This is a genomic window from [Phormidium] sp. LEGE 05292 (assembly GCF_015207735.1).
Taxonomy (GTDB): domain Bacteria; phylum Cyanobacteriota; class Cyanobacteriia; order Cyanobacteriales; family Aerosakkonemataceae; genus Floridanema.
The window spans coordinates 1-44,227 of the sequence record NZ_JADEWG010000045.1 but is presented as its reverse complement, the minus strand read 5'-3'; the positions used below and the strand labels follow the sequence as shown (position 1 = coordinate 44,227).

At 39.6% G+C, this 44,227-nt stretch carries 45 protein-coding genes; 19 read left to right on the top strand and 26 right to left on the bottom strand.

The window, feature by feature from the left end; genetic code table 11:
• Positions 1 to 102: 102 nt before the first annotated feature.
• Positions 103 to 453 (top strand): YbaB/EbfC family nucleoid-associated protein, encoded by a 351-nt coding sequence (locus IQ264_RS14780; RefSeq protein WP_193981549.1) that lies wholly within the window; start codon positions 103 to 105, stop codon positions 451 to 453.
• A 139-nt stretch (positions 454 to 592) separates the two neighbouring features.
• On the opposite strand, the gene IQ264_RS14775 is transcribed toward IQ264_RS14780, so the two are convergent.
• On the bottom strand, positions 593 to 1,123 hold the full coding sequence (locus tag IQ264_RS14775; protein ID WP_193981548.1) for an orange carotenoid protein N-terminal domain-containing protein: 531 nt from the start codon (positions 1,121 to 1,123) through the stop codon (positions 593 to 595).
• Positions 1,124 to 1,342: 219 nt separating this feature from the next.
• On the opposite strand from IQ264_RS14775, the gene IQ264_RS14770 reads away from it, so the two are divergent.
• Positions 1,343 to 1,714: a hypothetical protein gene (locus IQ264_RS14770; RefSeq protein ID WP_193981547.1), complete on the top strand. Its 372-nt coding sequence runs from the start codon at positions 1,343 to 1,345 to the stop codon at positions 1,712 to 1,714.
• Between the two features lie 168 nt (positions 1,715 to 1,882).
• Positions 1,883 to 3,052, top strand: coding sequence for a transglutaminase domain-containing protein (locus IQ264_RS14765; protein ID WP_228061546.1), 1,170 nt, complete (start codon positions 1,883 to 1,885; stop codon positions 3,050 to 3,052).
• Positions 3,053 to 3,385: 333 nt separating this feature from the next.
• Here IQ264_RS14765 and crtB read toward each other — a convergent pair whose 3' ends face one another.
• From crtB to IQ264_RS33440, 5 genes are all read right to left on the bottom strand, one after another.
• Entirely contained in the window at positions 3,386 to 4,315 is a 930-nt protein-coding gene (gene crtB, locus IQ264_RS14760; protein ID WP_193981546.1) for a 15-cis-phytoene synthase CrtB, read from the bottom strand.
• Entirely contained in the window at positions 4,299 to 5,741 is a 1,443-nt protein-coding gene (gene pds, locus IQ264_RS14755; RefSeq protein ID WP_193981545.1) for a 15-cis-phytoene desaturase, read from the bottom strand. Before pds ends, crtB begins: the two co-directional genes overlap by 17 nt.
• A 310-nt stretch (positions 5,742 to 6,051) precedes the next feature.
• Entirely contained in the window at positions 6,052 to 6,378 is a 327-nt protein-coding gene (locus IQ264_RS14750) for a DUF433 domain-containing protein (protein WP_193981544.1), read from the bottom strand.
• A gap of 149 nt (positions 6,379 to 6,527) precedes the next feature.
• A complete protein-coding gene (locus IQ264_RS14745; RefSeq protein WP_193981543.1) occupies positions 6,528 to 7,457 on the bottom strand; it encodes a DUF4351 domain-containing protein in 930 nt (309 codons plus the stop codon).
• A gap of 69 nt (positions 7,458 to 7,526) precedes the next feature.
• Positions 7,527 to 7,649 carry a hypothetical protein gene (locus IQ264_RS33440; RefSeq protein WP_265583046.1) on the bottom strand — a complete coding sequence of 41 codons (123 nt, stop codon included), beginning with the start codon at positions 7,647 to 7,649 and terminating at the stop codon, positions 7,527 to 7,529.
• Between the two features lie 31 nt (positions 7,650 to 7,680).
• On the opposite strand from IQ264_RS33440, the gene dnaK reads away from it, so the two are divergent.
• The 4 genes from dnaK to IQ264_RS14725 all read left to right on the top strand — a co-directional run bounded on the left by dnaK (position 7,681) and on the right by IQ264_RS14725 (position 12,252).
• Entirely contained in the window at positions 7,681 to 9,792 is a 2,112-nt protein-coding gene (dnaK, locus tag IQ264_RS14740; protein ID WP_193981542.1) for a molecular chaperone DnaK, read from the top strand.
• A gap of 119 nt (positions 9,793 to 9,911) precedes the next feature.
• Entirely contained in the window at positions 9,912 to 10,904 is a 993-nt protein-coding gene (locus IQ264_RS14735; RefSeq protein ID WP_193981541.1) for a DnaJ C-terminal domain-containing protein, read from the top strand.
• A gap of 112 nt (positions 10,905 to 11,016) precedes the next feature.
• On the top strand, positions 11,017 to 11,499 hold the full coding sequence (sufU, locus tag IQ264_RS14730) for a Fe-S cluster assembly sulfur transfer protein SufU (protein WP_193981540.1): 483 nt from the start codon (positions 11,017 to 11,019) through the stop codon (positions 11,497 to 11,499).
• Between the two features lie 240 nt (positions 11,500 to 11,739).
• On the top strand, positions 11,740 to 12,252 hold the full coding sequence (locus IQ264_RS14725) for a Ycf51 family protein (RefSeq protein ID WP_193981539.1): 513 nt from the start codon (positions 11,740 to 11,742) through the stop codon (positions 12,250 to 12,252).
• Positions 12,253 to 12,530: 278 nt separating this feature from the next.
• Here IQ264_RS14725 and IQ264_RS14720 read toward each other — a convergent pair whose 3' ends face one another.
• The 5 genes from IQ264_RS14720 to IQ264_RS33435 form a co-directional block, all read right to left on the bottom strand.
• Positions 12,531 to 14,300: a globin domain-containing protein gene (locus tag IQ264_RS14720; protein ID WP_193981538.1), complete on the bottom strand. Its 1,770-nt coding sequence runs from the start codon at positions 14,298 to 14,300 to the stop codon at positions 12,531 to 12,533.
• A 46-nt stretch (positions 14,301 to 14,346) separates the two neighbouring features.
• Positions 14,347 to 14,664, bottom strand: coding sequence for a hypothetical protein (locus tag IQ264_RS14715; protein WP_193981537.1), 318 nt, complete (start codon positions 14,662 to 14,664; stop codon positions 14,347 to 14,349).
• Between the two features lie 227 nt (positions 14,665 to 14,891).
• Positions 14,892 to 15,308 carry a globin family protein gene (locus IQ264_RS14710; RefSeq protein WP_193981536.1) on the bottom strand — a complete coding sequence of 139 codons (417 nt, stop codon included), beginning with the start codon at positions 15,306 to 15,308 and terminating at the stop codon, positions 14,892 to 14,894.
• 193 nt (positions 15,309 to 15,501) lie between these two features.
• Positions 15,502 to 17,508, bottom strand: coding sequence for a histidine phosphatase family protein (locus tag IQ264_RS14705; protein WP_193981535.1), 2,007 nt, complete (start codon positions 17,506 to 17,508; stop codon positions 15,502 to 15,504).
• 163 nt (positions 17,509 to 17,671) lie between these two features.
• On the bottom strand, positions 17,672 to 17,806 hold the full coding sequence (locus IQ264_RS33435) for a hypothetical protein (RefSeq protein WP_265583045.1): 135 nt from the start codon (positions 17,804 to 17,806) through the stop codon (positions 17,672 to 17,674).
• A gap of 631 nt (positions 17,807 to 18,437) precedes the next feature.
• Here IQ264_RS33435 and cysK point away from each other — a divergent pair.
• From cysK to rdgB, 7 genes are all read left to right on the top strand, one after another.
• Positions 18,438 to 19,397, top strand: a complete 960-nt coding sequence (cysK, locus tag IQ264_RS14700) for a cysteine synthase A (RefSeq protein ID WP_193981534.1) — start codon at positions 18,438 to 18,440, stop codon at positions 19,395 to 19,397.
• Positions 19,398 to 19,631: 234 nt separating this feature from the next.
• Positions 19,632 to 19,994 (top strand): photosynthetic/respiratory NAD(P)H-quinone oxidoreductase subunit C, encoded by a 363-nt coding sequence (gene ndhC, locus IQ264_RS14695; RefSeq protein WP_193981533.1) that lies wholly within the window; start codon positions 19,632 to 19,634, stop codon positions 19,992 to 19,994.
• The gene (locus tag IQ264_RS14690) at positions 19,991 to 20,734 is read left to right on the top strand and encodes an NADH dehydrogenase subunit K (RefSeq protein ID WP_228061549.1); all 744 of its coding nucleotides are present in this window, start codon (positions 19,991 to 19,993) and stop codon (positions 20,732 to 20,734) included. The genes ndhC and IQ264_RS14690 overlap by 4 nt, the downstream gene beginning before the upstream one ends.
• Positions 20,727 to 21,245 (top strand): NAD(P)H-quinone oxidoreductase subunit J, encoded by a 519-nt coding sequence (locus IQ264_RS14685; RefSeq protein WP_193981531.1) that lies wholly within the window; start codon positions 20,727 to 20,729, stop codon positions 21,243 to 21,245. Before IQ264_RS14690 ends, IQ264_RS14685 begins: the two co-directional genes overlap by 8 nt.
• A 227-nt stretch (positions 21,246 to 21,472) precedes the next feature.
• Positions 21,473 to 22,768, top strand: coding sequence for a hybrid sensor histidine kinase/response regulator (locus IQ264_RS14680; protein WP_193981530.1), 1,296 nt, complete (start codon positions 21,473 to 21,475; stop codon positions 22,766 to 22,768).
• Positions 22,769 to 23,193: 425 nt separating this feature from the next.
• Complete coding sequence (locus IQ264_RS14675; RefSeq protein ID WP_228061545.1) at positions 23,194 to 24,657, top strand: phosphoglucomutase/phosphomannomutase family protein; 1,464 nt, start codon at positions 23,194 to 23,196, stop codon at positions 24,655 to 24,657.
• Positions 24,658 to 24,769: 112 nt separating this feature from the next.
• A complete protein-coding gene (gene rdgB, locus IQ264_RS14670; RefSeq protein WP_193981529.1) occupies positions 24,770 to 25,354 on the top strand; it encodes an RdgB/HAM1 family non-canonical purine NTP pyrophosphatase in 585 nt (194 codons plus the stop codon).
• Positions 25,355 to 25,404: 50 nt separating this feature from the next.
• Here the strand turns inward: rdgB and IQ264_RS14665 are convergent, their stop codons facing one another.
• The 6 genes from IQ264_RS14665 to IQ264_RS14640 all read right to left on the bottom strand — a co-directional run bounded on the left by IQ264_RS14665 (position 25,405) and on the right by IQ264_RS14640 (position 30,742).
• Complete coding sequence (locus IQ264_RS14665) at positions 25,405 to 25,743, bottom strand: P-II family nitrogen regulator (protein WP_193981528.1); 339 nt, start codon at positions 25,741 to 25,743, stop codon at positions 25,405 to 25,407.
• Between the two features lie 404 nt (positions 25,744 to 26,147).
• Entirely contained in the window at positions 26,148 to 26,951 is an 804-nt protein-coding gene (locus IQ264_RS14660) for a DUF3153 domain-containing protein (protein WP_193981527.1), read from the bottom strand.
• Positions 26,952 to 26,981: 30 nt separating this feature from the next.
• Positions 26,982 to 27,506, bottom strand: a complete 525-nt coding sequence (locus tag IQ264_RS14655; RefSeq protein WP_193981526.1) for a hypothetical protein — start codon at positions 27,504 to 27,506, stop codon at positions 26,982 to 26,984.
• Between the two features lie 157 nt (positions 27,507 to 27,663).
• Positions 27,664 to 28,572 (bottom strand): acetylglutamate kinase, encoded by a 909-nt coding sequence (gene argB / locus IQ264_RS14650; RefSeq protein WP_193981525.1) that lies wholly within the window; start codon positions 28,570 to 28,572, stop codon positions 27,664 to 27,666.
• A gap of 95 nt (positions 28,573 to 28,667) precedes the next feature.
• Complete coding sequence (locus tag IQ264_RS14645; protein ID WP_322744693.1) at positions 28,668 to 29,234, bottom strand: shikimate kinase; 567 nt, start codon at positions 29,232 to 29,234, stop codon at positions 28,668 to 28,670.
• A gap of 11 nt (positions 29,235 to 29,245) precedes the next feature.
• Positions 29,246 to 30,742 carry an NB-ARC domain-containing protein gene (locus IQ264_RS14640; protein ID WP_228061544.1) on the bottom strand — a complete coding sequence of 499 codons (1,497 nt, stop codon included), beginning with the start codon at positions 30,740 to 30,742 and terminating at the stop codon, positions 29,246 to 29,248.
• A 352-nt stretch (positions 30,743 to 31,094) separates the two neighbouring features.
• Here IQ264_RS14640 and IQ264_RS14635 point away from each other — a divergent pair, with 352 nt between their 5' ends.
• Complete coding sequence (locus IQ264_RS14635; RefSeq protein WP_193981524.1) at positions 31,095 to 31,286, top strand: hypothetical protein; 192 nt, start codon at positions 31,095 to 31,097, stop codon at positions 31,284 to 31,286.
• Positions 31,287 to 31,651: 365 nt separating this feature from the next.
• Here IQ264_RS14635 and IQ264_RS14630 read toward each other — a convergent pair whose 3' ends face one another.
• Together IQ264_RS14630 and IQ264_RS14625 are read right to left on the bottom strand one after the other, a co-directional pair.
• Positions 31,652 to 32,257 carry a class I SAM-dependent methyltransferase gene (locus IQ264_RS14630; protein WP_193981523.1) on the bottom strand — a complete coding sequence of 202 codons (606 nt, stop codon included), beginning with the start codon at positions 32,255 to 32,257 and terminating at the stop codon, positions 31,652 to 31,654.
• Between the two features lie 14 nt (positions 32,258 to 32,271).
• Entirely contained in the window at positions 32,272 to 33,438 is a 1,167-nt protein-coding gene (locus IQ264_RS14625) for a pyridoxal phosphate-dependent aminotransferase (protein ID WP_228061543.1), read from the bottom strand.
• 184 nt (positions 33,439 to 33,622) lie between these two features.
• Here IQ264_RS14625 and IQ264_RS14620 point away from each other — a divergent pair, with 184 nt between their 5' ends.
• Both IQ264_RS14620 and IQ264_RS14615 read left to right on the top strand, forming a co-directional pair.
• A complete protein-coding gene (locus IQ264_RS14620; RefSeq protein WP_193981522.1) occupies positions 33,623 to 33,913 on the top strand; it encodes a YkvA family protein in 291 nt (96 codons plus the stop codon).
• Positions 33,914 to 34,013: 100 nt separating this feature from the next.
• Positions 34,014 to 34,439 carry a DUF4112 domain-containing protein gene (locus IQ264_RS14615; RefSeq protein ID WP_228061542.1) on the top strand — a complete coding sequence of 142 codons (426 nt, stop codon included), beginning with the start codon at positions 34,014 to 34,016 and terminating at the stop codon, positions 34,437 to 34,439.
• Between the two features lie 76 nt (positions 34,440 to 34,515).
• Here the strand turns inward: IQ264_RS14615 and IQ264_RS14610 are convergent, their stop codons facing one another.
• A complete protein-coding gene (locus tag IQ264_RS14610; protein ID WP_193981521.1) occupies positions 34,516 to 34,725 on the bottom strand; it encodes a hypothetical protein in 210 nt (69 codons plus the stop codon).
• A gap of 231 nt (positions 34,726 to 34,956) precedes the next feature.
• Here IQ264_RS14610 and IQ264_RS14605 point away from each other — a divergent pair, with 231 nt between their 5' ends.
• Positions 34,957 to 35,427, top strand: coding sequence for an ABA4-like family protein (locus tag IQ264_RS14605; RefSeq protein ID WP_193981520.1), 471 nt, complete (start codon positions 34,957 to 34,959; stop codon positions 35,425 to 35,427).
• Positions 35,428 to 35,497: 70 nt separating this feature from the next.
• On the opposite strand, the gene purU is transcribed toward IQ264_RS14605, so the two are convergent.
• The 4 genes from purU to IQ264_RS14585 all read right to left on the bottom strand — a co-directional run bounded on the left by purU (position 35,498) and on the right by IQ264_RS14585 (position 40,544).
• Entirely contained in the window at positions 35,498 to 36,352 is an 855-nt protein-coding gene (gene purU / locus IQ264_RS14600) for a formyltetrahydrofolate deformylase (protein ID WP_193981519.1), read from the bottom strand.
• A gap of 84 nt (positions 36,353 to 36,436) precedes the next feature.
• On the bottom strand, positions 36,437 to 37,183 hold the full coding sequence (locus IQ264_RS14595) for a LapA family protein (protein ID WP_193981518.1): 747 nt from the start codon (positions 37,181 to 37,183) through the stop codon (positions 36,437 to 36,439).
• A 132-nt stretch (positions 37,184 to 37,315) separates the two neighbouring features.
• The gene (locus tag IQ264_RS14590; RefSeq protein ID WP_193981517.1) at positions 37,316 to 37,969 is read right to left on the bottom strand and encodes a flavin prenyltransferase UbiX; all 654 of its coding nucleotides are present in this window, start codon (positions 37,967 to 37,969) and stop codon (positions 37,316 to 37,318) included.
• A gap of 232 nt (positions 37,970 to 38,201) precedes the next feature.
• Positions 38,202 to 40,544, bottom strand: coding sequence for a ribonuclease R family protein (locus tag IQ264_RS14585; protein ID WP_193981516.1), 2,343 nt, complete (start codon positions 40,542 to 40,544; stop codon positions 38,202 to 38,204).
• Between the two features lie 674 nt (positions 40,545 to 41,218).
• Here IQ264_RS14585 and IQ264_RS14580 point away from each other — a divergent pair.
• Entirely contained in the window at positions 41,219 to 42,067 is an 849-nt protein-coding gene (locus tag IQ264_RS14580; RefSeq protein ID WP_193981515.1) for a hypothetical protein, read from the top strand.
• Positions 42,068 to 42,183: 116 nt separating this feature from the next.
• Here the strand turns inward: IQ264_RS14580 and clpP are convergent, their stop codons facing one another.
• Positions 42,184 to 42,822, bottom strand: a complete 639-nt coding sequence (gene clpP / locus IQ264_RS14575; RefSeq protein WP_322744694.1) for an ATP-dependent Clp endopeptidase proteolytic subunit ClpP — start codon at positions 42,820 to 42,822, stop codon at positions 42,184 to 42,186.
• A gap of 527 nt (positions 42,823 to 43,349) precedes the next feature.
• Positions 43,350 to 44,123 carry a 3-methyl-2-oxobutanoate hydroxymethyltransferase gene (gene panB / locus IQ264_RS14570; RefSeq protein ID WP_193981513.1) on the bottom strand — a complete coding sequence of 258 codons (774 nt, stop codon included), beginning with the start codon at positions 44,121 to 44,123 and terminating at the stop codon, positions 43,350 to 43,352.
• Between the last annotated feature and the right edge of the window lie 104 nt (positions 44,124 to 44,227).

Here is a 44,227-nt window from a genome sequence, read left to right as displayed (position 1 = left end):
CTCCCCATCCCCCCATCTCCCCTGTTCCCTCTTTAAACTTTCCTCGTCCGATACTCCTAGCCTGTGCCAGAATGGGTTACGTATAAACAGATAATTTAGGTTATGTCACAGAAACAGGGACAGGGATTCGGCTTCGGTTTGGGCAAAATGAAGGAATTAGCCGAAGCTTTTAAGAAAGCTCAGCAGGTTCAAGAAGGCGCAAAGAGGCTGCAAGAAGAATTAGAGCAAATGGAGATTGAAGGGCAATCTGACGATGGTTTAGTTAAGGTTGTTCTTAATGGTAATCAGGAACCACAGCGGGTGGAAATTTCCCCGGAAGCTGTGGCCCAAGGTGCAGAAGCTCTGTCTGCGATCGTTACTTCAGCAATGAAAGATGCCTACACTAAATCAACCGCTACCATGCGAGAACGTATGGAAGAGTTGACTAGTGGGCTCGATCTTCCCGGACTTTAAGGGGTAGAGGAGATGGAGGGATGGGGGGAAATAATTTAACTAACTACCTCTTCAACTCCCCCTATCTCCCTACCTCCCCACCTCCCCACCTCTTCTTCCCAGTACCCAGTACCCAGTACCTAGTCCCCAGTGCCAATCTCTAGAGGCTGGGAGTTTTGCCTGTTTCCGCTTGGCTGGGAATGGGTTGAATGTCTGTGTAGCCCATGTTTTCGGCTGCTGTACGTAAAACGGAAATTTGCCCTTCAAAGTCGAGTTTTTCGACTAGTCCTAAAGCGTCATTAATCGGTTGAGTTGCTTGGTAATCATTTGGTAAATCTACCACTTTGTCGCCCATTGCTTGCGCCCAAGCAAACCAAACCATCAGCTGATTATTTTGTTTCAAAGTACCGTAAGCACGGGAATATTCTGTATCTTCACGATTCACTATTTCGCGCATAATTGCTAATTGGCGATCGTTATCTAATTCATAGAAATCGCCTAAAAGTTTGGGCGCTAATTCTGGATCGGTTGCAGTTGGGGCTGCTGGGGTAATTGAGTCGCCCATTTTCTTGTATACGTAATAGAGTAGGGCTAACTTTTCGTCTGTATTTAGCGCGTTAAAGGCATCGACAACTTTTAGAGATTCTTCTGATAGCGCTTGAGACTTAATGGTGTTTTGACCTAAAACCATAGTTTTCCTTCCCATAAATTTGACTACTTCAAATTAAATGAATAACAAGCTTGATAGTATAAAATCCCCTGGCTATAGATAGAGTTTTAAACATACTTAGAAAGCGAATAATTTTCTCTCAAAAGGTGGATTTAGGATCTATCGGAAGAGAGTCAGAATAGCAAGGATAGCTCCTTTATGCTTGGTGTGGAAGTCTAGAAAACAGGAAATGTAAAGATTATGTCTGAAAAAGTAACTCCTCAACCTAACCAAGCGCCTACTCATGATGCTCAATTAGCTGCGGAAAATATGGTGAGTGGTGAAGAGCAAGCACCTGCTGTAGATACAGAAGCTGACTATGAAGCATCTAAGGCTTTTAGTACTAGTAAAATCGATCGCACTGGCGAAGGTACCCAAGCAGCAGTAAAGGCGACAGCACCCAATTTAGAAGTACCAAAACCCCAAGAAAGTGCGCCTAAAGCAGAGGCTACAGGTAATCCAGATGATTATTTAGATATGGCTAAAGATGTTAATCCTGCGGCTGAAAGTGTGGGAAATGTTGATGATGAATTAGTGGAGAAAGCTTTGAAAAAAGGTGAAGCTGCTAAGTAATCAGAGTTGAGACTATCGCACCACTGGCGCAATAGTCTCAATTCCCGTAATCTAGATATTATTTAAAGTTTTACAACATCCATCTTTCGGAAGAATTAAAACCTATTTATAATTAATATTATCTAAAATCACACGGGGCTACTCAAGCCCTAGTTTTAAATTTCCCAAATGAATAATGAAAACTATACAAACTCCTTAACTAATGGATTGTCTGGTCAAGAAATTTACCAAAAAATTAGCAATAATATTCAAAAAGTAATGAAAGGGCAATCAATAGCAATCAGGAAGCTATTGTCAGCCTTTGCTAGTGGTGGTCATGTTTTACTAGAAGATTATCCCGGAACAGGTAAAACTACTTTAGCAAAAGCCTTAGCATTTTCTATTGATGTGACCTTTAAACGGATTCAATTTACACCCGATCTTTTACCTTCAGATATTTTAGGTGTTTCTATATTAGAACCGAGCAATAACTCTTTCCATTTCCATGAAGTTAAAGTCAAAGGAAAATCACCACAAGAAATAGTAAATAGCGTCGATAGGTTTTTTCTCAAAAATTTTACTTATTCGCTGCAATTAACAGGTCAAAATAATTATGCAACACCTGTGTCAACATTTTTACTAAAAAATCGTGCTGGACATTGTGAATATTTTGCGACAGCAACTACACTTTTGTTGCGTGCAGCAGGTATACCAGCGCGTTATGCTGTGGGATATTCAGTGCATGAGTTTAGTAATTTAGAGAATCAATATATTGTACGAAGTCGTCATGCTCATGCTTGGACAATGGTATATTTAAATAACCGATGGCAAGTGTTAGATACAACTCCTGCTGATTGGACAAATATTGAAGATGCAGCGGCTGATAAATTATCATTGATAACTGATTGGTGGTCGCTGTTGAGCTTCCGAATTTCCAGATTTTTGAGAAGTAGCAACGAATTAAAGTATGTTTGGTGGTTAATCTTTCCTTTGGTATTTATTTTAATCTGGAGAGGTGGGCAAAAAAAAGGTGTGCGGCGGTTGTCGAGGAAAAATATATTATCAAAACCTACTGTTAACTCTGGGTTAGTTAAGAAGAATTCGGAATTTGATTTAATAGAAAAAGCTTTAAACGAGTTAGGATTAAACCGTTATCCTTCTGAGTCTTGGAAGAACTGGATTAATAGGTTGAAAGAAGATTCAGTTGGAGGGGATTTAGTTAATGATATGATTCCAATTATTGAGCTTTATTATCGCGATCGTTTCGACCCAGCAGGAATTAAAGAAAGTGAAAAAACTATCTTAAAATCTACAATCAAAGCGTGGCTAAATAAATATCATCAAGCTTATTATCGGTAGTATTGTTTGTTGTAGCGACTTTAGTCGTACATTTCTTAGATAAAAGCACTGAAGTGCTTACAACGAACCTGTTTGTTGTAGCGACTTTAGTCGTACATTTTGGATAAAAGCACTGAAGTGCTTACAACGAACCTGTTTGTTGTAGCGACTTTAGTCGTACATTTCTTAGATAAAAGCACTGAAGTGCTTACAACGAACCTGTTTGTTGTAGCGACTTTAGTCGTACCTTTTGGATAAAAGCACTGAAGTGCTTACAACAGACTTTCTAGGTATTTGTATCGGTATAAATATTAAATATAAGCTCAACCAAATTAACTGGTTGAGCATTAACTTTTAGAGGACTTTTGAGCGTATTCCGGCGATCGGCAAACATAGCAGCTTTGTGGAATTAGAAACATAAGCTCTTTGCCGGAAAACATCGTAGTTATTCCGTTCGATCGCATTTAAGATTCTTTGATACAACATCAAAGCTGCCCAAATAGGCCAACGGGAGTCAGAACTGAGGGCGCGAATGCCCTTTTCTGCTAATACGAAATACTTGCGTGCCCGTTGAATTTGGAAACGCATTAATTCCCGCCAGCGATCGTCAACTACGCCGTTAAATAAATCGGCTTCCGTGTAATTAAACAAAGCCAATTCTTCTAAGGGTAGGTAGATGCGTCCCCGACGGGCATCTTCTCCAACATCGCGGAGAATGTTAGTTAATTGGTTGGCTATTCCTAATGCGATCGCTTCTTCTGTAGGAATATAAACTTCTCGATCTTTGTTCCAAGGGGCAGTGTAAATAGTCCGATCGACACCGATGACAGCAGTAGACATTAACCCAACTGTACCAGCGACCCGATAACAGTAAAGATTGAGTTCTTCAAAAGTCTCGTATCGACTGCGGTATAAGTCCATCCGTTGACCTGCAATCATATCCCGGAATGGTTGAATGTCCATCGGGTAACGTTGCAGGGTATCAACTAAAGCCACATCTTGATCGTCTTGGGGAATGCCAGCGAAGACAGATTCTAGCTGTTCTTCCCAGCGATCGAGAGTTTCGTCGGTGGTGTTGACTGATTGGGGGCCATCTACGAGTTCATCTGTACGACGGCACCAAGCATAAATAGCCCAAATTGCCCGACGCTTGGCCTCCGGCATTAGTAATGCGCCTAAATAAAAGGTCTTGGCGTATTTAGCTGTTATTTGACGACACAGTTCGTAGGATTGCTCCAAAGAGGCCAGCGTTCTCATGCGAGGGTAATTAGACAGTTGCAGCATTTGTCGCAGGCTGGGAGGTTATTGGGGTTTTGTGTACCTTTTTTGCTGTTTGCGGGTTTGCTTCAGCGATCGCCTGCGCTGTCAGCTTACCAGAAAGTACGGCACCTTCCATACTGCCTAAATAACGTTGCATGGTATAACTACCTGCAAGATAAAAATTATTAATAGGTGTAGTTTGGGAAGGACGGTGTTGTTGACGACCTGGAATTGACTTGTAGACTGAGCGCGGCGTTTTTACAATGTGATATTTCAGCAATTTGGCTGGCTTATCACTGTCAAAGTGGTGGGGGAAGAGTTTTTTCAACTCTGTCATCGTCGCTGCTACGATGTCTGCTTCGGAGCGATCGATCCAATCTTTCGCGGGTGCTAAAACAAGTTCTAGCATCGAGCGATCGGGATTGGCATATTCCCGGCAGGTATTACTCATGTCGGCGTAGACGCTGAGTAAATCGGAACGGGAAAATAGCAGTTGATCGATGTCTGTCAGTTTGCGATCGAACCACAAATGTAAATTAATTACAGGCACACCTTCCAAACCTTCCAGCTTTTGGAAAAATTCCATCTGCTGCCAAGGCTTAGGTAACATCACTTTTACCACATCCACAGACATCGCAGAAACATAAATATCTGCCGTCAAAATTTCATCGGGTGCGCCGTTGAGTCCGCGAATCACAAAATGTTTTACCGTGCCATCTTCGTTGAGGACAATTTCCTTGAGTGGCGAGTTAATCCGAACTTCGCCCCCACGTTGGGTAATATAGTCCGCTAAAGGCTGACACATCCGTTCGGTAGGCGATCCGTCCAAAAAGGCTATTTTCGAGCCATAACGCTCTTGCAGGAAGCGATTAAGCGCAGTTAGAGGAATGGTAGCGGATACTTCATCAGGATTAATGAAGGTGAGAGCTTTGGAAGCGGCGATAAAGATATCAGTGTTTACTTTTTCGTCCACACCTTGCCTTCTCAGCCATTCCAAAAGCGAGTATTTGTCCATTTCCTCGACGTACTTTTGTCCCCGAACTACAGCCGGAAGTAGTCCAATGGCAAAACGAATTTTCTGCTCCCAAGTGAGCATATCGTTATTCCGCAGAATGGACAAAATCACATTGAAGGGTGCGGGGATATCGGGAACATCAAAACGGGAATATGTTCCAGGTTTTTCTGGTTGGTTGAAAATTAGTGTATGTTCTTTCCACTGGAGCCGATCTTCGATGTCCAATTCCTTGAACAGTTGAAGCATATTGGGATAGGCTCCAAAGAAAGCGTGTAATCCAGTTTCGTACCAGTCGCCATCTTTGTCTTTCCATGCAGCCACTAATCCTCCTAGTACGTCTCGGCTTTCTAGGACGATCGGGGTGTGACCGACATCTGTGAGATATTTAGCGCAGGAAAGTCCTGCTAGACCTGCTCCAGCGATCGCAACTCGCATTCGTATGGTTTTACCCTTAATTTTGCTTGCTTCTTTATCGGTCTCATTATACTTTACAGTCCGTTACATTTTGCAAGAAATATGGGGATTGGGGATTAGGGACTGGGGACTGGGATTTTTTACCTGGATTAATCAGCCTTTTTTAATATTAGGACAACGCAATTATAAACAGATTTTGATATTCTTCATCAGGAATCTTCAAATTTGCTTTTCCTGCTTCCTGTATTGTAAGAACATCGTGACCTAAATCTCTGAGTAATTCCACCACCCGCTTCGGGAATTATTCGTCTGCATAAAAACGTGCCATCAGTTAATCTTCCTCATTTTTGCGGATGGCTATTTCAATTTCTTCAGGAAATGCTTCTGCATAAGCCCAAGCATTTGTTAAGTCAGCAGCCGATATAGTTGGATAATCATATAAAAGTTCTGTATCAGTGATACCTATACGACGTGCATTTACAAGTATCCAAACTGGAATACGAGTTTTGGCGATACAAGCTTCACTGCCACACACGCCAGGAGTTTTTTCAATGCCTTGCCAAGTGTTACTTAAACTTTGGGCTAATAGTTGAATTGCTTGGGCTTTTTCGGCGGGTGTTAAGGCGAGGAGTTTTGGTTCTAATTCTTTAAGTGTCATAAATAGAATTGTTAAAACAATAAGAAAATATCTATTTATTATTTTAGAGGATGAGACGCGCGATCGCATTTCCGAAATCCCTGAATATTGGGATGATTACAACGGTGGTTTGTACTAAAAAAACGGGTGGGTATTGCCCACCCTAATTGTTAATTAGTTACTTCTCTATCCAACCAATCAACCAAATCAGCAACCTCCGAAAAATCTAACAACGCCTCACCTAAATCTTCCAATTTTTCAGTCGATAAATTGCGAATTCTTACCTCTAAATCAGAAGCAACGCCACCAAGACGACGGTTAATCAGGCGCAGAATTAAGGACAAAGCTTCTTGCTGTCGTCCTTGCTGTAATCCTTGTTCTAGTCCTTGCAGTTCCCAACTGGTGACTATTTCCATAACTTCCTCTCTTTCAGATGGTTCAATGGTACTAATCTCTGTTCGGAAAATCCTTTCCTCCTCAGCTGTTAGGCGTAAATAGGTATCAACAAACCCGGAAATTAGCTTCATTCTTGCTCTATCTAGCCTTAATGTAGCCATTAAGCGCAGACATTCAGCTTTTACTCTGGGTCTATCTGACGATGCTATTTTCATTTTTGCCATTAACGCACTAGCTACCGGATTTTGGTAACGCAGAAAATCTCGCCAATTGAGGCGATTTAGCTGAATTACTCGATAATTAAACTCCAACACCCGAAAGTCGGGAAAATCAACTTGGTGAAAAGTTGGTTCTGGACGTTGTGGCACGTCGTAGGAAAATAAAGCAATGGGATAAACTGGCAAAGCGTGTTTTTCGTACAATCGAGCAAAGTAGCGAAACATTCGTTTGCTAAAGTCGCCTCTTGCTTCTGATTGGTGTTCGGTATGAATCAAGAAAAATGATTCTTCACCTCGAAATCTCACTTTTGCCACTAAGTCGGCTTCGTATTGTTCGCCTGCGGTAACATCAGTGAAAATCTCCTTATCCAAAAAAGTCAGCGAGTCACGTTCCAGATATGCTGCAACTTCAGGGAAAAATAACTCGATGAACTCGAAAAAGAAGGTTGTTAGTAGTTCTTTGAATAAACGATCGTGGTCAATCATCGCTAGATGCTACACCTAGATGTGAAAATCATATAGCGATCGCCAAGATGATAAAGACCTGATTAACTCCTAAAACCATTGCTTTTTTACCTTCTGCCTTCTGCCTTCTGCCTTCTGCCTTTTAACTTCTGCCTTCTCCCGATGTATCTGCCCTTGTCGAGATAGAATAATTCCAGCAATAGTTCTCAACATTATTTAATAAAGGCGAGGAGAACAGTAACGCATGGGAAAGGTAGTCGGCATTGACTTGGGTACAACAAACTCAGTGGTAGCTGTAATGGAGGGTGGCAAACCCTTAGTAATTGCCAATGCCGAAGGAATGCGGACTACTCCCTCTGTAGTTGGCTTTAACAAGGATGGGGAACGTCTGGTAGGGCAAATGGCGCGGCGACAAGCGGTGCTCAACCCGCAAAATACGTTTTATGGGGTAAAGCGGTTTATCGGACGTAGATATACGGAAATTAGCCCAGAGTCGAAGCGAGTGCCTTATACGATTCGCAAGGATGAACAGGGAAATATTAAAATTAAGTGTCCTCGTCTAAGTAAGGATTTCGCGCCTGAAGAAGTTTCGGCAATGGTGCTCAAAAAGTTGGCAGATGAAGCCAGTCGTTACTTAGGACAGCCAGTTACAGGGGCAGTAATTACGGTTCCGGCATATTTTAACGATTCGCAACGGCAAGCGACAAGAGATGCAGGAAGAATTGCAGGTTTAGAAGTTAAGCGGATTCTTAATGAGCCTACGGCGGCAGCTTTGGCTTATGGTTTAGATAAGCGAGACAATCAAACTATTTTGGTGTTTGATTTGGGTGGTGGCACTTTTGATGTGTCGATTTTAGAAGTTGGTGATGGTGTTTTTGAGGTCAAGGCGACTAGCGGCGATACTCAGTTGGGGGGGAATGATTTTGATAGTAAGATTGTTGATTGGTTGGCAGAACAATTCTTAGAACAGGAAGGAATTGATTTAAGACGCGATCGCCAATCTCTGCAAAGATTAATGGAAGCAGCAGAAAAGGCAAAAATTGAGCTTTCTGGTGTTAGCGTAACTGAGATCAATTTACCATTTATTGCAGCAACGGAAGATGGCCCGGTACATTTGGAAACTCGGTTAACACGATCGCAATTTGAAGGCTTATGCACCGATCTAGTTAGCCGCCTCCGTAGACCTGTAAAACGCGCTTTGGCTGATGCCAATATGTTGCCGGAAGATATCGATGAAGTGGTACTTGTTGGCGGGGGAACGCGAATGCCAATGGTACAAGATTTGGTGGCTAGTATTATCGATCGCGAACCAAATCAAAACATCAATCCTGATGAAGTTGTCGCCGTTGGTGCAGCAGTTCAAGCAGGAATTTTGGCAGGAGAATTTAAAGATATCCTGTTATTAGATGTGACTCCTTTATCTTTGGGATTGGAAACGATCGGCGGCGTAATGAAAAAATTGATTCCCCGCAATACGACAATTCCAGTGAGAAGATCCGACACTTTTTCGACCGGAGAAAACAACCAAACAATGGTAGAAATTCACGTTCTCCAAGGAGAACGGGAAATGGCAAAAGATAATAAATCTTTGGGTCGATTTAAGTTATTAGGAATTCCACCCGCGCCCAGAGGAATTCCCCAAATTCAAGTGGCTTTCGATATCGATGCCAACGGAATTTTGCAAGTCACAGCCTTAGATAGAAGCACAGGTCGAGAACAAACAGTCACGATTCAAGAAGCTTCGACTTTGAGTGAAAGTGAAGTGCAAAAAATGATTCGGGATGCGGAAGAATATGCCGAAATAGACCGTTTGCAAAGAGAGAGAATTGAAAAACGCAATCGTGCCGAATCTTTAGCAACTCAAGCAGAAAGACAACTGCGAGAAGTAAGTATAGATTTGGGAATGCAGTTTGCTAATGAATATCGTTACCGCATTGAAAGTTTAGTCCGCGAATTACGCGATTATTTAGCGAGAAATGATGATGCGGGAATTGATAGAAGTCAAGCAGATTTGCAGGATATTCTCTATGAAATGAATCGGGAAGTGCGTCTGCGTTATACCGAAGAAGAAGACGATTTATTCGGATCGATTCGTCGTGCTTTCTCTGGCGATGATGATGACGACTTCGACTTTAGAGACCGAGACAGAGATAGACCTTATTACGGTAATAATAATCGAGATTATGACGATCGCCGTTATGACGATCGCCGTGAAGTGATTCGTGACGATCGATCGTATTATAATTCAGGGTCTAATCGTTCTCGCAATACTTCTGATGGTATTGGTACAGGTCGAAGAAGCCAACAACCCCAAAGACAAGATTGGGATGATGATGATGACGATGATTGGTTCTAATTTGTCATAGTAAATAGTCACCTGTCATTGGTCAATGGTATTTCCAATAATAAACAAATGACCAATGACAAATGACAATAATCCAATGACAAATAACCAATGACAAATGACAAATAACTATGGAAAACTTTAGAAACTATTACGAAATTCTGGATGTTCCCAGAGAAGCATCAGCAGAAGAAATCAAAAAAGTCTACCGGAGACTAGCTAGACAATATCATCCCGATTTAAATCCGGGAAACAAAGAAGCGGAAGAAAAATTTAAAGATATTGGTGAAGCTTACGAAGTCCTTTCCGACACCGATAAACGTGCAGAATACGATCAGTTTAGCCGCTATTGGAAACAAAGAGGATTTGCCGGAAATCGATCGGCGCGTGGTGGCAAAAGTTGGTTTAATGGTAATCGTGATGATAAAGATGATGACTATTACAGTCAGTTTACCGAGTTTGGTCAATTCATCGATGAACTACTAGGACGCAGTAACAAAAAAGTCCGGGTAGCGACGGGAGATGACATGAATTCCCGCGATAAAGACACAGAAGATGAATTTCGTCCAGGTAATACTAAAGTTAGTTACACTGTCCCTTCTCGTCCTAAACGCAAAGATATTGAAGCACGATTAACTTTACCTTTAGAAAGAGCTTACACTGGGGGAGTAGAAAGAATTCGCTTAGAAGATGGGCGCAGTTTAGAAGTAAATATGCCGCCCGCAATGGTAACAGATCAACGGATTCGTCTCAAAGGTCAAGGCATTGGTGGTGGCGATCTTTACCTGAAAATTACTGTTACTCCCCACTCATTTTATAAGTTGGAAGGTGCAGATATTGTTTGCCAATTGCCCATTACTCCCAGTGAAGCAGTTTTGGGCGCACCAGTGCAAGTGCCAACTTTAGATGGACGGGTAAAAATGAACATTCCCCCTGGTGTAAAATCAGGCCAAAGATTGCGCCTTGCTAATAAAGGTTATCCAATGGAAGATGGCAGTCGGGGAGATCAATTGCTGGAAATTCAAATTGTGATTCCGAAAGAGATTAGTTCTAGGGAACGAGAACTTTATGAAAAAATCCGCCAAATTGAAACCTTTAATCCCCGTGCGGATTTACCCGTTTAGTGTAAGGTGCGTTACGCTAAGGCTAACGCACCATCAAACTATAACGAACTTCACGTTTTAATTGTAGTTACAATCAAGTATAAAGTTAAATAACATAATATCCAGTCGAATTATGACTTTGGGAAATCTGCGCGACCTGTATCAACAGGTAATTCTAGAACGTTATAAAACACCCAGGCACAAGGGTAAAACTAATCCAGTGCATCGATACCAGAAAGGGCATAATCCTTCCTGTGGCGATACTATTGAATTGACGTTGCAACTAAGTGATGCTGGCGACAAGATTTTAGATGCCAAATTTGAGGGTGAAGGTTGTGCAATTTCAATGGCTTCTGCTGATTTAATGGCGGAAGCTTTAAAGGGAAAAACTGTTAAAGAAGCTTTGGAAATGGTGGAACGTTTCCAACAAATGATGAAAGGTGAGGCGGAGTTTCCCAAGGAGTTGCGAAAGTTAAATGTTATGCAAGGGGTTGCCCAATTCCCTGTGCGAATTAAATGTGCTAATCTGACTTGGCACGCGCTAAAAGCGGCGCTGCAATCATCTGCTGATGCCGAGTCAAATGGCTTTATCAGCAATGAAAAAGAGGAAGCTTAATTGCATTTGGTCGAGATTTTAGCTGGGGATTTTTGTGTGGTAATTATACCAATTTCGCAGGAAAATTATACACCTTATGTAAGGGCGGGTTTTGTTCAGAGATTGTCTGTAAGACACAAAGTTTGTCTGCTCTCACCCGCCCTTACAAAATATGTGTTGTATTTTTATGGGAAAAAGGTATTCATCAGAAATCTAAAATCCAAAATCTAAAATCTAAAATCTAAAATCTCTAGAGGGTTTATGCTAACAACAACTGATTTTTTAATTGCTAGTAAGTGGGCGGGTATTCTAACTTTAGGTTGTGCGGCTTTGACTTTACTAGCTTTTGTTTTAAAGTGGGGATTTCGGTTTCGATTTGTTGGTGCTACTGGGTTTATGGGGGTGTTGACTGGTGGTTTATTTGCTTTGAGTTTGGGACTTTTCTCCCATACAACTATTCCCGGTGCAATTCGTTATTCGGTTGTTTTTGATAATGGGGCAACTTTAGCTTCGATCGCAGTTCCACCCACAATTACTCAATCTGAATTAGATGCAACTCTGCGTCAAGCAGCAGCAGATTTGTTTTCCTATGGCAGATTGGGTAGTGATAGTTTAGTAATTCGCGCCCGGACAATGGTTCATCCAGAAGCAGGGGTTTCTCAACCGTTAATTTTGGGTGAGGTGAGGCGATCGCTAACTAACGGCGAAAATGATAATTTTGCAGTCAAAATCTACGCTGAAAATCTCGCTAAATTACCAAAGCCAACTGCTTAATACAAGCTTGTTGAAAACTTTGTTATCAGGACTTTAGTCCTATAAATTTAAAATTTACACAGAAAAGGGGTTTTTTGACGAAAGTAAGTCGATAACCCCTTTTCTTGAATGGGTAGCAGTTTATTAGATTACTAATCTACCTTCAAGCAATGTATCTTTAATCCTGAGTTGCCTCGGCAGAATCAAGTAACCGAGTGTTTGACAATTCACTTAAGAGTGCCTGACGTAACTAACTATTTTGGTCATTGACAAACTTTGGGAAGTTAGCTTTTTGATTTTTATATTGATTTATATTTTTTGCCGTCAGGCATGATCGCACTTTCAAGAAAAGCAACACTCAACTCTAAATCGCTCACTTTAGCACCTTTAAGATTAGCTCCAGTTAAGTAAGCACCCTCCAAATTAGCACCACTTAAACTAGCATTTTTCAAATTAGCACCACTGAGGTTAGCTTGAGTTAAATCTGCACAAATTAAGTTAGCGTTACTAAAATTAGCACTACTAAGATTAGCCTGATTCAATTTCGCAAAACCAAAGTTAGCATGACTAAGATTAGCACCACTAAGTTTGCTCTGATTGAGGTTAGCATTGTCTAAGTTGGCGTAACTTAAATTAGCATTAGTTAAATCCGTTGCACTTAAATCAGCTGAACTAAGATTAGCTTTGGGAAGATTAATATCTACTAATTCTGCACCAGGAGTGTCCAAACCTCGCAAAGAAACACCATCTTCATTTAAATCTTGCAGTGCTAAAACTCTGGCGTAGCTAACTTTTACTCCATGTGCTGCATCAATTGTACTCCAAGCTTGGTAGTGAAATTGCTTGCGGCGATCGGGTGCTTCCTTAATAAATAAAACTAAGGCAATTACTAAACTTAAAACATCAGCACTTTCCAAAATTTCTGAAACTACAGAATTTTCATCAGCAAATAAATACACTAAAATAAACAATAAAGCTGCACAAACTGCAACTAACCAAGCAGGTAACACCCAAAAAGCATCAACAAGTTTTTTCGGAATATTAATGAAAGTTGTAACCCACTTCCCAATAGTAGCTTTTTCTTGCATTTCAGGAGATTTTTGTGGCTTTACTTGCGGTTGATTTACTTTTACTTCCGTAGGTTTTTCTGTTGCTGTTGCTGCGACTTTTGGTGAGGATATTTCATTTGCACCCTTGATCATTTCAGCAGTAATAGATTGATAAGCAGCTAACCAAGCTTGCTTAACTTCAGGAGTCCAATCAGCTTGGAGATATTGTTCAAAAGTAGTAAGTAAAGCTGTACCAACAGGGCCATAATACTTAGGAATTGCTCCATAACTAACGTGCCTAGCCCCTAAAGCATTCAGTACTGCTCCTACGTTTTCTGGTTGGCGGAGATTTTCCACGACTAATACCAAAGAATTTAGCAGCTTTTTGTACTGATTTGTCATATCAGTTTGAGCAAACAAAGGTTTGACTTCTGGATTAGCTGCAAATAAGTTTTCGTAAAAACTCACCACAAATTCATTGGCATGAGGTTTAATTTTATCGAAACTTTGTTCCAATAATTCTATAGGCAATTCTGGTTTCTGAGAAACAGATGTTTTTACAGTAGTTGGTGTAGTAAATTCTGGCTGTTCGGGAGTAACTTTTGCTGCAAATTCTACTCCTGCACCTTTTAACATTTGAGCAGTAATAGCTTGATAAGCAGCTAACCAAGTTTGCTTAACTTCAGGAGTCCAATCTGTTTGAAGATATTGTTCAAAAGTAGTAAGTAAAGCTGCACCAACTAGGCCATAATACTTAGGAATTGCTCCATAACTAACGTGCCTAGCTCCCAAGGCATTAAGTACTGCTCCTAAGTTTTCTGGTTGGCGAATATTTTGCACAACTAATACTAAAGAATTCAGCAGCTTTTTGTACAGATTTGTCATATCAGCTTGAGCAAACAAAGGTTTGACTTCTGGATTAGCTGCAAATAGATTTTCGTAGAAACTTACAACAAATTCATTGGCGTGAGGTTTAATTTTCTCGAAACTTTGCTCTAGCAGTTCTACATTTAATGACATCTTTATGACCCAGAATTGATTAGTTATTTTGTTTATTTTCCAGATTCTATAAATTCAAATCTGCTAATTCTTGGTAAAGTTTAGCCATGAATTCTGCTGGATCTTTGATGCCCATTTCTCCTAAAGCTTTCCATTGACTAGCGCTGTAATCTAAATCAATTCCCATGATATCTTGAGTCCAATAAGGTAAATTAGATGGATTTTCCATTAGCTCGTAAGTTAGCTTGAGAATTTCTACTCCTGAATTGTTTTCTCTAGCTTTTGTTGCTAAACAGAAAGAAAGTAATTTAGCTAAATTGCTTTCTGGTGGAATTGAAATGAGAAATGCCATTTTTTCGGCTAAGACAAACTTATCCAATTTCATGAATCATCCTTTTCTTATTAATAAATTTATTATCTCAAAAATCCGTTCTTTTGTAATTGTCACCTTCTGAAAGCCTGATATTGCAGCTTCCGCACATCAATTTATAGTTGACAAAATATTACACTAATCCTGAGTAGCTTAGCTATCAATAAAAATCCTTGAAGTACTCGCCAAGCTACCCAAAATGTTTAGTTATTTACTACATTTTAAAGTGCGAAATGTGGGTTCTAAGAAGATACTTTGGCTGCACCTTGTAACATCAAATCAGTAATTGCTTCAAAAGCATCTGTCCATGCTTGCTTAACTTCAAGAGTCCAATCCTGCTGGAGATACTGCTCAAAAGTTGTTAGTAATGCTTGCCCAACTAAAGGGTAATGTTCAGGAACGGTTCCATATTTGATATGTTTAGCTCCTAAAGTTTTAAGAGTTTCCCCTAAAACCTCTGGCTTCCGTAAATTTTGTACTACCAAGACTAGTGCAGCTAACAAATGTTTACGTTGCTCAACCATATTAGTTTGGGTAAATAACGCCTTTGCTTCTGGGTAAGCTGTAAACAGGTTTTCGTAGAAACTAGCTACAAATTCCTCTGAGTGAGGTTTTATTTGTGCAAAACTTTGCTCTAACAGTTCAACATTTAAAGACATATTTCTCTATAACCCAATATTACTCCACAACAATCTAAACATATTTTAGAGAAAATTGTTCTAAACCAAATAATAATTTAATCTTACAAGTTTTCAAAGTTTTTTTGGCTCTCTTGTACTTGTAGTGGAAAACTCTAGTTTTGGAGACTGGGAACTGGGATTACTTAGAGATGATTCAATCAAAAAAACCAGATTAACTAGCAGCGTTAAGGTTAGCAACCAACCCATAAACTGATACGTAATCTTCTAACTCTTGTAAGTCAACAGTGCCATTTTTATCACTGTCGAGAATGTGGAAAAGATAATCAGTGATCTGTGTTCTGACTTCTTCAGGGCTACGTTCGCCTACTGTTAAGTCTTCAATCATTCCTAACAGTTCAAAAATCTCGCCTTTATCCAGTGCCTTACTGCCGTCTTTATCCAATTGAAGGAACAGTTTTCTGATATCTTCTGTTGCCATTCTTGAGGATTTCAATGTTTCTCGTAATATATCATTGCTAAAGAGATTCATGAACAAAATTTGCTCAATTAATGGAATGCAGAAGAACCCCAGTGCTGCCCAAAAAGCGGCATATTTTAAAGTATCTGGGTTGGGAACTACACTAACTGCGCTCATAAATAGTGCAGCCCACAGGAAAAAGTTGGGATTCACTAATAGAATGTAAGCGTCTTGTGCTTCAGATCTGATGATTTTGCCATTGGAAAATATGTATGTTAAGGCAGCAGCTAAACGCATGAAGACAAAGACTACTACTGCTAGTGCTAGTTGTTGTAAACAAGCTAGCGATCGCTCAGGCGCATCTGAAGTAAATAAGTCGGAAATAATCGTATATGGAGTAAACTGAAAGCCTGTAAATAAAGCCATAATTGCCACAGCTAAAACCCCGATAAATTTCCAGTTTTTACTGTGGTGATTTGATTCTACAGGAGATTTACTCCGCCAATATTGTGCGATCGCACCGGGAATCGCTAAACCAACAATTAAAATGACAAAGAAAAAGTTTAAACTGTCAACTTTAATTGGTAAAGGCGCAAGCGCAAATGTCACTATCAACGCCAAAGGTGCAACTATCGACAACAACCGAGACAACACCGCTGAGGGATAAAGATTACCTCCCCAAAGAACTGATAAAACTGGCGAAGTCAAAGCTGGTGGTACCATCCAAAATAACACCCACAAAATTTTGTACAAGTCTGCTGGACTTTGATACAAAATTCCCGAAAATATTAAAAATAGTCCGATCGCCCATCGAACAAACATCCAACCATAGACAATAGATTTTACAGTCGGAGTTACTTTTCCCCTAGTTCCAGCGAAGTCAATATCTAGATAAGTGTAAAAAGTTGAAACTGCCAAACAAGCAACAATTAACCAAGTAAAAACGCCCGGAGGCAGCTGATAATTAGAAGCACTAAATGCTCTCGCCAAACTGCCAACTAAAAATGACACAGCATAGAGCAAAATCGCCCACATAATCGAAAGATCGTTGAACTTTTTCCGTAACTCCGCACTACCGCTAGATTCTTTATCACGGAACTTAGTCAATTCTTCCTTACTCAAAGCCTTACCATTTGGCAATTTCAAATGTTTATAAGCCGTTGGTGGTAAGCCACTTAAATAAAGTGCTAAAGGCTCCAAAACATATTGATGGCACACTACGAGAACATCTTCGCCTCGTTCCAAATGGGGAACAACTTTTTCCCGATAGAAACTAGCAGCCCTCGCATAAACTTGGTCTATTTTTTCCCCAGCCGGAGGTGCTTCGTTATGGGAATGTAACATTTCCTCGAAGCCTTCATAGCCAAGAGCAAGCCGCAACAAATTTAAATTTCTCCCGGCAAAAATGCCAAAAGATTTCTCACCAATGCGATGATCGATATTAATCGGAATATCAGGTGATTTCAGAGATTGACTTACATCAACTGCAATTTGACAAGTTTGCCGCGCCCTTCTCATGTGGGAAACATATACAGCATCAAATTTGATGCCTCTTTTTTTAATATCCAGTCCCGCACGACGTGCTTGTAACTTACCAAATGCTGTCAGTCCAACATCCAGCACTCCTGCAAAAATATTGCGTTCGTTGCTAGTACTCTCGCCATGCCTAATAAAATATACTTGCCCTGTTTTGCGCTCTTTTTCTATTACCCGATCGGCATTTTCTGTGGGTAAATTTAGCGAATTATCAACTTGTCCCATGATTTTTTTTGTTTGAAGTCGAGACTTTTTATTTAAAATAAAACTTTCTTTGCAACTGCAAAGAAATTATATAATTACTAAAATAAATTAACATTTTTTGCCATCAATAAGTATTAAGTTATGATAATTTTTATGTTATAAATTACCAATTTTAAAGTTAATGTTATAAGCAATTTAATTCTTTGTTTAGAGGGAGAAAACTGTAGCCGCCACCTGCACATTTGGGGACTACTTTAACTAATTTATACCCTGGTTGATTGGGATTTTCTTGGCGATCGCCTCTTTCAAGTTCAATCACTAAGGCTTTCTGACAAAATCAACAACAAATCACGACTGTGGATGCTGAATTTGATGCAATCTTTGGAGAATGACTTTGGCATTTTTGGGGCGTTTATGAGGAAAGTATTCCATCAGCCAATTAATCAATGCCACCAAAGATGAAGAAATAGGATATTTGGTATTTTTATTATACTTATGCGATCAAAAAAGTTGATGATGGGGTCAATAATCCAGCAATTTTGCAGGCATATCCAGAAGTAAAAAAAGCTTTGGACTCCCTTGGTAAGCCCCTTAATGCTAATAAAGCCTTGGTTTTGACTAATGAAGGATGGTCAACAGGCGAAAAGTAAAGAATTATGAGCAGTTGACACTCAGGCGAATGCACCCGCATTCGACCTGAATTTTTCCTTAAATGTAACCAAAAGTAAGCTTTTGTTGCAACAAGTACAATAATCCAATCGGCTAACCGTAGTATAATACAAATTATACCATTGTGGAAAAAATAAAACTGTTCAGTAAGGTGCGAAATGCTTTGCTACCTCTTTGAGAATAATAGTGATTACGAGCAAGGAGCGCCATACTTGCAGAAAATTTTTACCACTGGGATGACAGCTAAAAAATTGAATTCAATAGCTCATAAGGAGAACAAAATGCGAATTGCTCGTAATGTTACAGAATTGATTGGACACACCCCGCTAGTTGACTTAAATCGAATTCCTCAATCAGAAGGATGTCTAGCGCGAATTGTTGTCAAACTGGAAGGGATGAACCCAGCTGCTTCTGTTAAAGACCGGATTGGCGCAAGTATGATTCAAGTAGCAGAAGAAGCGGGATTAATTGAGCCTGGAAAAACCGTTTTAGTCGAACCAACTTCCGGTAACACAGGCATCGCTTTAGCAATGGTAGCAGCTGCCAAAGGTTACGAATTAATTCTTACCATGCCGGAGACAATGAGCATGGAAAGACGCAATATGCTCAAAGCTTATGGTGCCACATTAGAATTAACTCCAGGCGTGGAAGGAATGCGGGGAGCAATTAAACGTGCCGAAGAAATTGCTGCTACTATTCCTAATGGTTATTTGTTGCAACAATTCCGCAACCAAGCTAATCCCAAAATTCACCGAGAAACCACCGCTGAAGAAATTTGGACTGACACAGATGGAGAAATAGATTTTTTAATTTCTGGTGTTGGGACTGGTGGTACTTTAACCGGAGTAGCCGAAGTAATTAAAAAGCGAAAACCAACTTTTAAAGCAATTGCAGTTGAACCTGTGAATAGCCCAGTTCTTTCTGGTGGAAAAGCTGGCCCGCATAAAATTCAAGGTATTGGTGCTGGGTTTGTTCCCGAAGTTTTGCGAGTGGAATTAATTGACGAAGTAATTCCAATTTCAGATGATGAAGCGATGTATTTTGGTCGCCGTTTAGCCAGGGAAGAAGGTTTGCTTTCTGGTATTTCTTCCGGTGCCGCTTTAGCAGCAGCAATTAAAGTTGGTAAACGGGAAGAAAATGCAGGTCGTTTAATTGTGATGATACAACCAAGTTTTGGCGAACGTTACCTAAGTACACCGTTGTTCCAAGAACCACAAGTTTTGGAAACTGCCAAGTTGTAGGAGATGGGGAGGTGGGGGGAAAGAGATGCTTAATGATTCTTCTATAGTTTGCCATTGCAAGGTATATCTCCCTCTTGAGCCAATTATTTTCTCATCCGAACATGAATTAGCCCTGCCCCATCTCCTATTCCCTCTTGTTATGGTTTTCATAAGCAAGCTGAGGCATCCCGAAGGGCGAATTATCTGTAAAAATAAGTAACAAATGTCCTTTTGCCAAAGTGGTAACAACTAATTGTGTTTGTTCTTAGCGGCTATGAATACTTACTGGGCTTCCTAATCATTTGCAGCCTAGTCCCAGCTTTAGCTCTGACTGCATCGAAACTACTGCGCCCCAGCCGTCGTGGGCCAGAGCGTCGCACTACTTATGAATCGGGGATGGAACCAATTGGCGGAGCCTGGATTCAATTCAACATTCGCTACTATATGTTTGCTTTGGTCTTCGTGGTCTTTGACGTGGAGACGGTTTTTCTTTACCCTTGGGCTGTCGCTTTTAATCGTTTGGGACTTCTAGCCTTTATTGAAGCACTGATCTTTATCGCAATTTTAGTGGTTGCTCTGGTTTACGCATGGCGCAAAGGAGCCTTGGAATGGTCATGAATTCAAATCTCACAACTACAGATGCCAATTTTGAGCAACAGCTAAAAGAAAAGATTCTCAACCCGGTTGAGCGTTCTTCTGTTACTCAAGAACTTTCGGAAAATGTCATTTTAACTACGGTTGATGACCTCTACAATTGGGCTAGGCTTTCGAGTCTGTGGCCTTTAATGTTTGGTACGGCTTGCTGCTTTATTGAATTTGCGGCGATGATTGGTTCTCGGTTTGACTTCGATCGCTTCGGTCTAGTTCCCCGCGCTACCCCTCGTCAAGCTGACTTAATTATTACCGCAGGCACGATCACCATGAAAATGGCTCCGGCTTTGGTACGGTTGTATGAGCAAATGCCGGAACCTAAGTACGTGATCGCTATGGGTGCTTGTACGATTACAGGCGGAATGTTCAGTGTTGACTCCCCGACGGCAGTGCGTGGGGTGGATAAACTGATTCCTGTGGATATTTATATCCCTGGCTGTCCTCCCCGTCCCGAAGCGATTATGGATGCGATCATTAAACTGAGAAAGAAAATCAGCAATAATTCCATCCAAGAACGGGGAAGCTTGGTTCAAACTCACCGTTACTACAGCACAACTCACAAAATGAAACCTGTGCCAGCGATCTTAGATGGTAAGTATCTCCAATCTGATACTCGCTACAATCCACCAAAAGAATTGACTGAAGCGATGGGTATGCCTGTACCACCAGCACTTAAAGCAACAGAAAAGGAGGTTTCTCGTGGCTGATGAATCTCAAGCACCAGAAACTTCGACTCTGGTAGAAGCTGGTAAAGTTTCTCGCTGGTTGACTGAAAATGGTTTTGAACATGAGTCTTTAGAACCAGATCGTCGTGGCATCGAAATTATTAAGGTTGAGCCGGATTTCTTGCTTCCTTTGGCTACTGCTTTGTATGCTTACGGGTTTAACTACCTTCAGTGTCAAGGTGGTTATGATGTTGGCCCCGGACAAGAGTTGGTCAGTTTTTACAATCTGATTAAACTCAGTGATAATGCCGATCGTCCAGAGGAAGTGCGTTTAAAGGTATTTTTACCCAGAGAAAACCCCAGAGTGCCTTCAGTTTACTGGATTTGGGCAAGCGCAGACTGGCAAGAACGGGAAACCTACGATATGTACGGGATTATTTACGAAGGACACCCGAATTTGAAGCGGTTGTTGATGCCGGAAGATTGGGTGGGTTGGCCTTTACGTAAGGATTATGTCTCTCCCGATTTTTACGAGTTACAGGATGCTTACTAAAGCTAACCAAAATTCTCTCTACCCCCTATTTTGGGGGTTTTTTAATTTTTGATTCTGGTGTATTTAGTAATTAGGTTTACTTATCACCATCAGTACGGGAGAATCCCCGGATTTGGCATCAAACAATAGAATATAAGGAAAGAATATAGTACTAATCAGTTATGTTAGTTTTGAACAAATAGCAGAGTCTTCAATCTCTGCTTCGTATTTTCTCTTTGGTTAAGGTAATGAATAGTAATTTAATAAGTTCCTCGAAAGCAGATATTATGATTGTGGATGATACACCAGATAATATTCGTTTTTTATCCACTCTGCTTCAAGAACAAGGTTATAACGTGCGGAAAGCTATTAGTGGGAAAATGGCTTTAACTGCTATTAGGACTATTTTGCCTGACTTAATTTTATTAGATATTAATATGCCGATAATGAATGGGTATGAAGTTTGTCAGGAATTAAAGAATGATGACACAACTAAAACAGTGCCGATAATTTTTATTAGTGCTTTGGATGATGTAACTGATAAAGTTAAAGCTTTCCGTTTGGGTTGTGCAGATTATATTACTAAGCCTTTTCAAATGGAAGAAGTTTTGGCGCGAATTCAAAATCAATTAGCTATCAAAAATTTGGAAAGTCAGCTGCGATCGCAAAATGACCAACTACAAAAGACTTTAGTGGAACTCAGAAATGCCCAAGCAGAAATAATTCAAAAAGAAAAAATGCTCGGTTTAAGTCAACTTGCTGCTGGCATGGCGCATGAAGTTAATAATTCCATTGGGTTTATTGCTGGGAATATTGAATTTGCTCGTCGATATGTCAAAGATTTACTCAATTTAATCGAGCTTTATCAACAAGAGTATCCCCAAGCAACTCCTGTTCTAGAGGAAGCACTAGAAGAAATTGACCTGGGATTTCTGGTAAAAGATGTGGAAAAAGTGCTGAATTCGATGCAAACGGGAGCAGAACGAATTTCCACAATGAATTTAGCATTACGAATTTTTTCTCGATTGAATGAATCTGATATTAAACCTGTAAATTTACATGAAGGAATTGATAGCACTTTAGTATTATTACAGCAAAGACTGAAACCAGAAGGACGAAACTGGGAAATTAAAGTAGAAAAAAATTATGGGCATTTCCCATTAATTAATTGTTATGCTAGCTTGATGAATCAAGTATTTTTAAATATTTTAAATAATGCGATCGATGCTTTAGAAGCTAAATGGGAAAAAGCCGATCATATATCGATTATGCCTACAATCTGGATTGCTTCAGAATTAATCGATCGGCAGAAGGCAATCATTAGAATTAAAGATAATGGAACAGGAATTCCTGAAAACATCAGAGAACATTTATTCGACCCATTTTTTACTACTAAGCCAGTTGGCAAAGGTAGCGGTTTAGGATTATTAACTAGTTATCAAATTATAGTAGAAAAACATAAAGGTAATTTGACTTATGAATCTACGTTAGGAGAAAGTACAGAATTTTTTATAGAAATTCCTGTAAATTTAATACCAATCTGAAAAAATCCAAAGATTCAGATGACATACTTTCTTAATTATTAGTAATATTAGTTACCAATAAAAGCGAGTCACTACTGAAAAGCAAATTACTTTGAAGCTATTAAATACTTAACGTTACAAACTATTTGCAATTCTAGTAGGGAAAATCGGATAAAATATAGCTTCTGGGATACAGAATTAGAAAAAATGACTGCCAACCCAAGAAGGGACAAGCTAAAACGGTTAGTTTTGAGTGGTATGGATACCACTTGAGTTTAGAGTTAAATTGCCTTGATAACTCAAAACTTAAAACTCAAAACGTGCTCCGCACCGCTACGCTAAGAAAACTTTCCTTTGTTCCCTTGCCTCACAAAATTATCCCGATTTAGACCAATAGCCGATAAAATTAACAAGTGAGCGTCTCAATCGCAAGCGAGGCAAAATTAATGACGGATCACTCTCCCTTTGTGCCAATTACTGTTAATCCAATTAAATTTGGAACAGATGGTTGGCGAGGTGTAATAGCAGCAGATTTTACCTTTGAGCGCGTAGCTTTGGTAGCACCGATCGCAGCTCAAGTTCTAGCCACAGAATATGGTAGTAGTACCAATAGTCGCACGGTGATCGTCGGTCACGATCGCCGTTTTATGGCAGAAACCTTTGCGCGTACAGCAGCAGAGGCAATTCGCGCCGTCGGTTTTGATGTTTTGTTAACAGAAACTTTTGCTCCTACTCCCGCTTTTAGTTGGGCAGCAAAAAAACTTAATGCTTTGGGTGCTATTGTGATTACAGCTAGCCATAATCCTGGCAGCTATTTAGGTTTAAAAGTCAAGGGTGCTTTTGGGGGTTCAGTTTCTCCAGAAGTAACTAAGAAAATAGAAGCTTTGTTAGATGAAAAGTTGTCACCAGCAGCAGAACCAGGAAAATTAGAAATGTTTAATCCTTGGCCTAGCTATTGCGAAGGATTACGAGTTAAGGTAAATATTGACCAAATCAGTAATGCGATTAAAGCAGGTAAATTAACAGTATTTGCTGATGTAATGCACGGTGCAGCTGCAACAGGAATTGAGCAAATTTTGGGCATACCTGTTAAAGAAATTAACAGCGGTCGCGATCCTTTATTTGAAGGTGGTGCGCCCGAACCTTTACCAAAATATCTGGGCAAACTTTTCCAGGTAATGAAAGAACATAGAGCAAATAATCCTGATGGTTTGTCAGTTGGGTTAGTGTTTGATGGAGATAGCGATCGCATTGCTGCTGTCGATGGACAAGGTAATTTTTTAAGTTCTCAAGTGTTAATTCCCATTTTAATTGAACATTTGGCAACTAAAAGAGGCATGACTGGCGAAATTGTAAAAACTGTCAGTGGTTCTGATTTAATTCCCAAAGTAGCAGCACTTTATCAACTGTCATTATTTGAAACTGCGGTTGGCTACAAATATATTGCCGATCGAATGCTCGAAACTTCAGTTTTACTTGGTGGAGAAGAGTCTGGTGGTATTGGTTATGGCACTCATATTCCCGAAAGAGATGCTTTGTTATCGGCTTTATATGTGCTAGAAGCAGTTGTAGAATCAGGCAAAGATTTAAGTGAATTGTACAGTAATTTGCAGGAGAAAACTAACTTTAGTTCTGATTACGATCGCATAGATTTGCCTTTAGCTAGTATGGATGTTCGGGCGCGTCTTTTGCAGCAATTACAAAGTCAACCACTCAAAGAAATTGCTGGTCAATCAGTAGTTGATTGCAACACAATTGATGGTTATAAATTCCGTTTAGCTGATGGTAGTTGGCTGATGATTCGCTTTAGCGGTACTGAACCAGTGTTGCGTTTATATTGTGAAGCTGCTAACCTTGATGAGGTGCATAAACGACTAAACTGGGCGAATGATTGGGCAAATTCGGTTTAGTCATTTGCGATTAGTCATTAGTCATTTGTGAGTAGTTATTTTAATAACCAAGGACAATGACCAATGACTAATACTCGAAGAAAAATAACAGTTAACAAATAATAAATGACCAATGACAAAAATATTAGTAGTTGCTACAAGTAATTCTGGTAAGTTGCTAGAAATGCAAGCTTACTTAACAGATTTAGATTTAGAACTGCAACTCAAACCTGATGAATTAGAAATTGAAGAAACAGGCGAAACTTTTAGCGAAAATGCTTGTCTGAAAGCATCTCAAGTCGCAGCAGCAATGGGAAAATGGGCGATCGCAGATGATTCCGGTTTAGAAGTAGAAGCTTTAGAAGGAGCACCGGGAATTTACTCGGCTCGTTATGGTAACAGCGATCGAGATAGAATCGAAAGATTATTGTTTGAATTGGGGAATGAATTAAATCGAGAAGCTAGGTTTGTTTGTGCAATTGCGATCGCACGTCCTGATGGTTCGATCGCCTTACAAACAGAGGGAATTTGTCCAGGACAAATATTGCATTCTCCACGAGGTAATCATGGCTTTGGTTACGATCCAGTTTTCTATGTTCCAGAACAAAATCAGACTTTTGCAGAAATGACCCCTGAATTAAAAAAATCTGTGAGTCATCGCGGAAAAGCATTTCAAGCCTTATTACCTGAATTAAAAAAATTAGATTTTGGATTTTAGATCGGTAAGTAATTTCAATTCTAAAATCCAAAATCTAAAATCTAAAATTATTAGATTGCTTCTGTATTCTTTTCGCCTGTACGAATCCGAACTACTTGTTCCACAGGCGAGATGAAAATTTTGCCATCGCCAATTTCCCCAGTTCTAGCAGAGGCGATGATTTTTTCAACTACTAAGTCAACTTGATCGTCTTCAATCACAACCTCTACTTTTAGTTTTTGGAGAAATTCCACAGTGTACTCAGAACCACGATAGCGTTCAGTCTGACCCTTCTGGCGACCAAAACCACGCACCTCGGAAACGGTCATCCCTACAATACCTGCATTAACTAAGGCTATCTTGACTTCATCAAGTTTGAATGGTCTAATAATCGCTTCAATTTTTTTCAATTTCTTAACTCCTCAAAGTCTGTTTCATGCGTCTTTTAGTAGACATTACCAGCAGAAAAGAAGCAAGGGGGTTGATGTAGGAACTGTCTATACAGAAGTCGGTTTTTAGAGATTATAGAAGACATTCCTACTCCTTATGCTGGCACAAGTCACCGTCTGAGATTACCATATCTCGCGTTATCTTTCATTCTTTTTAAGCACGGAGAGTCTCAAAAGTAAACAATTCATGACAGAAAACAACTTTTGCCTACAGAACGTCAAAGGTAAAAGGGAAAATTACCCTTTCCTTTGACTTATATCTAAATTCCATCATCTGTGTTCACCTGTGTTTCATCTGTGGTTAATAAATTAACTTTAAATGAAACCGCAGAGAACAAAAAGATCTATTCACCGCTTTTAGTAAGTTAAGTTTGAGCGATTTTTGCTGGTTTAGCTTTAGCAGGATTAGTTAATATTTGATATTTCACAAATCTTCCGGCTAGTACAAACAAAACAATTAAAAAAGCGCCTATTCCCAAAGGACTAGGAAGCCAAAAAATTGCTTCTAAATGATTAATTTTTCCCGGTTGTAATTCCCAAACTAATTGTTTTCCTTTGGCTTGAATTTCGGGAGTCAGGTCATTTTCGCCTTTAATGATGGTTCGCGCTACTGCGGGAGTATTCAGGCGGAATTCTAACTGTAATAAGGAACCTGGATCGATTGTAATGTTACTATTGGGAGAAGTTAGGGAAAGCGATCGCAAATCCAAATCATAAATCAAATGATTGCGTATCCAAAACAAAAAATTACCTTGCTGTAACTTCAACTCAGATTTCAACTCTGGCAAATCTCCATCCTGATTAGCTACATTTTGAGTTTTTTGTTTTTCAATTGGATTGAAAAACTTGTTATACTTTTCCTCTAACTCCTTGCCATTATTAAAAGGAATCGTCACAATTAATTCTTGTTCAGAAACCTTTTGCACTTTTCCTTCTAAGTTTTTAGCCCGACTTTCGATACTCTTTAACCATTCATCAACTGTTTCATTACTGAAACTTTTTAGCCGTTCTCCCAACTTAATCTTTTGGACAATTTCACCTTTGTGAGCGCCAGCAAAATTAACTCCCACATCATACTGGACGCAGCCAGTCAGGAAAGTTAAAATACACAAAATCAAGGGGATAATTCCGAAAAGCTTATTTTTTTTCTTAAGTTTTTGAGCCTTCACTTTTTCCCTATTCCTTTTAACGATAAAACTTTAAAATCCCCACCAAACTAAGCTACCCAATATTAACAGAACGCCAATCAAAGCTACCCAAATAAACCGATTATCTTTTGTATTTACCTGACTCAAGTCTACAGGTTCTGGCGGAGAAACAGAACGAGAGGAAGATTTTCCAGAAGTCGCAGCATTACCTAAACGAGTTTTACTTTCATTATCAGCGATCGCACCCAGGTCGGGAATTTGGGTCAGCCATTCTGGGCGACGATTCAATTGGGGAGCCTCTAAAATATAGAGTAAGCGGCGACTTTGTTGGCGAATGTCGTAACTGGGATGGCGGTCTAATTGTTTGCAAAGAGCGATCGCTTCTTGCCTTCGATCGGCTGCTTCATAAGCAATAACTAACCAAATTTGCACCTCGCCACCAAAGCGGGTATTGCGATCGACCAAAGCACTAGCCTTTTGCAAAAATTCTACCGACTGGCGATATTGACCGCGTTCAAAAGCAGCCTTACCAACCTGGTATTGTTCCTTAACAGCCTCTAAAGTTTCTCCACTCATAACTTAACTTTTTCTAAATATTTAAAGATCCCCCATTATGAAGAAAGTATACCTTTTCCAGTTTCCCGGTCAACAGCATTTAGGGGGATCAAAAATCGATTAGCTTCTGCAAAAAGTTTTAGTAGACAGTGAGATTTAACTAATCGATCGCAACTAATTACATACCTCGACTATTCATAAACTCAGAAGCAACAATCATTGAACCAATCCCCGCATCAGAGAGAATTTCTAACAATAACGCATGGGGAACACGACCATCTACAATATGAGTGGCGCGAACACCCTGAGCCAAACTCCGCACGCAACAATTCACTTTAGGAATCATTCCCCCACCAACAACACCAGAAGAAATCAAAGCCCTTGCTTCTTGAATATCCATTTTCGTAATCAAGGTAGAAGGGTCTTTGTAATCTTTTAAAATTCCCGCAGTATCTGTTAGTAAAATTAACTTTTCTGCGCCTAAAGCTGCTGCCAATTCTCCCGCTACAGTATCGGCATTAATATTATAAGCTTGTCCAGTTTCATCAGCGGCAACACTGGAAACTACAGGAATGTATCCACTTTTGAGTAAAGAATCTAAGACGCTAATATTTACCGCACTCACTTCTCCCACAAAGCCAATTCCTTCTTGACCTTCGGGACGTGCTTTGATCAAATTACCATCTTTGCCACACAAACCAATTGCTAAACCACCAGCTTGATTAATTAAAGTGACAATTTCTTTATTTACCTTACCAACCAAAACCATTTCCACAACTTCCATTGTGGCTGCATCTGTAACTCGCAGACCATTTTTGAACTGTGGTTCTATTCCTAGTTTATCCAGCCAAGAATTAATTTCTGGCCCTCCACCATGCACGACAACTAGACGCAAGCCGACACAGGATAAAAAGACAATATCGCGCATTACCTTGTCTTTAAGCGAACTATCTTTCATGGCTGCGCCACCGTACTTAATGACCACAGTACGCCCAGCAAATTGTTGAATGTAAGGTAATGCTTCGCTGAGTACTCGCACGCGAGTCGCATCATCATTAGTCTGAGTATAATCGAGTTCTTTAACCATGAGCTTGTTTTGTGATCTCAAAAGGTTTTAGATGCAGTTTAGATGAGTTTGTACTTCAAAAAAGATGTCAATGGCGACAGTTTAGAGTTTTTTCATCAATTAAAATAGGCGGGAGTAACGGCTGGTGGTTTTAAGACCAAAGGAATTGCCTCTAAGATACGTTTTGTTACTTGTTCGGGTGTTTCTTGGGGTTGAACTGTAATGCGTAAGTCAGCTTGATTGTAAAGTGATTGTCTTTGCTCTAGAAGAGTTTGCAGCTTTTTCTTAAGGTCAACATCCTTTAACAGGGGTCGGTTGTTGTCCTCTGTCAAGCGCTCTAACAGTAATTCTACTGATACATCTAACCAGACGATCAAACCATGCCGCAAATAACTCCAATTTTTTTGTCGCAGGACTATGCCCCCACCTGTGGAAATTACGGTTTTTTTGTAGGTGGAGAGTTCTGCTAAAACTTGAGTTTCCCAATCTCGGAAGGTTTCTTCCCCAACGGTTGTAAAAATTTCGTTAATGCTTTGACCCTTCGCTAACTGTTCGATTAAAGCGTCGGTGTCAAAAAAACGGCTGTAACCTAGTTCCTGCGCTAGTAATTTTCCGACAGTGGTTTTCCCAGCACCCATCATGCCAATTAAATAAATACTTATGTCTTTGAGAATATTGTTCACTCGTTGAGGTTCTAAGTTTCATTTACGTTAGTACTGCTACTTAGTTTACCTGGATTTGGGTTGGGAATGACCTCTGTCTGGAGGTTATTTTGTTTGCTCAGTTGTTGATTGAGATATTCTTTAAATATTGGTAGCAGTTTGAAACTAGTAGTATGTTTGTAAATTAGCGATCGCCTAACCAAGGATTCCAGCGTTTCCCATAACTCTCCTTTAGTCATTCCTGGGGGCATTGCTTCTTCTGTCGTTTCTGATAACAATAAAATATCTTGTTTAACGGCTAACCAGTACAATACTTGCTTTTCGGTTTCACAAAGGCGAGTTAATTGTTCTTCTATCAACTGTCGCACTCCCCCAAAAACCAAAAGATTGTGCTTTAAAAACTGGGAAACTTTCCCATCAAATAATTCTAAAATTGTGGTTAATACAATTTTCAATGCTAAAGGATTACCTGCATAGCGGTTAATTAGTAAACGCCATTCATACTCAGAACAAGTTACTCCTTTAGCTTTAATTATTTCTTGACAATCTACTTCACTTAAACCTTTTAATTCTAAGGATCGTACAGGTAGATTTACGCCTTCAATAGCCGCTACTTCTTTGAGTTTTTCTCGACTAGTTAACACCAAGCAACTTTGATGCAATACTGCGCCAATTTTCTGAAAAAATTCTCGATATTCTTCATATTCGGGGCGAAAATTTCCTACGTAAGCATGGGGTTTTAACAAGGCATCCACGTTATCTAATACTAGTAAACAACGGTATTTTCGGAAAAACTCTAATAATTGAGCCGTTCTCTCTAGGGTAGTTTCTGCTAAAATGAATTGACTGCTTTCCTCTTGGGCTAAGAATTGTAGCAAATCAGCTAAAAGTTCTTGTAGTCGTGGTGCATGATTTAGCGATCGCCAAATCAAATATTTAAAATTATCCTGTACCTGTTCTGCTAATTTTATCGATAAAGTGGTTTTACCGATTCCACCCATACCAAGCAGAGACACTAAACGACAACGATCTTTAATAATCCAATTTTGTAATTGAACTAATTCTTTCTCTCTCCCATAAAAGATACTGACATCAACTGCTTCTCCCCAGTCAAAAGTTTGCCTAACTTCTGGTCGATCGCTTTCCTCGATCGAGGTTGGCGCGACTGGCTGTGGTAAAGTTGAAGCTAATTTATAACCAGCTTCTTCTAAAAGTTTCGTTACCCGACTCCAATGGCTAATTTTTATCTGTTGGCTAGTTTGGGAATACAGCATTACTTCAATGTATTTATACAAGCCATTGGAAAGGTAAACTCTTACTGAACTACTACTAGAACTTTGATAAATAATATCTGCTATTTCTCGAGGACTATAACCACAAAGTAATCCGCGAAGAATTTTCTTTTCTACAGGTGTTAGTCCTTTATTTTTAGCTGAAGCAAGGTCTACATATAATTTCTCAAGCTTCCAATTATAGGCAGCTTCTATAAATTCCCCTGATTGCACTGGTTTTAATGTAAATAACATCATTAAGAAAATTAACGTTTATTTAACATTTTGCTAGCTTTTAGCGTTGTTTATCAATTTAATTGTAAACATTAACAGAATTACTAACATCAGTAAAGTAACGGATTCATTAACTATGACTTAATATTAACTTCATGAAAAGTTCATGAAAAATTTATGAATTCACGGTAAGGTAGTCAGCAAAACTAAGTAATATATAGTCTATAGCTAACTCATCTAATGAGCTTACTAGCAAAGTCTTTAGTGCTGCAAGCTTTGCAAGAATTTAACCTGTGTTTTACCTGTGATGACTTGTTGTAGTTCAGTGTTTTTACCGCATTTAATTTGAATCTGAAATTTTGTATGGGTGATTACCATGTACCTGATTCGTGAAGTAGTTCAACAAGCTCTTAAATCTGGTTATCTTAGTGTTGCAGCAGAAGAACAACTGCGGCATTTGTTAAAAAATAAGTATGACATGGAAGACCTTGATGCTTTCATGAAACTGCAATTTGCAGCTATGTCTGGTCAAGTTAAGCAAGAGTCTCGTGAGTTAATTTGTTCTTAGATTCGTAGCAATGCTGAATGGCTAATGTGGGATAGCTATCTATCAGGGGTAACGTGAAGTTAAGTAATTTAGCAGTTCTAGCCCTTCGCGAGAAAGTTAGACGAACAAAAATTGACGAGTTTTGAAAGCTGTGTTAATTGTTAGGTAATATGATTAAACTAGTTAGTTAATCATACAAAAATTTTATTTTTCACCGATATCAGACGAACAAAGTTTTTTTCAGGTGAAAATTATACCAAGTGCAGCTTTATAAAACTCGATCGCCTTTTCCCCAAACACATTAAAGCTAAAATAATCAATTAAGTGGCTGAAATTTTCACCATTGGCTATTTAGCAAAGCCTGATAAATTAATACTCAAGAATGTTCAAGCTTTTTGCATAGTACTAAATAAAGCTAAAGGATGGGGGTCTAAATTACCGTAATAAACTGTTTCTTCAATAGAAACTATTTGTAGTTTAGTCCCAAAAATTTCCCGGATCTGTTCTGGCTTAAATTTATATGGCCCACCCTCCCTAGCTTCCAAATAACAAAAGCATTTTAACAATAAATAAGCTGTCGGTTTAAGCAAATCATAGACTAAATCAACGTACTTTTCTCTACTTTCTGGGGGTAAGACGTGAAAACAACCGCGATCAATAATTAAATCAAAATCTCCTTGCAGCTTACTATTAAGAATATCATCTTGTTGCCAGTTAATGTTTAATCCTTTTCCTTGCACTTTAGCAGCGGCTTTTTGAATTGCTGTTTCCGAAAGATCGGTAGCAGTAACTTCAAAACCTCTTTCTGCTAAAATTATTGCTTGCGTACCAGGGCCAGTGCCAATATCTAATACATTTCCTGTAGTTAAATTTAACTTTGTTAAAGTTTTTTCTATGTCTGGGTCTAAATTAGCATTAAACCAAGGCATAGACTCAACAGTTTGTTCTTGATATAACTGTTCCCAATTAGGAAATGTTCGTTCTTGATTCATAATTCCTCCTGAATTTAAGACAAAATATCTTTTAAACCTTTCACTAATCTACTGATACCTGCTTGCACTGTTTCTGCTTGCAATGCGCCGTAAGCAACACGCAGATAACAACCATCATCTATACCAAAAGTTGTCCCTGGAATTACTGCTACTTTATACTCACGAATCAAACGTTCTACTAATTCCATTGCACCTAGATCAGTTTGAATCTTTAGCAAGAAATAAAACGCACCATCAGCAGGAGGAATTATACATAAGTCTGAAATATTTTGCAATTCCTGAAGCACGATTTCGCGCACTTTTGTAATTGCTTTTAGTTTTTCTTGACAGTACTTAACTCCTGCTTGTAGAGCACCTAAAGCTGCATACTGAGAAATCACAGGCGCACAAATTAATATAGTATCTTGAATCTTCTTTATTGGCACTAATAAATGTTGCGGAATTACCATATATCCAATGCGCCAAGAAGCAAAACCATAAGCTTTAGAAAGAGAAAAGAGAGAAATTGTATAGTCACTACTTTGGGGAATTGCGGCGGGGGAAAAATGCTTGACTCCATTGTAAGTAAAATATTCGTAAGCTTCATCGCTAATATGATAAATTCCCCTTTGCCGACAAATTTCATTGACTGCTTGTAGTGTTTCTTGTGGGTAAACAGCACCAGTGGGGTTATTTGGAGAAATTGTAACTACAGCTTTAGTTTTATTAGTAATAGCTGATTCGATCGCATCTGGAAGCAATTGGTAGTTTTCATCAGTTCTCACCAATACTGGACGACAACTAGCCATTGCGATCGCCATTTCATGATTAAAATAATAAGGCGTTTGCAAAATTATTTCATCCCCCGGATTAGCAATAGCCAAAATCGCATTCATAAACCCCATATTGCTACCAGCAGTCACCACAATACAGTTATTCCGATCGATTTGAATTTGATTTTCTGCTGACAACTTAGTAGTAATTGCCTCTAACAAAGGACTAATACCTTGGACAGCTTGGTATTTATGATTTTGCGGTTCCGTTAGAAATAGAGAAATTTGTTCTGCCGCTTCCGGTGGAGGGCCATAATATACCACACCTTGCCCCAAAGAAATAGTTCCCGGAGAACTGCGAATTAACTCACCAACCACAGGAATAATTGGTGACTGCACAGCTTGCATTCTTTCAATTTCGGGTTTCATTAGTATTTGGTAAAGTTAGTTAATTAATAATTTTAAATGATTCGGTAAACCCTGCAATATTATTCGGTTTTCCGGGATGGGATTTATACTACCAGACTAGCGGCAATCTTCACTCGTAAATCTTTTGCCAATTAGAGAAGATGATCTTGTTAACTCAAAGGGCAAAGAGAGAAAAAAGTTAGCCATGAAAAAAACTATCGTTGAGAACGTATATAACTGGTACCGTCAAACTATTCGCAATTCTAAATATCGTTGGTTGATAGTCCTTGGCACCTTGTTATATTTAGTCGGCCCTGTGGATATTTCTCCTGATGTATTTCCCATAATTGGCTGGATTGATGATACTGTAGTTGCCACCTTGTTAGTAACAGAAGTTTCGCAAATGTTACTAGAAGCGCGGAAAAAGAATAAACAACAAGAGTCGAATTCTGTCCCTAATACTATAGAAGTGGATGCAGTTCCAGTAACTAAGTAGCAACATTAATTTATCTTTGTCGGTGCTACCCCCTAAGAGGGAAAAATCGATCTTTCTGGGGGTAGAAGATTAATTAAGGCGATCGCATCAAAATCAAAACATGAACACCATGAACGCTGTCCAACGTATTGCTACCCTTAACCGCATTCGCAAATTCACCTATTTAATGGATAGTGCTTTTCGCATTCCTATTATAGGTTTCCGCTTTGGATTAGACCCCATTATTGGTTTGGTTCCAGGTGCTGGAGATCTAGTCAGCACCGCCTTTTCTGCTTATTTAATTTATTTAGCTGCTCGCTTCCACCTTCCCCCACAAATCTTTAGACAAATGATCTTTAACGTGGCATTAGAAGCAGCCGTAGGTACTGTACCTTTAGTAGGTGACTTATTCGATGCTTGCTATAAATCTAATATTCGCAACTTAGCACTTTTGGAGAAACATCTAGGAATTGATGATCCAGAAACAACTGAGCAAATCAATTCTGTAATTACTCAAACAAAAGAGCCAACTTTAACAACTAAATAACCCTTTGATGAGAGGTGAATTTCATGCCCAATTCGGATGATTCACCTCTTTATAAGTTAAATAATTTACTAAAACGCTATTTACCAACAGTCAGTAACGCGATCAATAGGGCAAGATTTAAAACCCAGGGTGCGCTAACCACAAACCAAACGAAACTGAGCAGAAAAATGACCACAGCGCAAGCACAAACAATCTCGTTAGTGGGCGGTTCTGCTTTTGCTTCACAATAAGTCCAAAAAGCAGCCATTCCTAAAATTAAGGAAATAACTAAATTAATTAAAGACATACGAATCATTCCCTTGCCAGTCTCCTTTGGGATGTGACAAAACATTAGAATCAGCTGAAAGCTGATTCCATTAATTATTAACCTCTTTGTTAATCAGGTGAGTGATAAAACTAGCTTTACTTATCTTAAAACAATTGGCATCCTGCGTCCGGGTTATTCTACAAGATACAATTTTCTGGGAATACCAGGTAAGATGACTAAGAATTGTTAAACCTAGTTTTTTCTATTTTAATGCTGACGCAACTGTTTAATCTCTCTAACCTGTTTGTTTTACCCTTTTGGACTCTGATGATTCTTTTACCGAACTGGAGTATTACCAGGCGAGTCATGGAATCTTACATCCCGTTTGTAGTTTTAGCTGGATTGTATTTGTACTTACTCACAGGTACAATTACCGCAGAATCTGCTCAAGCATTAGCTAATCCTCAATTAGTAGATATTGCTCGCTTTTTTGCCGATGAAAGAGCAGCTGCAACTGGATGGACTCACTTTTTGGTGATGGATTTGTTTGTGGGGAGATGGATTTATTGGGAAGGACAAAAAACAGGGATTTTCACGACTCATTCTATTTTACTCTGTTTGTTTGCTGGCCCTTTGGGGTTACTTTCTCACATTTTTACTACTTGGATAAAACAGAAATTTTTCTCTCCAAAGGAGGATGTTTCTTTGTCTAATTCTTCCTCGCCACAAGCACAAGAATAAACTTTATGGTGCGTTACGCTGTCGCTTTTCTTAAATGCCGCAGGCTATACGCACCCTACGTATTATTTTTTTATTCAAAAACTACTGTTCTGTTGCCGTAAACTAATACACGGTTTTGTAAATGAGATCGAACTGCTCTCGCTAAAACTACTCTTTCTAAATCTTTACCTTTACGAATTAAATCATTAACATCATCTCGGTGACTAACTTTTACTACATCCTGTTCAATAATTGGCCCTGCATCTAAATCTGCGGTGACATAATGAGCAGTAGCACCGATAATTTTTACGCCTCTTTGGTAAGCTTGATGATAAGGATTTGCGCCAACAAATGCAGGTAAAAATGAGTGATGAATGTTAATAATTTTAGGGAATTTGCTGACAAAATCCTGGCTGAGAATTTGCATATATTTGGCTAGAACAACCAAATCTATTTGATATTTTTGCAATAATTCTAATTGTTCTGTTTCTTGCTCAATTTTGTTATCTTTATTAATTGGGATATGATGATAATCAATGCCAAATTGGTCGGCTATTTCCTGTAAGTCAGGGTGATTACTAATAATTAAAGTAATTTCGGCGGGAAATTCTTTAGCTTTATGTCGCCAAATTAAATCATATAAACAATGGTCTTGCCGACTTACCCAAATGGCAATTCTGGGAACTGTATCAGAGAAATGTAATTGCCAGCTAGCTTGTAAGGGTGTGGCGATCGCATTAAATGCTGCTCCAATTATTTCCCTGGGTAAATTGAATCCTGCTAATTGCCATTCAATCCTCGTTAAAAATAGCCCTGCTGCAAAATCTGTATGCTGATCGGCATGGATAATATTGCCACCATTGGAGTAGATAAAGTTAGCAAATTTAGCTACCAATCCCTTTTGATCGGGACAAGAAATCAGCAAGGTTGCAGTTGGGCTAGTCATAAGCTATTTAACAATTTAAAAAGATGAATCATTACTTCAAAATATACAGTTCAAATAGCAACAACTAAATGATTTTTTAACTTATTATCGGGATCGAGGATTTTTATCTTTGTCATCAAAATCCCAATCTTCGTCATCATCAAAACCCCAATCTTCGTCATCATCATTGTTCTGTTGATTAGTTGATGAAGGTTCAGGGGTTTTATCTTCTTCCTCTGTATCTAAAGGACGATAAGGTGGAGTAATTACCCGATATTCTGCATCATAAACTGATTCTGTTCTCCCTACTGCGGAATCGCTAGGATTTTTGTAGCCATAAGAATAAACTGAACCGGAACGATAACTAGTTGTTGGTTCTTGTTTGGCTTCGTAATTGCGATCGCTCACATCACTCGCCACATTAGAATCAGAGCTATCATAATTAGAATCTTCTTCCTCATCCTCTTCTTCCCACTCTTCATTACTCCGAGAATCCGTTGGAGAAGTGTTAGCAGCACTGGCATAACTACTCGCCGCCGAATAAGAATAACTATTAGATGTTGAAGCAGCAGATTCTCGACTTTGCCCTTGATAACTACCTTTTTCTGCCTCTAACTGGCGAATTCGAGATAGTAATTTAGCATTGCCCCAAGAATTAATTATTTCTAACAACCAAGCTACAACTAAAGCTGTCAGTACTCCCGCTACAACCGCCGCTAATATCCAAAATCCCAAGGGTAGCGCCTGGGTTTTTATCCCCAAAAATACCAGCCTCAGAGATATAGAATTCTGGAGGGCAAATACTGTCAACCCTCCGAGAGCCATTAGTAGTAGTACGATGCGAACAGCCATTTTTTAAGTTTTTAGTTTTGAGTTCTGAGTTTTGAGTTAGGAAGAAAGTTTGACCTGGATTTACAGATTTACCAGATTTCTTGATTAATCCTGATTATCATGTAAATCAATAAATCCTGGTTAAGTTTTGAGTTAATAAACTTCCCCTTGTCCCCTTATCCCCTTGTCCCCTTGTCCCCTCGCTCCCTGCCAACGCTCCAAAGGAACACAATCAATATCTAATTGATCTAAAGCACGGGCTACTACAAAATCTACCAAATCTTCAATAGTTTGGGGATTGTGATACCAAGCGGGAATAGCTGGAACAATTCTGGCTCCTGCTTCCGCTAAACTGGTTAGGTTACGCAGGTGAATTAAGCTAAAAGGAGTTTCACGGGGAACTAATACCAGTTTACGACCTTCTTTGAGTTGGACATCTGCTGCTCGTTCCAAAAGGTCGGAACTTAAACCTGTTGCTAACTTTGCTACTGTACTCATGCTACAGGGCATGATAATCATTCCCAGAGTGCGGTAAGAACCGCTGGCAATATTTGCGCCCACATCGCCCCAAGGGTGACAACGTAATTTTCCTTGAGTTGATACTCCTGCTTGTTCGCGCCAAAATTGTTCTTGTTGTGCTGGTTCGCCAGGGAGCCGGATGTTTTGTTCTGCCTGCCAAACCATGTAAGTAGATTTAGATGCTACTAGTTCGACGCTCAAATCAGCTTCAAGCAAAAATTTTAAAGCCCGGACAGCATAAATTAAGCCTGATGCCCCAGAAATTCCCAAAATTAAAGGTTTCGTCATTAGTCATTTATTATTTGTCACTGGTTATTTGTTATTGGTTAATCTCTTGACTACTGGGAATTTTAGATTTTAGATTTTAGATTTTCGATTTTATATTGCTTTAGTCCCCACCTAAGACTGGGCGGAATCAATCTAAAATCTTGAATCCTTAAGCTTTATCCCAAAAATGGATAGAGTGAATCAAAAATCCCAAATCTAAAATCTAAAATTGGTTGACTGATGACTACTAAACTTACTCATCATCAAAACTGGGAAATGGATAATCATCTCGGTCAACATCATCAAGATTAATCTCACTGCCGACAGTTACTAAATCTATCTGCTGACGGTAATAGTCTACACTTTTTACTTGCACTTCTACGCGATCGCCTAACCGATATTGCTTGCGGTTTTTGCGTCCCACTAGTGCTTCTTGCCGAGAGCGGTACTCATACCAATCATCTTTTAATGATGATACATGAACCAAACCTTCGGGATAAAAAAGCGTACCATTACCCACTGATACTTCCATTTCCACAAAGAAACCATAAGATTGAACGCCTGTAATTACGCCTTGGAAAATTTCTCCTGTGCGTTCTTTCATCAGTTCGGCTTTTTTCAACCCTGCTAAATCTGTTTCTGCTTCTTGTACCTCTTTTTCTCGTTCATTTAGTGGCACAATTAATGATGCCAATTGCTCTTCTAATTCTTGTTGAACATTGGGTGGCAAAACATTCCAATTAATTTGTCCGTGACAAGAACTATGATGTAAATCCACTTTTTCTTTAACGCGAGTACTGCGGCGATCGCGTCCTTCATCAAATACTAACATAAGTATTTTTTGCACTGTTAAATCTGCATAACGTCTTGCTGGAGAAACAAAATGAGTATAGCCACCTGACAAGGCCAAACTAAAATGAGAACCAGAAGTAGTGCTGTAAACAGATGGTCTTAAAGTTGATTGCAACAAAGAGTTCAACACCTTTTCGGCTTTAGATTGAGAAAAATCCTCAATATATTTTTGGAAATCAAAAGGTGTGACAACATCTTCATTTTCTAGTTGCAAATCTATTTCCAAATTACTTGCCAACTTATGCAATTCAACTGCATCATCTGGATCGGGTGCTGCTTGCACTCGGTAAATACTAGGTACACCCAAAGCTACTAAATGACTCCCTAGCTTTTGATTAACTAAAATCATTAATTCCCTGACCATTGATTGAGCCGGGTGATTCGGTAGAGCGATCGCAGCTTCAGCTATTCCCTCATCATTAAATTGGTTTCCTTCATAAGGCAAATTTAATTCAAAACTTCCCCTCTCCAGTCGTTTTTCTTTAATGCTTTGACTCAAGACAAATAGTTGATCGAGAGTAGCAAAAACCGGAGACAATTCTTCTAAGTCAGCTTGCTGCAAATCTAAATTTGTATGATGACGCAAGAGAATATCCTGTGCCTGAGATTCAGTTAATTGAAAGTCTACTTGAATTACAGACCTTTGAATCTCAAATTCCACCACTGCGCCGTCACTAGATAAAGAGAGTAACACCGAAATAGCTAAATGATTTTGTCCTGGTAATAGGGAACAATGAGCCAGCAAAGGTTCAGGCAACATCGGCAATACTGTATCACCTAAATGCACCGATCTACCACGTCTTTTTGCTTCTCGATCCAGAGGAGAATCAGATGGTACATAATTGGCGATATCGGCAATGTGAATCCCTACTCGCCATAAATCACCCTCAATTTTTTCCAAGGTAAAAGCTTGTTCTACCAGTAAAGTTTTTGGGTCAATATAACCGCCTGCTGCTGGAACTACAGTTAAAGTAATTAAATGACGTAAATCAAGGCGATTTTTTAATGTTGTTTTGGTAACTTTGTGGGAAAATTTTTCCAGTGATGAGAGTACCGTTGCAGAAAATTTCCGGGGCAGGTCGTGTTTACAACATACGATATCAATATCGGCAGCTGCTTCAGCATCACTACCAAGGACTTGGGCGACTCGACCAAGGGGAGGGTAAGATGCTAAAGGATAGCGAACAATTTCTGCGTGTACTAGATGATCGATCGCTGCACTTAAATCATCACCATTGGTGACTAAATCCAGTTCAAACAATAAGCGATCGTCTAAAGGAACAGCTTTGTAAATTACTTTTCCCGTATTATCCATGCCTTGTTTTATCCTAGCTAACACGCTGGGATTGGCACGTTCTAAAATTAATTTGACTTCCCCTTCGGGACTCCGCCTGCGGTTGCCTTCTTTGGTAATTTTTACCAAAACGCGATCGCCATTCCAAGCCGTACTCAGATGACTTTCTCGCACGTAAATATCAGCTGCCCCTTCAACATTTTGAATCGCGAAACAAAAGCCTTTGCTAGAACAGCGGAGTTTTGCTTCTACTATTCCCGGTTCAAAAACTCGTCGATACTTGCCTCGTTCCTTGACTAAAATACCAACTTTTTCTAGGGCATCCAAGACAATTTGTAGTCTACGTAAACTAGGTTCATCAGTACAACCCAGTTTTTTCTCCAACACTTTGGCAGCTACCAATTTTTCATCGGGAAAATTAGAAAGTAATGTAGCGATTGAAAATTCCATGTAGCGACTAGTCCTTAGCGTCTCAATTTATTCGTGTTTTCGCCTCACTATCACTCCACGCTTAATCAATTCTAGATTTTAAATTGCCGACTTTAGATTATTTACAATTGCTCAGTCAAATCGAAAATCAGATAATTTCTCAATCCAAAATTGTTAAACACTAAACCCCAATCTTAAGAGAATTGCGCTAAACTTAGGCCATCTCTTTGCCAGATACAAAGGAAGGGTAGATGCAGTACATACTGATAGTGAGATGATGTCATTTAATGGGAAAAGTCCGAAAAGCTGTTCCCAAATTTGACCCCAAGATGCTTTACTCATGTATGTGATCTCACCAAGGGCATCCCTCTGTATGTTCTATCGCGTTGCTGGTGCGCCCGATTTCCATGCTTTGAGCCACCTTTACGCTGTTACACGCGAGTTTTTTCCGGTGATCAATCGCCTCTAGACCCAGTGCAGAGCCTTGAATCTGCTTCTAATTGGCGATCGCTTTGCGCTGCTTGACGCGCAATCGCGATTAGTAGCGTGTTAGCGGTAAAGCACGGTCGGTGCTTCAACAATTAAGCGTGTCGGTTTGATAGCGTGCGGATAAACAATCCTTTCACTATTGTAGGTTTAGAGCGGTCGTGAAGAAAATAGCTATGCTCAATGTTTGAAGCAGGATATTAACAACTATGTTTGCACAATTTCGTGTTCGTTATCCCACAGGCAGTCTGATTTCAGAATTATTAACAATTTATAACGGCAAATTTGTCGTTCGTGCCTTAGTTCAAATTGATGGTGTCACTAAAGCAACTGGGATGGCAATTGCTGATTCTATTGAATTAGCCGAAGACCAAGCCAGAATTCGAGCGCTGGAACTCATGGGAATTCATTTGTCTTGGGGACATACTGAAACAACAGAACGTCCGGTTTCTCCTGAATATTCCAAACCTTCTCTTTTTTCTTCAGAAAAACCGGAAACTCCCCATGTCGGACAAGCTATTACAGATCCTACTTGGTCAAATCAAGGCCATTTAGACTCATCATTGCCGGAAAGAACCACTTTTTCAATTGATAAAGTAACAACTAATCCGGCAAAATCTCATCTGGAAGTTACAGAAGATACACAAGAAAAGTCCGATTCCTCATTCTCAGAGCGCAAAGCAAATCGCTTTGTGGAAACGCCCAAGCTAACGCCACTAAATTCTTTTGCTGATGAAAGCGAACCACCTGTTACGTTTAGTAAAGTAACACCAATTGCTTCCCGTCGTCACGAGCCAGAAATGGCGATCGCATCACCCCCAGAATTCGAGCATCAAATCAGCAGTCAATCTACCGAAATAATTGAAGATAACAGTCCCGATGATTTCTCTGATTTAATTGCTCGTACCAACGTTCAAATTAAACGCTTAGGTTGGACGAAAAAACAAGGAAGCGATCATCTGTTACGTACCTACGGTAAAAAAACTCGTAACGACCTCGAACCACAAGAGTTGGAAGATTTTCTAGAATACCTAGAAGCTCAACCCAACCCCATTTGAAGAAGGCAGAAAGGTAAATATAGATAGAGGCTTCAACCCCCACCAATTGGCAACAACCAAATTAAAAATTTTGGTGGTGGTTAAAGCCACATCAAGGATTAGACATTGTATTAAAACTAAACAGCTACAGGCTTGCTACCAGCAGCAGTGCGATCGATCACTTGGTCAATCAAACCATATTCTTGAGCTTCATGTGCTGACATAAAGAAGTCTCTTTCTGTGTCTACTTCAATACGCTCTAAAGGCTGACCTGTGTGCTCTGCTAACATTTCATTCAAGCGACGTTTGTGGTATAAAATTTCCTTGGCCTGAATTTCAATATCAGTTGCTTGACCTTGTGCGCCACCTAAAGGTTGGTGAATCATAATCCGAGAATGAGGTAAACTCATCCGCTTTCCTTTAGTACCAGCACTCAGCAAAAATGCACCCATACTGGCAGCCAATCCAGTACAAACAGTGTAGACTTCTGGACGGATTTGCTTCATGGTATCGTAAATACCCATGCCTGCCGTTACCGAACCACCCGGAGAATTTATATAAATGTAGACAGGTTTTTCCGGGTCGTCGGAGTCTAAATAAAGCAACTGAGCCACAATTAGGTTAGCCAAGTCTGAGTCAATTTGTTTACCTAAGAAGATGATTCTCTCCCGCAAGAGTCGGGAGTAAATATCAAAGGCGCGTTCACCACGACCAGACTGTTCAATAACGGTAGGAATCATCTGAGCCTGCTTTCTTGTTAATTTTCTTAATTTGATTTTATCGGTTTGTTGGGTAACGCGCTCTGTGTGGATAACCGAAAGAGGGACTGGCGCTCTAGGGACTGGTGATAGGTTCGTTGTGAGGACTTTAGTCCTTCACTTTGAGAAGGAAACGACTGAAGTCGTTACAACAAACATGGTTCGTTGTGAGGACTTTAGTCCTTCACTTTGGGAAGGAAACGACTGAAGTCGTTACAACAAACATGGTTCGTTGTGAGGACTTTAGTCCTTCACTTTGGGAAGGAAACGACTGAAGTCGTTACAACAAACATGGTTCGTTGTGAGGACTTTAGTCCTTCACTTTGGGAAGGAAACGACTGAAGTCGTTACAACAAACATGGTTCGTTGTGAGGACTTTAGTCCTTCACTTTGGGAAGGAAACGACTGAAGTCGTTACAACAAACATGGTTCGTTGTGAGGACTTCATTCCTTCACTTTGGGAAGGAAACGACTGAAGTCGTTACAACAGACTTACAATTAATCTAGGTTTATTATTAAAGTTTTGCCAACACATTTGTCAAACTTCAAGGAAATTTTCGCTCTCTGACTTCGTTGCTATAATTTTGTACTGCTTGAGAAATTATTTCTTGCAAATTTACATAAGCTTTGGCAAAAGGTGGTTGTTTGAGAGTCATTCCCAACATATCCGCAGTGACTAAAACTTGTCCATCACAGTGAACGCCTGCGCCAATTCCAATGGTAGGAATAGAAAGTTTTTCGGTAATTCTTAATGCTAATTCTCCCGGAATATGCTCTAATACTATAGCAAAAGCTCCTGCTGCTTCTAAGGCGATCGCTTCCTGAAAAATTCGCTCTCCTTCTTCGGCACTTTTCCCTTGTTTTCGGTATCCTAATTTATGTACGGACTGCGGTGTTAAACCAACATGGCCTAACACAGGAATTCCTGCTTCAACTAAGTAGGATACCGTTTGCGCGATCGCAGGATATCCTCCCTCCAATTTTACCGCTTGCACTCCCGTTTCCTTCAGAATTCTTCCAGCCGATCGCATCGCTTGTTGCGGACTTTCTTGATAACTTAAAAATGGCAAATCGCAAACTACCAAAGCTTGTTTTACACCCCGACGAACCGCTTTAGCATGATGAATCATTTCTTCAAGAGTAATTGGCAATGTCGTTTCATAACCTAATGCCACCATTGCCAAAGAATCACCAACTAAAATCATATCTACCCCAGCTAAATCCAACAATTGAGCGATCGCATAGTCCCAAGCTGTGAGCGTTATAATTGAACGACCTTGCTGTTTATATTGAATTAATTGCTGAACTGTGACTGCCATTAGAAATAAAAGTTTTGAGTTTTGAGTTTTGAGTTAGGAATTAACAAAGTTTTGAGTTTTGAGTTTTGAGTTTTGAGTTTCCCCCATCTCCCCATCTCCCCATC

Coding starts and splice junctions, on each gene's coding strand:
- IQ264_RS14780 (WP_193981549.1), top strand. CDS start 103: ATGTCACAGAAACAGGGACAGGGATTCGGCTTCGGTTTGGGCAAAATG.
- IQ264_RS14775 (WP_193981548.1), bottom strand. CDS start 1,123: ATGGTTTTAGGTCAAAACACCATTAAGTCTCAAGCGCTATCAGAAGAA.
- IQ264_RS14770 (WP_193981547.1), top strand. CDS start 1,343: ATGTCTGAAAAAGTAACTCCTCAACCTAACCAAGCGCCTACTCATGAT.
- IQ264_RS14765 (WP_228061546.1), top strand. CDS start 1,883: ATGAATAATGAAAACTATACAAACTCCTTAACTAATGGATTGTCTGGT.
- crtB (WP_193981546.1), bottom strand. CDS start 4,315: ATGCTGCAACTGTCTAATTACCCTCGCATGAGAACGCTGGCCTCTTTG.
- pds (WP_193981545.1), bottom strand. CDS start 5,741: ATGCGAGTTGCGATCGCTGGAGCAGGTCTAGCAGGACTTTCCTGCGCT.
- IQ264_RS14750 (WP_193981544.1), bottom strand. CDS start 6,378: ATGACACTTAAAGAATTAGAACCAAAACTCCTCGCCTTAACACCCGCC.
- IQ264_RS14745 (WP_193981543.1), bottom strand. CDS start 7,457: ATGATTGACCACGATCGTTTATTCAAAGAACTACTAACAACCTTCTTT.
- IQ264_RS33440 (WP_265583046.1), bottom strand. CDS start 7,649: ATGTTGAGAACTATTGCTGGAATTATTCTATCTCGACAAGGGCAGATA.
- dnaK (WP_193981542.1), top strand. CDS start 7,681: ATGGGAAAGGTAGTCGGCATTGACTTGGGTACAACAAACTCAGTGGTA.
- IQ264_RS14735 (WP_193981541.1), top strand. CDS start 9,912: ATGGAAAACTTTAGAAACTATTACGAAATTCTGGATGTTCCCAGAGAA.
- sufU (WP_193981540.1), top strand. CDS start 11,017: ATGACTTTGGGAAATCTGCGCGACCTGTATCAACAGGTAATTCTAGAA.
- IQ264_RS14725 (WP_193981539.1), top strand. CDS start 11,740: ATGCTAACAACAACTGATTTTTTAATTGCTAGTAAGTGGGCGGGTATT.
- IQ264_RS14720 (WP_193981538.1), bottom strand. CDS start 14,300: ATGTCATTAAATGTAGAACTGCTAGAGCAAAGTTTCGAGAAAATTAAA.
- IQ264_RS14715 (WP_193981537.1), bottom strand. CDS start 14,664: ATGAAATTGGATAAGTTTGTCTTAGCCGAAAAAATGGCATTTCTCATT.
- IQ264_RS14710 (WP_193981536.1), bottom strand. CDS start 15,308: ATGTCTTTAAATGTTGAACTGTTAGAGCAAAGTTTTGCACAAATAAAA.
- IQ264_RS14705 (WP_193981535.1), bottom strand. CDS start 17,508: ATGGGACAAGTTGATAATTCGCTAAATTTACCCACAGAAAATGCCGAT.
- cysK (WP_193981534.1), top strand. CDS start 18,438: ATGCGAATTGCTCGTAATGTTACAGAATTGATTGGACACACCCCGCTA.
- IQ264_RS14690 (WP_228061549.1), top strand. CDS start 19,991: ATGAATTCAAATCTCACAACTACAGATGCCAATTTTGAGCAACAGCTA.
- IQ264_RS14680 (WP_193981530.1), top strand. CDS start 21,473: ATGAATAGTAATTTAATAAGTTCCTCGAAAGCAGATATTATGATTGTG.
- IQ264_RS14675 (WP_228061545.1), top strand. CDS start 23,194: ATGACGGATCACTCTCCCTTTGTGCCAATTACTGTTAATCCAATTAAA.
- rdgB (WP_193981529.1), top strand. CDS start 24,770: ATGACAAAAATATTAGTAGTTGCTACAAGTAATTCTGGTAAGTTGCTA.
- IQ264_RS14655 (WP_193981526.1), bottom strand. CDS start 27,506: ATGAGTGGAGAAACTTTAGAGGCTGTTAAGGAACAATACCAGGTTGGT.
- argB (WP_193981525.1), bottom strand. CDS start 28,572: ATGGTTAAAGAACTCGATTATACTCAGACTAATGATGATGCGACTCGC.
- IQ264_RS14640 (WP_228061544.1), bottom strand. CDS start 30,742: ATGATGTTATTTACATTAAAACCAGTGCAATCAGGGGAATTTATAGAA.
- IQ264_RS14635 (WP_193981524.1), top strand. CDS start 31,095: ATGTACCTGATTCGTGAAGTAGTTCAACAAGCTCTTAAATCTGGTTAT.
- IQ264_RS14630 (WP_193981523.1), bottom strand. CDS start 32,257: ATGAATCAAGAACGAACATTTCCTAATTGGGAACAGTTATATCAAGAA.
- IQ264_RS14625 (WP_228061543.1), bottom strand. CDS start 33,438: ATGAAACCCGAAATTGAAAGAATGCAAGCTGTGCAGTCACCAATTATT.
- IQ264_RS14620 (WP_193981522.1), top strand. CDS start 33,623: ATGAAAAAAACTATCGTTGAGAACGTATATAACTGGTACCGTCAAACT.
- IQ264_RS14615 (WP_228061542.1), top strand. CDS start 34,014: ATGAACACCATGAACGCTGTCCAACGTATTGCTACCCTTAACCGCATT.
- IQ264_RS14610 (WP_193981521.1), bottom strand. CDS start 34,725: ATGTCTTTAATTAATTTAGTTATTTCCTTAATTTTAGGAATGGCTGCT.
- IQ264_RS14605 (WP_193981520.1), top strand. CDS start 34,957: ATGCTGACGCAACTGTTTAATCTCTCTAACCTGTTTGTTTTACCCTTT.
- purU (WP_193981519.1), bottom strand. CDS start 36,352: ATGACTAGCCCAACTGCAACCTTGCTGATTTCTTGTCCCGATCAAAAG.
- IQ264_RS14595 (WP_193981518.1), bottom strand. CDS start 37,183: ATGGCTGTTCGCATCGTACTACTACTAATGGCTCTCGGAGGGTTGACA.
- IQ264_RS14590 (WP_193981517.1), bottom strand. CDS start 37,969: ATGACGAAACCTTTAATTTTGGGAATTTCTGGGGCATCAGGCTTAATT.
- IQ264_RS14585 (WP_193981516.1), bottom strand. CDS start 40,544: ATGGAATTTTCAATCGCTACATTACTTTCTAATTTTCCCGATGAAAAA.
- IQ264_RS14580 (WP_193981515.1), top strand. CDS start 41,219: ATGTTTGCACAATTTCGTGTTCGTTATCCCACAGGCAGTCTGATTTCA.
- panB (WP_193981513.1), bottom strand. CDS start 44,123: ATGGCAGTCACAGTTCAGCAATTAATTCAATATAAACAGCAAGGTCGT.